Origin of the sequence: Nocardia sp. NPDC059229, from assembly GCF_042754165.1 — a bacterium.
In the GTDB taxonomy this organism is placed as follows: domain Bacteria; phylum Actinomycetota; class Actinomycetes; order Mycobacteriales; family Mycobacteriaceae; genus Nocardia.
The window spans coordinates 1-56,833 of sequence record NZ_JBHZAK010000010.1; the positions used below are offsets into that span (position 1 = coordinate 1).

Annotated in this window: 50 protein-coding genes and 2 pseudogenes (1 of these 52 cut by a window edge); 21 read left to right on the plus strand and 31 right to left on the minus strand. The window is 68.3% G+C overall.

Annotation, left to right across the window (positions count from 1 at the left end):
• Positions 1 to 194: 194 nt before the first annotated feature.
• The gene (gene glnA / locus ACFXHE_RS22640) at positions 195 to 1,631 is read right to left on the minus strand and encodes a type I glutamate--ammonia ligase (RefSeq protein ID WP_379385935.1); all 1,437 of its coding nucleotides are present in this window, start codon (positions 1,629 to 1,631) and stop codon (positions 195 to 197) included.
• Between the two features lie 455 nt (positions 1,632 to 2,086).
• Here glnA and ACFXHE_RS22645 point away from each other — a divergent pair.
• The 3 genes and pseudogenes from ACFXHE_RS22645 (at position 2,087) to ACFXHE_RS22655 (ending at position 7,027) form a co-directional block, all read left to right on the plus strand.
• Positions 2,087 to 3,464, plus strand: a pseudogene (locus ACFXHE_RS22645) (AMP-dependent synthetase/ligase).
• A 10-nt stretch (positions 3,465 to 3,474) separates the two neighbouring features.
• Positions 3,475 to 4,686, plus strand: coding sequence for a PucR family transcriptional regulator (locus tag ACFXHE_RS22650; protein WP_379385936.1), 1,212 nt, complete (start codon positions 3,475 to 3,477; stop codon positions 4,684 to 4,686).
• Positions 4,687 to 4,915: 229 nt separating this feature from the next.
• Positions 4,916 to 7,027 carry a CocE/NonD family hydrolase gene (locus ACFXHE_RS22655; protein WP_379385938.1) on the plus strand — a complete coding sequence of 704 codons (2,112 nt, stop codon included), beginning with the start codon at positions 4,916 to 4,918 and terminating at the stop codon, positions 7,025 to 7,027.
• On the opposite strand, the gene ACFXHE_RS22660 is transcribed toward ACFXHE_RS22655, so the two are convergent.
• Entirely contained in the window at positions 6,957 to 8,501 is a 1,545-nt protein-coding gene (locus ACFXHE_RS22660; RefSeq protein WP_379386406.1) for a glycosyltransferase family 39 protein, read from the minus strand. The genes ACFXHE_RS22655 and ACFXHE_RS22660 overlap by 71 nt on opposite strands.
• A 154-nt stretch (positions 8,502 to 8,655) precedes the next feature.
• On the opposite strand from ACFXHE_RS22660, the gene ACFXHE_RS22665 reads away from it, so the two are divergent.
• A complete protein-coding gene (locus ACFXHE_RS22665) occupies positions 8,656 to 9,159 on the plus strand; it encodes a nitroreductase family deazaflavin-dependent oxidoreductase (RefSeq protein ID WP_379385940.1) in 504 nt (167 codons plus the stop codon).
• Between the two features lie 61 nt (positions 9,160 to 9,220).
• Here the strand turns inward: ACFXHE_RS22665 and ACFXHE_RS22670 are convergent, their stop codons facing one another.
• Positions 9,221 to 9,601, minus strand: a complete 381-nt coding sequence (locus ACFXHE_RS22670) for a nitroreductase family deazaflavin-dependent oxidoreductase (RefSeq protein WP_379385942.1) — start codon at positions 9,599 to 9,601, stop codon at positions 9,221 to 9,223.
• Between the two features lie 131 nt (positions 9,602 to 9,732).
• On the opposite strand from ACFXHE_RS22670, the gene ACFXHE_RS22675 reads away from it, so the two are divergent.
• Positions 9,733 to 10,251, plus strand: coding sequence for an NUDIX domain-containing protein (locus ACFXHE_RS22675; RefSeq protein WP_354832126.1), 519 nt, complete (start codon positions 9,733 to 9,735; stop codon positions 10,249 to 10,251).
• 352 nt (positions 10,252 to 10,603) lie between these two features.
• Here the strand turns inward: ACFXHE_RS22675 and ACFXHE_RS22680 are convergent, their stop codons facing one another.
• The 7 genes from ACFXHE_RS22680 to ACFXHE_RS22710 are packed head-to-tail and all read right to left on the minus strand — an operon-like array spanning position 10,604 to position 17,683.
• On the minus strand, positions 10,604 to 11,749 hold the full coding sequence (locus ACFXHE_RS22680; protein ID WP_379385944.1) for an ABC transporter substrate-binding protein: 1,146 nt from the start codon (positions 11,747 to 11,749) through the stop codon (positions 10,604 to 10,606).
• The gene (locus ACFXHE_RS22685) at positions 11,746 to 12,519 is read right to left on the minus strand and encodes an ABC transporter permease (RefSeq protein ID WP_379385946.1); all 774 of its coding nucleotides are present in this window, start codon (positions 12,517 to 12,519) and stop codon (positions 11,746 to 11,748) included. Before ACFXHE_RS22685 ends, ACFXHE_RS22680 begins: the two co-directional genes overlap by 4 nt.
• Positions 12,516 to 13,373, minus strand: a complete 858-nt coding sequence (locus ACFXHE_RS22690) for an ABC transporter ATP-binding protein (protein WP_379385947.1) — start codon at positions 13,371 to 13,373, stop codon at positions 12,516 to 12,518. The genes ACFXHE_RS22685 and ACFXHE_RS22690 overlap by 4 nt, the downstream gene beginning before the upstream one ends.
• Positions 13,374 to 13,410: 37 nt before the next feature.
• Complete coding sequence (locus tag ACFXHE_RS22695; RefSeq protein ID WP_379385949.1) at positions 13,411 to 14,364, minus strand: ABC transporter permease; 954 nt, start codon at positions 14,362 to 14,364, stop codon at positions 13,411 to 13,413.
• Positions 14,361 to 15,398, minus strand: a complete 1,038-nt coding sequence (locus ACFXHE_RS22700) for a TIGR03842 family LLM class F420-dependent oxidoreductase (protein WP_379385951.1) — start codon at positions 15,396 to 15,398, stop codon at positions 14,361 to 14,363. Before ACFXHE_RS22700 ends, ACFXHE_RS22695 begins: the two co-directional genes overlap by 4 nt.
• Positions 15,399 to 15,428: 30 nt before the next feature.
• Entirely contained in the window at positions 15,429 to 16,850 is a 1,422-nt protein-coding gene (hydA, locus tag ACFXHE_RS22705; RefSeq protein WP_379385953.1) for a dihydropyrimidinase, read from the minus strand.
• Entirely contained in the window at positions 16,847 to 17,683 is an 837-nt protein-coding gene (locus ACFXHE_RS22710; RefSeq protein WP_379385955.1) for a nitrilase-related carbon-nitrogen hydrolase, read from the minus strand. Before ACFXHE_RS22710 ends, hydA begins: the two co-directional genes overlap by 4 nt.
• Before the next feature lie 124 nt (positions 17,684 to 17,807).
• Between ACFXHE_RS22710 and ACFXHE_RS22715 the strand changes: the two genes are divergently transcribed.
• The 3 genes from ACFXHE_RS22715 to ACFXHE_RS22725 all read left to right on the plus strand — a co-directional run bounded on the left by ACFXHE_RS22715 (position 17,808) and on the right by ACFXHE_RS22725 (position 20,278).
• The gene (locus ACFXHE_RS22715) at positions 17,808 to 19,220 is read left to right on the plus strand and encodes a PLP-dependent aminotransferase family protein (RefSeq protein WP_379385957.1); all 1,413 of its coding nucleotides are present in this window, start codon (positions 17,808 to 17,810) and stop codon (positions 19,218 to 19,220) included.
• Between the two features lie 89 nt (positions 19,221 to 19,309).
• Positions 19,310 to 19,750 (plus strand): nuclear transport factor 2 family protein, encoded by a 441-nt coding sequence (locus tag ACFXHE_RS22720; protein ID WP_379385959.1) that lies wholly within the window; start codon positions 19,310 to 19,312, stop codon positions 19,748 to 19,750.
• 117 nt (positions 19,751 to 19,867) lie between these two features.
• Entirely contained in the window at positions 19,868 to 20,278 is a 411-nt protein-coding gene (locus ACFXHE_RS22725; RefSeq protein ID WP_379385961.1) for a hypothetical protein, read from the plus strand.
• A 69-nt stretch (positions 20,279 to 20,347) separates the two neighbouring features.
• On the opposite strand, the gene arc is transcribed toward ACFXHE_RS22725, so the two are convergent.
• On the minus strand, positions 20,348 to 22,108 hold the full coding sequence (gene arc / locus ACFXHE_RS22730; RefSeq protein WP_379385963.1) for a proteasome ATPase: 1,761 nt from the start codon (positions 22,106 to 22,108) through the stop codon (positions 20,348 to 20,350).
• A gap of 243 nt (positions 22,109 to 22,351) precedes the next feature.
• Here arc and ACFXHE_RS22735 point away from each other — a divergent pair, with 243 nt between their 5' ends.
• Together ACFXHE_RS22735 and ACFXHE_RS22740 are read left to right on the plus strand one after the other, a co-directional pair.
• A complete protein-coding gene (locus tag ACFXHE_RS22735; protein ID WP_354832102.1) occupies positions 22,352 to 22,798 on the plus strand; it encodes a hypothetical protein in 447 nt (148 codons plus the stop codon).
• A gap of 34 nt (positions 22,799 to 22,832) precedes the next feature.
• Positions 22,833 to 23,258 carry a hypothetical protein gene (locus ACFXHE_RS22740; protein ID WP_379385965.1) on the plus strand — a complete coding sequence of 142 codons (426 nt, stop codon included), beginning with the start codon at positions 22,833 to 22,835 and terminating at the stop codon, positions 23,256 to 23,258.
• Between the two features lie 116 nt (positions 23,259 to 23,374).
• On the opposite strand, the gene ACFXHE_RS22745 is transcribed toward ACFXHE_RS22740, so the two are convergent.
• Positions 23,375 to 24,208: a tRNA (adenine-N1)-methyltransferase gene (locus ACFXHE_RS22745; RefSeq protein WP_379385967.1), complete on the minus strand. Its 834-nt coding sequence runs from the start codon at positions 24,206 to 24,208 to the stop codon at positions 23,375 to 23,377.
• Between the two features lie 103 nt (positions 24,209 to 24,311).
• On the opposite strand from ACFXHE_RS22745, the gene ACFXHE_RS22750 reads away from it, so the two are divergent.
• Positions 24,312 to 25,169, plus strand: coding sequence for a RecB family exonuclease (locus ACFXHE_RS22750; RefSeq protein WP_379385968.1), 858 nt, complete (start codon positions 24,312 to 24,314; stop codon positions 25,167 to 25,169).
• An 11-nt stretch (positions 25,170 to 25,180) separates the two neighbouring features.
• Here ACFXHE_RS22750 and hisG read toward each other — a convergent pair whose 3' ends face one another.
• The 6 genes from hisG to ACFXHE_RS22780 form a co-directional block, all read right to left on the minus strand.
• On the minus strand, positions 25,181 to 26,032 hold the full coding sequence (hisG, locus tag ACFXHE_RS22755; RefSeq protein ID WP_379385970.1) for an ATP phosphoribosyltransferase: 852 nt from the start codon (positions 26,030 to 26,032) through the stop codon (positions 25,181 to 25,183).
• Positions 26,033 to 26,125: 93 nt separating this feature from the next.
• Complete coding sequence (locus tag ACFXHE_RS22760) at positions 26,126 to 26,389, minus strand: phosphoribosyl-ATP diphosphatase (protein ID WP_033085388.1); 264 nt, start codon at positions 26,387 to 26,389, stop codon at positions 26,126 to 26,128.
• 43 nt (positions 26,390 to 26,432) lie between these two features.
• Positions 26,433 to 28,235 (minus strand): choline/carnitine O-acyltransferase, encoded by a 1,803-nt coding sequence (locus ACFXHE_RS22765; protein ID WP_379385972.1) that lies wholly within the window; start codon positions 28,233 to 28,235, stop codon positions 26,433 to 26,435.
• Between the two features lie 189 nt (positions 28,236 to 28,424).
• Positions 28,425 to 29,786: an NAD(P)/FAD-dependent oxidoreductase gene (locus ACFXHE_RS22770; RefSeq protein ID WP_379385974.1), complete on the minus strand. Its 1,362-nt coding sequence runs from the start codon at positions 29,784 to 29,786 to the stop codon at positions 28,425 to 28,427.
• A gap of 68 nt (positions 29,787 to 29,854) precedes the next feature.
• Positions 29,855 to 30,685 (minus strand): class I SAM-dependent methyltransferase, encoded by an 831-nt coding sequence (locus tag ACFXHE_RS22775; protein ID WP_379385976.1) that lies wholly within the window; start codon positions 30,683 to 30,685, stop codon positions 29,855 to 29,857.
• A 13-nt stretch (positions 30,686 to 30,698) separates the two neighbouring features.
• Positions 30,699 to 31,601 (minus strand): arpA protein, encoded by a 903-nt coding sequence (locus tag ACFXHE_RS22780; RefSeq protein ID WP_379385978.1) that lies wholly within the window; start codon positions 31,599 to 31,601, stop codon positions 30,699 to 30,701.
• Positions 31,602 to 32,047: 446 nt separating this feature from the next.
• On the opposite strand from ACFXHE_RS22780, the gene ACFXHE_RS22785 reads away from it, so the two are divergent.
• The gene (locus ACFXHE_RS22785) at positions 32,048 to 32,818 is read left to right on the plus strand and encodes a toprim domain-containing protein (RefSeq protein ID WP_379385980.1); all 771 of its coding nucleotides are present in this window, start codon (positions 32,048 to 32,050) and stop codon (positions 32,816 to 32,818) included.
• Here the strand turns inward: ACFXHE_RS22785 and ACFXHE_RS22790 are convergent.
• Entirely contained in the window at positions 32,803 to 33,798 is a 996-nt protein-coding gene (locus tag ACFXHE_RS22790; protein ID WP_379385982.1) for a helix-turn-helix transcriptional regulator, read from the minus strand. The genes ACFXHE_RS22785 and ACFXHE_RS22790 overlap by 16 nt on opposite strands.
• Positions 33,799 to 33,915: 117 nt before the next feature.
• Here ACFXHE_RS22790 and ACFXHE_RS22795 point away from each other — a divergent pair, with 117 nt between their 5' ends.
• Complete coding sequence (locus tag ACFXHE_RS22795; protein ID WP_379385984.1) at positions 33,916 to 35,040, plus strand: epoxide hydrolase family protein; 1,125 nt, start codon at positions 33,916 to 33,918, stop codon at positions 35,038 to 35,040.
• A gap of 47 nt (positions 35,041 to 35,087) precedes the next feature.
• Here the strand turns inward: ACFXHE_RS22795 and ACFXHE_RS22800 are convergent, their stop codons facing one another.
• From ACFXHE_RS22800 to metH, 4 genes are all read right to left on the minus strand, one after another.
• Positions 35,088 to 35,459: an MmcQ/YjbR family DNA-binding protein gene (locus ACFXHE_RS22800; RefSeq protein WP_379385986.1), complete on the minus strand. Its 372-nt coding sequence runs from the start codon at positions 35,457 to 35,459 to the stop codon at positions 35,088 to 35,090.
• Between the two features lie 74 nt (positions 35,460 to 35,533).
• Positions 35,534 to 36,205 (minus strand): HAD family hydrolase, encoded by a 672-nt coding sequence (locus tag ACFXHE_RS22805; protein WP_379385988.1) that lies wholly within the window; start codon positions 36,203 to 36,205, stop codon positions 35,534 to 35,536.
• A gap of 82 nt (positions 36,206 to 36,287) precedes the next feature.
• The gene (locus tag ACFXHE_RS22810; RefSeq protein WP_379385989.1) at positions 36,288 to 37,997 is read right to left on the minus strand and encodes a serine/threonine-protein kinase; all 1,710 of its coding nucleotides are present in this window, start codon (positions 37,995 to 37,997) and stop codon (positions 36,288 to 36,290) included.
• A gap of 79 nt (positions 37,998 to 38,076) precedes the next feature.
• Positions 38,077 to 41,655: a methionine synthase gene (gene metH, locus ACFXHE_RS22815; protein WP_379385991.1), complete on the minus strand. Its 3,579-nt coding sequence runs from the start codon at positions 41,653 to 41,655 to the stop codon at positions 38,077 to 38,079.
• A gap of 116 nt (positions 41,656 to 41,771) precedes the next feature.
• On the opposite strand from metH, the gene ACFXHE_RS22820 reads away from it, so the two are divergent.
• A complete protein-coding gene (locus ACFXHE_RS22820; protein WP_040857388.1) occupies positions 41,772 to 42,665 on the plus strand; it encodes a PAC2 family protein in 894 nt (297 codons plus the stop codon).
• A 71-nt stretch (positions 42,666 to 42,736) separates the two neighbouring features.
• Here ACFXHE_RS22820 and ACFXHE_RS22825 read toward each other — a convergent pair whose 3' ends face one another.
• A complete protein-coding gene (locus tag ACFXHE_RS22825) occupies positions 42,737 to 43,042 on the minus strand; it encodes a hypothetical protein (RefSeq protein WP_379385993.1) in 306 nt (101 codons plus the stop codon).
• Positions 43,043 to 43,287: 245 nt separating this feature from the next.
• Between ACFXHE_RS22825 and ACFXHE_RS22830 the strand changes: the two genes are divergently transcribed.
• Both ACFXHE_RS22830 and ACFXHE_RS22835 read left to right on the plus strand, forming a co-directional pair.
• Positions 43,288 to 44,427, plus strand: a complete 1,140-nt coding sequence (locus ACFXHE_RS22830) for an XRE family transcriptional regulator (RefSeq protein ID WP_379385995.1) — start codon at positions 43,288 to 43,290, stop codon at positions 44,425 to 44,427.
• Between the two features lie 84 nt (positions 44,428 to 44,511).
• Positions 44,512 to 45,312: a DUF2127 domain-containing protein gene (locus ACFXHE_RS22835; protein ID WP_379385997.1), complete on the plus strand. Its 801-nt coding sequence runs from the start codon at positions 44,512 to 44,514 to the stop codon at positions 45,310 to 45,312.
• Positions 45,313 to 45,327: 15 nt separating this feature from the next.
• Here the strand turns inward: ACFXHE_RS22835 and ACFXHE_RS22840 are convergent, their stop codons facing one another.
• Positions 45,328 to 45,597, minus strand: coding sequence for a hypothetical protein (locus tag ACFXHE_RS22840; protein WP_379385999.1), 270 nt, complete (start codon positions 45,595 to 45,597; stop codon positions 45,328 to 45,330).
• Between the two features lie 72 nt (positions 45,598 to 45,669).
• Entirely contained in the window at positions 45,670 to 47,745 is a 2,076-nt protein-coding gene (locus tag ACFXHE_RS22845) for an alkyl/aryl-sulfatase (RefSeq protein WP_379386001.1), read from the minus strand.
• 205 nt (positions 47,746 to 47,950) lie between these two features.
• Here ACFXHE_RS22845 and ACFXHE_RS22850 point away from each other — a divergent pair, with 205 nt between their 5' ends.
• On the plus strand, positions 47,951 to 48,544 hold the full coding sequence (locus ACFXHE_RS22850) for a TetR/AcrR family transcriptional regulator (RefSeq protein WP_379386002.1): 594 nt from the start codon (positions 47,951 to 47,953) through the stop codon (positions 48,542 to 48,544).
• A gap of 308 nt (positions 48,545 to 48,852) precedes the next feature.
• On the opposite strand, the gene ACFXHE_RS22855 is transcribed toward ACFXHE_RS22850, so the two are convergent.
• From ACFXHE_RS22855 to ACFXHE_RS22865, 3 genes are read right to left on the minus strand one after another with little or no spacing between them, the layout of a single operon-like run.
• A complete protein-coding gene (locus ACFXHE_RS22855) occupies positions 48,853 to 50,754 on the minus strand; it encodes an alkyl/aryl-sulfatase (RefSeq protein ID WP_379386004.1) in 1,902 nt (633 codons plus the stop codon).
• Positions 50,751 to 51,122, minus strand: coding sequence for a DUF202 domain-containing protein (locus tag ACFXHE_RS22860; protein WP_379386006.1), 372 nt, complete (start codon positions 51,120 to 51,122; stop codon positions 50,751 to 50,753). The genes ACFXHE_RS22855 and ACFXHE_RS22860 overlap by 4 nt, the downstream gene beginning before the upstream one ends.
• A complete protein-coding gene (locus tag ACFXHE_RS22865) occupies positions 51,119 to 51,487 on the minus strand; it encodes a YidH family protein (protein WP_379386008.1) in 369 nt (122 codons plus the stop codon). Before ACFXHE_RS22865 ends, ACFXHE_RS22860 begins: the two co-directional genes overlap by 4 nt.
• A 237-nt stretch (positions 51,488 to 51,724) precedes the next feature.
• Between ACFXHE_RS22865 and ACFXHE_RS22870 the strand changes: the two genes are divergently transcribed.
• The 3 genes and pseudogenes from ACFXHE_RS22870 (at position 51,725) to ACFXHE_RS22880 (ending at position 54,269) form a co-directional block, all read left to right on the plus strand.
• On the plus strand, positions 51,725 to 52,000 hold the full coding sequence (locus ACFXHE_RS22870) for a hypothetical protein (RefSeq protein ID WP_379386009.1): 276 nt from the start codon (positions 51,725 to 51,727) through the stop codon (positions 51,998 to 52,000).
• Positions 51,997 to 53,001 (plus strand): annotated as a pseudogene (locus ACFXHE_RS22875) (phosphotransferase family protein). Before ACFXHE_RS22870 ends, ACFXHE_RS22875 begins: the two are co-directional and overlap by 4 nt.
• A 5-nt stretch (positions 53,002 to 53,006) precedes the next feature.
• Positions 53,007 to 54,269 carry an acyl-CoA dehydrogenase family protein gene (locus tag ACFXHE_RS22880; protein WP_379386011.1) on the plus strand — a complete coding sequence of 421 codons (1,263 nt, stop codon included), beginning with the start codon at positions 53,007 to 53,009 and terminating at the stop codon, positions 54,267 to 54,269.
• A gap of 24 nt (positions 54,270 to 54,293) precedes the next feature.
• Here ACFXHE_RS22880 and ACFXHE_RS22885 read toward each other — a convergent pair whose 3' ends face one another.
• Entirely contained in the window at positions 54,294 to 54,935 is a 642-nt protein-coding gene (locus ACFXHE_RS22885) for a response regulator (RefSeq protein ID WP_379386013.1), read from the minus strand.
• Positions 54,932 to 56,107, minus strand: a complete 1,176-nt coding sequence (locus ACFXHE_RS22890; RefSeq protein ID WP_379386015.1) for a sensor histidine kinase — start codon at positions 56,105 to 56,107, stop codon at positions 54,932 to 54,934. The genes ACFXHE_RS22885 and ACFXHE_RS22890 overlap by 4 nt, the downstream gene beginning before the upstream one ends.
• Positions 56,108 to 56,339: 232 nt before the next feature.
• On the opposite strand from ACFXHE_RS22890, the gene ACFXHE_RS22895 reads away from it, so the two are divergent.
• Positions 56,340 to 56,833: the 5' portion of a heme-binding protein gene (locus tag ACFXHE_RS22895; RefSeq protein ID WP_354832044.1), read on the plus strand. It continues 79 nt past the right edge of the window; the window shows 494 of its 573 coding nt (coding positions 1-494); its start codon is at positions 56,340 to 56,342; the stop codon falls past the right edge of the window.

A 56,833-nucleotide genomic window follows, 5' to 3' on the forward strand; every position in this document is an offset into this window, starting at 1 on the left:
GGCGACCCCCCCCCATCTGGGGGGGTCCCGGCTGTCTCCTTCCGGCCGGGAACGGACACACGCGCTGTAGCCGATGTACAATGGCATACCCCCCAGCGGGGCGGTGCCCATCTTACACTGTTGCCCACCGCCGCTTCGTTTTTCGACTACCGCGTACCGAACCCGGGAATCGGTTGTGTTCGTGCAGGTCAGGTTTACACGTCGAAGTAGAGCTCGAACTCGTACGGGTGGGGGCGGACGTTGATCTCGGCGATCTCGGAGTCGCGCTTGAGGCGGATCCAGGTGTCGATCAGGTCGTCGGTGAAAACCCCGCCCTGCGTGAGGTAGTCGTGGTCGGCCTCGAGCCGGTCGATGACCTGCTCGAGGCTGCCGGGGGTCTGGGTGACCTCGGCGCTCTCCTCCGGGGTGAGTTCGTAGAGGTCCTTGTCGACCGGCAGGGCGGGCTCGATCTTGTTGGTGATGCCGTCGAGCCCGGCCATCATCATGGCGGCGAAGGACAGGTACGGGTTGCCGGAGGAGTCGGGGCAGCGGAATTCGAGGCGCTTGGCGCTGGCACTGGTGCCGGTCACCGGAATGCGGACGGCGGCGGAGCGATTGCGCTGGCTGTAGACCAGATTCACCGGCGCCTCGAATCCGGGCACCAGGCGCTTGTAGGAGTTCACCGTCGGGTTGGTGAAGGCCAGCAGGGACGGCGCGTGGTGCAGCAGGCCGCCGATGTAGTGGCGGGCCAGATCGGACAGGCCCGCGTAGCCGGCCTCGTCGTAGAACAGCGGTGAGCCGTCCTTCCACAGGGATTGGTGCACGTGCATGCCGGATCCGTTGTCGCCGAACAGCGGTTTGGGCATGAAGGTCACGGTCTTGCCGGACTCCCAGGCGGTGTTCTTGACGATGTACTTGTAGAGCATCAGGTCGTCGGCGGCGGCGAGCAGGGTGTTGAATCGGTAGTTGATCTCCGCCTGCCCGGCGGTGCCGACCTCGTGATGCCCCTTCTCCAATTCGAATCCGGCGCGCTGCAGATGGGTGCACATCTGGTCGCGCAGGTCCACGTCCGCGTCATACGGAGCGACCGGGAAATAGCCGCCCTTGGGCCGGACCTTGTAGCCACGGTTGGGGGTGCCGTCGGGATTCGTGCGCCGACCGGTGTTCCAGTCGGCCGACGACGAATCCACCTCGTAGAAGGCCCCGTTCATGGCGGTGTCGTAGCGCACCGAATCGAAGATGTAGAACTCGGCCTCGGGCCCGAAGTAGGCGGTGTCGGCAATACCGGTGGAGCGCAGGTATTCCTCGGCCTTGCGGGCCACATTGCGGGGATCGCGGCTGTAGGCGGCACGGGTGTGCGGGTCGTGGACGAAGCAGCTGATATTGAGGGTCTTGGCGGCGCGGAACGAATCCAGTTGCGCGGTGCGCAGATCCGGTAGGAGCAGCATGTCGGACTCGTGGATGGCCTGGAAGCCGCGCACCGACGAACCGTCGAAGGCGATGCCGTTCTCGACCAGATCCGCGCCGAACATGCTCGCCGGGATCGAGAAATGCTGCTGGATGCCGGGGACGTCGCAGAATCGGATGTCGACGTATTCGACTTCCTCGGCGTCGATGTAGTCCTGTACTCCGTTGATGGTAGGGGTGATCACCGCTCGCTCCTCGTGGCCGCGCACGCCTACCCGATCGGACGGCCCGGTCGGGGTCCGGCGGTCCTGCTCGTGCTAACACGATACGTCGCAGACATCCGGGGATGGACGCGAATGAGACTGTGTTACAAGAGCACTACCGCCTCCCCGAGACGTCAGCGCACCGCAGCGAGCCGTCGAACGTCCTGCACGCGTGCCGGCGGTCGGGCTGTGGCCGAATTCTGGACGTACCCCCGGAGTTACCCACATTTTGCGAAATCAGTTGTTGCGTCCCGATCTACAACCATCTTTGTCACTGTGCACAAATCCGCCCCCGCAGATCTTCGCCATTGCCACTGGTCCGCCCGGACCGCTGTGCGGTCTGCTGGAACAGCCCGGGGCCGTCGCCGCCCCGACGATGTTCGATCCAGAGGTAGGTCGTGAGTTCAGTACCGCGTGCGGGGACGGCCCCGCGCACCATGGTCGAGGCGTTCCAGGCCAATGTGGCCCGGTACCCGGACGAGATCGCACTGCGCGCGCTCGGCGGCGCGGTCGTCCTCACCTGGCGCGAATACGGTGATCGGGTCCGCGCCATCGCCGCCGGGCTGGCGGCGCGCGGGATCGGCCGCGGCGACACGGTGGCACTGATGCTGACCAATCGGCCCGAATTCCACCTGTGCGACACCGCGATCCTGCACACCGGCGCGACACCGTTCTCGGTGTACAACACCAATCCGGTGGATCTGCTGGTCTACCAGTTCGGGAACGCGGGCAACCGCGCGGTCGTCTGCGAGGCGCAGTTCGCGCCGCAGGTCCTCGAGGCGGTGGCGAAGGCGGCCGCGCAGGGCATCGCGGTCGAGCACGTGATCTGTGTCGACGAGGCGCGCGAGAGGTGCGTGTCGCTGGCGGAGATCGAGGCCACCGGGGACGGCGGGTTCGACTTCGAATCCGCCTGGCGGGCGGTGGATCCGGAGGATCTGCTGACCATCGTCTACACCTCCGGGACCACCGGCCCGCCCAAGGGGGTGGAGCTCACCCACATCAATTTCCTCGAGAACGCCCGTGTGGTGGACGAATTCGGCGGCGGCTCCCCCGCCGACAAGGTGGTCTCCTATCTGCCCGACGCGCACGCCGCCAATCGCTGGTTCGCGCACTACCTCTCCATGCTGACCGGCAGCGAGATCACCAACCGAGTGCACCGCGGGCGCGACCGTGGACCGCCCCGAACGCATCAAGATCGGCACGGTGGGCCGGCCGCTGCCGGGCGCGGAGGTCCGGATCGCCGCGGACAGCGAGGTCCTGGTGCGCGGCCGGATGGTCATGCGCGGCCACCGCAATGCCGCGGACAAAACCGCCGAGACCATCGACGCCGACGGCTGGCTGCACACCGGCGACATCGGCGAGATCGACGCCGAGGGCTTCCTCCGGATCGTCGACCGTAAGAAGGAACTCATCATCAACGCGGCCGGCAAGAACATGTCGCCGACCAATATCGAGAACACGGTCACCGAGAACACCCCGCTCGCGGGCACGGTGGTGGCCATCGGCGAGGGTCGCGCCTACAACACCGCGCTCATCTGCCTGGACCCCGAGCTCGCCGCCGGCTTCGCCGAACGCCATCAGCTGACCGATCGGAGCCTGCCGGCCCTGGCCGCGCACCCGCAGGTGCTGAAATCCCTGCAAGAGGGCATCGACGCGGCGAACAGCAAGCTCTCGCGAGTCGAGCAGATCAAGAAGTTCGCAGTGCTGCCCGAGGTGTGGGCCCCTGGCAGCGATCACCTCACGGCCACCGGGAAACTCAGACGCAAACCGATAGCTACCACGTACGCCGCTACTATCGACTCGCTGTACGGGTAGTAGGAGAGTGATGCAGGCGCGATTGCGGGACCGAACGCTCGAGGAGCTGTACCGGCGCGCGGTCGTCGCGCGCGCGGAGGTACCGGCCTCGATGCCGCGCTACCGCACCCTGCCCGAACCCCTGGTGGCCGGCGGTTTCGAACGTGGCATCACCCTGAATGTGGACCTGTTCTTCGAGTTCGTGCGCTCCGGCCGCGTGCCCTCGCCGGAGGACACCCAGGAGGTCGTGCAGATCGCGCTGAGCCGGGTCCGCGACGGCGAATCCCTCGAGGACGTGCTGGGCCGCTACAGCATGGGCGCGGAATACCTGTGGTCTCGCCTGAAGGACACCGCCTCCGAGCCGGAGCGGGAACTGCTCGAGGACGTCGCGGTATCGCTGCTGCGGTACATCACCCTGCTCACCACCCGCATCGCCACCGCGTGCGTGCAGCGCGCGCACGATCCGCGCTGGGAGTTGCTGGAACGCCGGCGCGCCATCGCCGACGCACTGCTCGCCGGCCGCGACCCGATCGAGTGGGCGGACGAACCGGCCATCACGGTGCCGGACGCGTTCCTGGTCGCGGCGTTCCGGCTGGGCACGACCCGCAGCGCCGACACCAGCGAGCTGCGGCATCGCATCGAGTCCATTCCGGGTGTGTTCCTGCGGCTGGACAGCGGTGGCTGGACCGCGCTGCTGCCGCTGCAACCCGGCGACGACGGCACCGCGACACTGACCGCACTGACCAGTCGCCTGCCCGGTCCCGCGCGGCCCACGCCCCAGCCCGAGGCGCCGCTGTCCCGGATGGGCCCGCCCGCACCGTTCTGGGTGGGTGTCGCCACCGCCGCGTCGCACGCGGAGGTCCCCGCGATCTTCGCCGAGGCCCGCCTGCTCGCCGAGCTCGGCCGCTGCCTGGACCGCACCCAGCCGGTCTGCCGCCGCCCGGACCTCATGTTCGAATACACCGTCGCCGCAGGTGGTTCCGCCCGCGCGGGGCTGGCGGCCGTGCTCGCGCCGCTGGATTCCCAGCCGCTACTGGCGGAGACCCTGGAGGTCTTCGTGGACACCGGCTTCAATCAGCTGGCCACCGCCCGGCTGCTCACCATCCACCGCAATACCGTCACCTACCGGCTGGCCCGGGTGCACGAACTGACGGGCCTGGATCCGCACCGCCCGACCGACGCCATGACGCTGTCGGCCGCCCGCATCGCCCGGCGGCTCGAAATCGCCTGCTTCGCACCGTAATCCGTCCCCCCGAACCGCCCCGCACGCATTCCTTGTTGCGGGCCTTCATGATTCACCGGCCCCGCCGCTTGGACATTTGCACAATGGCCTGCGCCACAGTCTTGGCGATTGCCGGTAGCGGCGCGCGGGCGCTGTGCGGTCTGCTGAACTCCGACGATGAGGTCGTGCGGGGCGCCGGAGATCCGGCGCACCCGACCGCGGCCTCCCGACCATCCGCAGAGGTAGATCGTTGAGTAGCTCCTTCCGGCCGCGCCGCTGCCGTCTGGCCCCGTGGGCCGTGGCCGGTTTCTCCGTGCTGGCCATGACCGTCACGTCCGCCACCCCCGCCGGGGCCGCGCCGGTGTTCGGGCCGGTGCCCGACGCGCCCGTGAACTTCGGACTCCCGACCGGCTATCAGCCGACTCCCGAGCGGTACGGGGTGGGTTATCAACTGGGACAGGTCGTTCCGCTCTCCGATGGCACCCAGTTGCAGGCCGAGGTGCGCTACCCGACCGATCCGGCGACCGGGCAGCGGGCGGCGGGCGAGTTCCCGGTCGTCGTCAACTTCACCACCTACGGTGCGGTCACCAGCGCGCTCACCGCCGCCATCACCGGCGTCATCGACGACCTGCACATCCAGCTCCCCGACCAGCTGAAGGACGCCCGCCGCATCATCAATCAGGCCACCTCCATGCAGGACATGCTGGTGCGGCACGGCTATATCGAGGTGACCGCGGACGTGCGCGGCACCGGCGGTTCGACGGGCGCGTGGAGTCCGGCTTCCGAGCAGGACGGCAAGGACGGCGCGGAATTGGTGGACTGGGCCGCGCGGCTGCCCGGCTCCAACGGCAAGGTCGGCATGTACGGCTATTCGTTCCCGGGCCTGTCGGCCATGCGGACCGCCGAAACCGTCGGCCCCGATTCGCCATTGAAGGCGATCGTGCCGTTCGCGGTGCCCAACAACATCTTCGACGAGGTGCTCAACCACGACGGCATGATGAGCCCGCTACTGCTCACGGTCATCTCGCTGATGGTCCCCTACCTCAGCCTGATCGGGCCGTTCCTGACCGCCGCGGTCTCACCCCAGATGTTCCTGAAGTCCCTCGGCGATCACCTGCTGGCGCTGGTCGGCCCGGACACCAGCACCGTGAAGCTGCTGTTCGACGCCTACACCGGCGGCTCCACCGCCTACGACAACTCCTGGTGGCAGGACCGGCGTTTCGAGACCGGCCTGCACAACCTGGTCGACAACGGCATCGCCATGTACCAGGTGGACGGCTGGTGGGATCTGTATCAGGAAGGCGCGGTGCGCAATTACGCGCAGCTGCAGAACCTGGCGGCCGGCCGCGACCAGTTCGCGCCCATGGCTCCCGGCCAGCAGGCCGACGGGCGCTACCAATTGCTCATGGGCCCTTGGTATCACGTCGGCCTGGGGCTGGGGCCGGGCTCGCGCATGGACACCGATCGGATCACCCTGGCCTGGTTCGACCGGTGGCTCGAGGACATTCACAATGGCGTCGACGAGACCGGTACCCCGCTGCACGTCATCGACGCCGGCAACAATGCCGCCGACACCGCGCGCTATCCGTTCGAGCAGGCGGCCGTCCAGCAGCGCTATTTCGACGGTGACCGGCTCGTCGCGGACCAGCCGACGTCCGCCGACGCCTCCGATCGCCTGAACTACACCGGCATCGACAACATCTGCAATCGCGAGTCGCTGGGTCAGTACACGGCGGGCCTGCTCGATTTCGTGTTCCGGATCTTCACCGTCTCCAACCCGTGCACCGAATGGGTGCAGAATCCGACGGTGGGCCTGCGCTACACCATGGACCCGGTGACCGAGCCGACCGTGCTGGCCGGGCCGTCGAGCGTCACCCTGTACGCCTCCTCCACCGGCACCGACGCGGCGTTCCAGGTATGGCTCGACGATGTCGCGCCGGACGGGACGGCCGTGAACATTACGGGCGGTTCGCAATTGGCCAGCCAGCGCACCCTCGACGACGGCAAGACCTGGACGACCGCCGACGGCACCGTCTACGCGCCCGAGCACACCGTGCTGAAGGAGAACGAGCAGCTGCTCACGCCGGGCGACGTGGTGAAGATGGAGGTCAAGATCCGGCCCGCCTTCCACCGGCTCGAGCCCGGCCACGCGCTGCGGCTGCGCATCAGCAGCGGCACGTTCCCCTCGACGATCCCCGATCCAGCGGATCTGGGCCGGCTGCTGGGCACCTCGCAGCAGATCCAGCAGAACGCGGCATATCCGTCGGCGCTGGTGGTTCCACTGCGCGCCGCTACAGGTGCATCCAGTTCGGCCACACCTGTGACCACGGCTGCTTCGGGCCCGAGCACTTCCAGATGGTGACGTCCTGGGTATTGCCCTTGAAGCCCAGCCTGGTGTCCACCTTGCCGACGGGTTCGACGTGCTCGAACTGGCTGCGCAGCACCGCCTCGGAGCTGCCGACGGCCAGCACCACGGTGGCATCGCCGGGCGGGGCGCCGAAGTAGCCGAAGCCGCGACTGGGGCTGTACAGCGGCGGTAGCCGGTCGCGGCCGAGCTCGTCGAGCGCGCTCGCCTGCCAGTAGGTGTCGGTGATGATGATCGCGTGCGCGCGCTCGGCCGGGGTGAGCGCCCGGTAGGCGCGGGTCACCTCGTCGGTGAGCTCGTGCCACCCGAAGGAGCCGTACACGCCGATATTGATGGCGGCCTGGGCGTCGTCACGGGGCGGATGCACCTGATCAGCGGGCCGCCACGGGGTCGAGTACAGGGTGAAAACCGTTGCGCCCAGCGCCAATACGGCCACACACACGGTGAGCGCCCGGCGCCACACCGGGCCGACCCGCTCGGCCGTGCCGACCACGCCGACCGCGCCCGCCGCGATCAGCACCGCGTACATGCCCGCCGCGTAGTAGATCCGCCCGCCGGTGATCAGGAACGCCGCGTACAACAGCAGCGGGGTGACACCCAGAAACCGGAAGGGCCTCAGCACATCCCAGCGCAGCAGCACCCACAGTCCCCACACCAGCAGCAGAGCGCCCAGATATCCCGCCAGGCTCACCGACATCGGCACGAACAGCAGCCGCCCGCCCAGGATCCCCTGCTCGGATCCGATCACCCCGCCCATCTTCAGCTGCGGCCAGGAGTGCCGGGCCTGCCAGATCAGTTCGGGCACCGTGGCCGCCACCACGATCGCTCCGCCCACCCACAGCAGCGGCCGCCGCACCAGCTCGCGCGGCCCGCACAGCAGGCTGCTCGCCGCGACCGCGATCCAGAAGAACGGGATCAGCCACTTCACCTGCATATCCAGCGCGGTGACCAGGGCGGCGGCCAGCAGCAGCCGGTCGTCGCGGGTCCGCACCCAGCGCACCACCAGCCAGGTGATGATCACCCACAGCGCGGTGTCGACGGCATTGGTGGTGAGCATGGTCCCCTGCAACAGCAGGAACGGCGAGCTGGCGTACCCGATCGCGGCGAGCAGCTGCGCCCACCGGCCGCCGTCGAATTCCCGCGCAAGTACGGCGCACAGCACGATCGCGGTCACCGTCAGCGCGACCGACGGCAGCCGCAGCACGAAGAACGATCCGGGCGCGAGGCTGTCCATCAGCCACGCCAGCAGCGGCAGCACCGGCCCCTGATCGGCGTACCCGAACGCCGGCCGCCGGCCCGCGGCCAGGAAGTACAGCTCGTCCCCGAAATACCCGTACCGGCTCGCCGACAACAGCAGCACCACCGCCGCCGGCACCGCGACCGTCGCGACGGTCCACCACGCCATGGGCGGGCGTTCCTCGGCCTTGGCGTGCCGTCCGGCACCGAGCGGCCGAGCTGGGCGATTCATCACATCGGTCAACGCGCACTCCTCGCCGGCGGGTCAATGCTGCGAACACTCCGGAATCTACAGCTTATTTCCAGCAAATTCCGGACACGGCGACACGAGATCTATACTCGATGCCGGTGTGACTGCCGCACAACGCGTTTCAGCGAAGGAGGACGGCATGACCGACCGAACCCCCGAGACCAATCCCTACGGGACCCCGACCACCACCGGGCCGGAGACGATCCGGTCCTATCAGAACCTGCTCAATACCTTCATTCGCGGCCTGCTGCGGGTGCCGGTGCTGTCTGGCCGGGTCGGCAAGCGGCTGTGCGTGCTGCACGTGGTGGGGCGCAAATCGGGCAGGCACTACGACGTGCCCGTCGCCTACACCCGCCATGACGGCGACATCCTGGTCGGCACCGCCAAGCATCCGTGGGTGAGCAATATCCGCAAGGGCGTGCCCATCGAGGTGTCCTTCGGCGGGCCCAGGCACACCGCCGACGCCGAGGTGGTCACCGATGCCGAATCGGTGGTGCGGTTGTCGGAGGTCATCGCCCGCGACAACGAGCAGTGGGCCAAGTTCAACGGCATGGGCGTCGACGCGGCGGGCAATCCGAACCTCGCCGATGCCTACCAGAGCTGGCAGCAGGGTTGTGTGATCATCCGGCTCACGGTGCGCTGATCCCCTGGCCCACGGTGCGCTGATCCTCCGACTCACTGTGCGCCGAGCCGCCCACCGGGCGTCAGTCGGCGCGCCGGGCCTGGACGTAGTCCTCGGCGTTCAGGCCGACCAGCACCTGACGCACCAGCGGCGGGGCCCACGAGGCGGAGGCGTCGTGGCCGACCACCGGATCGGTGAGGGTCACCGTGTGCCCGCGGGTCTCGAACTCGAAGGTCCCCGCCGCCCGAATGTTCTTCAGCCAGTCCACGTCCCGCCCGTAGGTCAGTGCGATGCGGTAGCCGCCGTCGCGCTCGAAGACCATGACGGGGGACCGGTAGACACGCCCGGACCGACGACCGCGGTGGATCACGATCCCGAAGAACGGCGCCACCCGGGCCCCGACCCCCAGTACCGGGTTGCTGACCCGCCGATTGATCCTCGCGAGTACCTGCGGCAGCGGCATGATCTCGTCCTCCCTGACGAAAACGGTTGCGCCCCTGAGGCTACGCCGGGAGCCGGGAGCCCGCGCGGCATCGCTACTGTGCACAGCAGGGCGCCGGGTCCCGCGGCGCGGCAGGAAGGAGAGCCCGGTCCATGCCGGAGATGATCGCGGTGTACGACGCCGCCGGTCGTGAGATCGGCGCGCAGGAGCGCGCGGTGGTGTACGCGGAGGGCCTGTGGCACGCCAGTGCGGGCGTGCTGGTCCGCTCGGGCGACGGGTCGAAGGTATACGTGCACAAGCGGACCGATACCAAGGCCGTTTTCGCCGGCATGCACGACTGCCTGGCGGGCGGGGTGCTGGATCCGGGCGAGGAACCGGCCGCGGCGGCGGTCCGGGAGCTGGGCGAGGAACTGGGCATCGAACTGGGCCCGCACGATGATCGGCCGCTGCCACTGGCAAGCGCGTCCTGGGACGGCGAGTGGGCGGGGCGGCCGATGCGCTGCCACCTGTTCGCCTATGAGCTGCGCTACGACGGGCCGATCCGGCACCAGCCGGAGGAGATCGCGGACGGCTGGTGGTGGTCCGACGAGGAGCTGCGGTCGCATCTGGAGAACCCGGCGTGGCCGTTCGTGCCCGATACCCGGGTGCTCATTCCGGACCTGCTGCGCTGAGCCCACGAACGCCGACGGCCCACCGAATCCCGCGCGATTCGATGGGCCGACGTGCTACTGCGGTTTCAGGCGGTCGGCGTGGTGCCGCCGGCACTGCCGCTGAACAGACCCTGGATGGTCTTGATCAGAACCGAAGCCAGGAAATCCGAAGCGGATCCGGACACGGGGTACTCCTCATCTTTCAAATGACATGTCGAGCATGTGAATCATGCACGGTTCACATTCGAGGGAAGCCATTTCTCGAGGAAACATTTTCCGAACCCGACGAGAGCTACACGGTAGAACGCGTTCCACCAGGGTTTATATCGGTTTGATAAAATTGTGACTTACATCACATAATGGCCGGAACGCGCTACTTCCCGCCCTCTGCGAGGGTGACCGGCTGTGCGACGTAGGAACTCCCGGTGACATCGACTCCCTGGGACTTCAACTGGTCCAGGGCCTTCGTGACGTACTCGACGCTGTACGCGGCGGCGTCGGGATCCTTGGTGAGGACGGTCTTGCCCTCCTGATTGCGGGCGGTCTTCGCGATCGAGACGGTGCGGTCCCACGCCGCCTGGTCGATCATCCCGATTCCGCTCGGAGACGGCCAGATCAGCTTGTTCACCTCGGTGATCTGCCACTGCTGATGACTCGCGCCCAGGGTCGACCCGGCGGCCACGGTCAGATCGCGGCACTTGTCCACATTGTCGCGGCAGAACGCCCAGCCCTTCAGCGAGGCGGCGATGAATTTCACCGTCTGATCGGCGTACTTGGCGTCCTTCAGCTTGTCGGTGTTGGCCCAGATGGCGTCCTGGAGCATGGCCACACCCTGGCCGTTCCAGTCGAGGGTGGCGAAATCGTCTGCCGTGTACAGCTTTCCGGTGGCGGGGTTCTTCACCTCGAGCAGTTGCGCGTACTCGTTGTAGGACATGGCCTGGGCGGCGTCGATGTCGTGGGCGAGGAAGGCGTTCATGTCGAACTGCTGCTGGACCAGGGTGACGTCCTTGGCGGGGTCCAGGCCGGCCTTGGTCATGCCGGCGAAGAGTTCGAATTCGTTGCCGTAGCCCCAGTTTCCGACCTTCTTGCCCTTCAGGTCGGCGGGGCCGTTGATGCCCGCGCTCTTGAACGACACCTGTTTGGTGCCGGAGCGCTGGAAGATCTGGGCGACATCGGTGATGCCCGCACCGGCCTCCCGGGAGGCGAGCGCCTTGGGCACCCACGCGATGGCGTAGTCGGCCTGTCCCTGCGCCAGGACCGTCTGGGGCACGATATCGGTGCCGCCGTCGAGGATCTGGACGTCGAGGCCCTGCTCCTTGTAGTAGCCCTGGGCCTGCGCGGCCAGGTAGCCCGCGAACTGGCCCTGCTTGAACCATTGCAGTTGCAGCTTGACCTTGGTGAGCCCGTCGGCGGTGGTCGAGGAATTGTCGGTGGTGCTGCATCCGGACAGTGCCGCCACCGCCAGGGTGGCGGCGGCCAGCACGGCCCGGATGCGGAATCTGCGGGTGGCACTTCTCATTTCGATCTCCCAGGGATGGTGCGGGGTCTGCGGGTGAGCTGTTCGAGCAGCAGCACGGCGGCCAGGAACACCAGGCCGAGGATCATGGCGGCGACCACGTAGGCCCAGGCGCGCGGATAGGCGGTATTGGCCGCCGCGGAGGTGATGCGGCTGCCCAGTCCGTGCTGGAGACCGCCGAAGTATTCGGCGATGATCGCCGCGATCACCGCACCGGGCGCCGCGATGCGCAGACCGGTGAACAGGTACGGCAGCGCGGCGGGCAGGCGCACGGTGCGGGTGATCTGCCAGCCGGTGGCGGCATAGGCGGTCATGAGGTCTTCGTGCACCCGCGGGACCTGACGCAATCCCCGTGTGGTGCTGACGAAGACGGGAAAGAACACGACGATGGTGGCCACCAGCCGGCGCGGCAGGTCGGTGGTGGTGGAGTACATGGAGTTCAGCAGCGGCGCCAGCGCTACGATGGGCACCGCCGCCGCGCCGGCCGCCAGCGCGCCGAGCACCCCGTCGACCACCCGGAAGCGCACGGCCACCGTGGCGGCCGCCATGCCGAGCACCGCACCGGCGAGCAGGCCGGCCAGCGCGTTCTTCCCGGTGGCCAGAGCGGCCTCCAGGATGGCGTGGTGATTGTCGGCGAACGCCTGTCCGATGGCGCTGGGCGCGGGCAGCAGGAACGACGGGACGCCCGCCGCGACGGTCAGCACCTGCCACAGCACCAGCAGGGCGACGCCGAAAAGCACTGGCGGCAACCAGGATCGGAGCACGCGGGTCATCGCATGTCCCGTCCGGCGGCGCTTTTCGGCGTGCCTGCGCCGCCGTGCCCCTCATGCAGGGCGGCGCGGACCGCGGCCACAGCGGTGAAGAATTCCTCGCTGGACCGGACCTCGTCGTCGCTGTGGCGGTCCCGGCCGCCGGTGGACAACACCTCGGTGATGCGCCCGGGACGCGGGGTCATGACCACCACGCGGTCGGAGAGGAAGACCGCCTCCGGGATCGAATGCGTGACGAAAACCACTGCGGCGCCGGTCTCTTCGGCGATGCGCAGCAGTTCGCCCTGCATGCGCTCACGGGTCATCTCGTCGAGCGCGCCGAACGGCTCGTCCATGAGCAGCAGCGGTGGTTTGCGGGCCAGCGCGCGGGCGATGGCGACGCGCTGCTGCATGCCGCCGGACAGTTCGGCCGGGAAGCGCCGCGCGAATTCGGTCAGGCCGGTGATCTCGAGCAGTTCGGCACTGCGGGAGCGCCTTTCGGCCTTGCACACCCCGTGCAGCTGCAACGGCAGTTCGATGTTCTCCTGCACGGTCCGCCAATCCAGCAGTCCGGCCTGCTGGAAGGCGATGCCGTACTCCTGATCGAGCCGGGCCTGCCCGGCCGTCTTCCCGTGCACCACAACGGTTCCCAAGCTCGGCTGCTCCAGGTCGGCCACGATGCGCAGCAGCGTCGACTTGCCGCACCCGGACGGGCCGATCAGGGAGACGAATTCACCCGCCGCGACGCCCAGGCTCACGTCCTCGAGCGCGGTCACCGCGCCGGCGGCGAATATCTTGCCGACGCCACGCAACTCGACGGCGGGTATGGCCGCGGCCACCGCCGGTTCCGGTGCGGCCGCGGATGTCTCGACGGTCACGGGGTACCTCCGAACGAACGAACGGGTAGAGCGATGGTCACCGGGCCGCTCCCGCGGTGTGGCCGGGCCGGGCATAGCGGCGCAGCAGCACCTCGGCGAGCGAGACCAATCCGGTGAGCACCACACCCAGCAGGGCCGCCGCGATCACCGCGGCGTACAACCGCGCCGCATTGCCGGTCGACTGCTGGGAGAAGACGATGATCTGGCGGCCGATCCCGCCCGCGGTGCCGGTCGAGATCTCGGCCACCACACAGCCGATCACCGCGGCGGCGGCGCCCAGCCGCAGGGCGGGCAGGATGTGCGGCACCGCCGCGGGCAACCGCAGATGTATCAGGGTGGCCCACCATCCCGCCGCGCAGCTGTGCAGCAGCTCCACCGAAGCCCGTGCCGGAGACTGCAATCCGCGCAGCGTGCCGATGGCGACCGGGAAGAACACCAGGTAGGACGCGATCACCACGATGCTCATCCACGGCTGCCAGGGCCGGCCCGCGATGACGATCTTGCCGCCCCACCCCGCCACCAGCGGGGCAAGCGCGATCAGCGGAACGGTCTGCGAGACGATCACGTACGGCAGCAGCCCGCGCTCGACCCACGAGAACCGTTGCATGAGCACCGCCAGCGCGACACCGACCACCGTGCCCAGCACCAGCGCCAGCAGCGCGAGTTCGAGCGTGAAGCCCGCCGTGCGCAGCAGGGTCGCGCCGACGGTGGTCTTCCCGTCCCGTTCCCCCAGGACGGTCAGCACCGCCCAGGAATGCGGCAGCGCGCCGTCGGAGGTGCGGGGCAGGACGCGCTGGTTCCCGATGCTCACGCCATTGGCCGGAACCAGCGCCTTCACCAGCTCCCAGATCGCGATGAGCAGGGCGAAGGCCACTATCGGATACAGCAGCCGCCACCCGCTGACGCGGCCTGCGAGGGCGGTGCGGATGAACGAGAATTCCTGCGGCTCGGTACTGGTCGGGGACGGTAGGTCGGTCGTCGTCACGCTCACGATCCGGTCACCGTGGCCTCGATCGGATGTGCCAGGCGCGGCAGCACGGATTCGCCGTAGGCCTCGAGAGTGGAGGTCTTGGCGTCGTGTTGCAGGTAGACCGCGAACTGATCGACGCCCATGGCCTCGAGCTCGCGCAGCCGGGCCAGGTGCTCGTCCGGGGTGCCGAGAATGCAGAAGCGGTCCACTATGTCGTCGGGAACGAACTCGGCGTGCACGTTTCCCGCCCGGCCGTGCTCGTTGTAGTCGTAGCCGCGCCGCCCGGCGATGTAGTCGGTCAGCGCCTTGGGCACCTCGGAGTCGGAGCCGTAGCGGGCGACGATGTCCGCGACATGGTTGCCGACCATGCCGCCGAACCAACGGCATTGCTCGCGTGCGTGTTTCAGCGATCCGACGGTGCCGTCGGTGATGTAGGCGGGTGCCGCCACGCAGATGGTGACCTCGCCCGGGTCGCGGCCCGCGCGTTCGGCGGCGGCCCGGACCCGGGCGATGGTCCAGGCGGTGATGTCCGGGTCGGCGAGCTGGAGAATGAACCCGTCGGCCACCTCGCCGGTGAGATCCAGGGCGCGCGGACCGTATCCGGCGACCCACACCGGCAGCCGGGAGTCCCGCGCCCACGGGAAGCGGACGGTGGTGTCGCCGATGTGCGCGCTGCGGCCGTTGCCCAATTCCCTGATGACGTCGATGGATTCGCGCAGGGTCGCCAGGGTGGCGGGCCGCCCGCCCAGGGTGCGGACGGCCGAATCGCCGCGGCCGATACCGCAGATGGTGCGGTTGCCGAACATGTCGTTGAGGGTGGCGAAGGTGGAGGCGGTGACGGTCCAGTCACGAGTGGACGGGTTGGTCACCATCGGGCCCACCATGACCTTGCGGGTCGCGGCGAGAATCTGGCCGTAGATGACGTAGGGCTCCTGCCACAGCAGGTGCGAATCGAAGGTCCACACGTGCGAGAACCCGTGTGTCTCCGCGATTCTCGCCAGTTCCACCACCCGTGACGCGGGCGGCGTGCACTGCAGCACCACACCGATGTCCATGCGGCACTCTCCCCTCGTAGCTCGGGTTCGTCAGATGAGGTTCTGGGACAGGCCGCGTTTGACGTACCGGCCGTGACCGGCGCTGCCCAGGTACTGCCCCGCGTCGACGATCACCCGGCCGCGCGAGAGCACAGTGTCCACGTGCCCGTCGATCTCGAAGCCCTCGTAGGCCGAATGGTCCATGTTCATGTGGTGGGTCTTGCCCAGTCCGATGCTGGTGTGCCCGTGGGGGTCGTAGATCACCACGTCCGCGTCCGCGCCGGGGCTGATGACGCCCTTGCGCGGGTAGAGCCCGAACATGCGGGCCGGGGCGGTGCAGCACACCTCCACCCATTTCTCGAGGGAGATGCGGCCGTCCTCGACGCCCTGGAACATCAGGTCCATGCGGTGCTCGATGCCGCCGATCCCGTTGGGAATCTTGCTGAAATCGCCGAGGCCGAGCTCCTTCTGGTCCTTCATGCAGAAGGGGCAGTGGTCGGTGGCCACGGTGCTGACGTCGCCGGTGCGGATGTAGCGCCACAGCTCGTCCTGATGACCTTCGGCGCGGGCGCGCAGTGGCGTCGAGCACACCCATTTCGCGCCCTCGAAACCCGGTGCGCCCAGGTTCTCCTCGAGCGAGAGGTACAGGTACTGCGGACACGTCTCGCCGAAGACGTTCTGGCCCTTGCCCCGTGCCTGCGCGATCTGTTCCAGGGCCTGCTTGGCGGAGACGTGGACGACATAGAGCGGGGCGCCCGTCAACTGCGCCAGCATGATCGCGCGGTGGGTGGCCTCCTCCTCCATCTGCCACGGGCGTGTGACGCCGTGGTAGTACGGCGCGGTCTCGCCCCGCGAAAGCGCCTGTTCCACCAGCACATCGATGGCGATCCCGTTCTCGGCGTGCATCATGAGCAGGGCGCCGAGATCACCCGCGGTCTGCATGGCGCGCAGGATCTGGCCGTCGTCGGAGTAGAAGACGCCCGGGTAGGCCATGAACAGCTTGAAGCTGGTGACGCCCTCGGACACCAATTCGCTCATGCCCTTCAGGGATTCGGCATCCACCGAGCCGACGATCTGATGGAACCCGTAGTCGACGGCGCAGTTTCCGGCCGCCTTCTCGTGCCACAGCGCCAGGCTGTCCTGGACCCGCTCGCCCGGCTTCTGCACCGCGAAGTCGACGATGGTGGTGGTACCGCCCCACGCGGCGGCGCGGGTGCCGGTCTCGAAGGTGTCCGACGCCTCGGTACCGCCGAAGGGCAGCTGCATGTGGGTGTGGCCGTCGACGCCGCCGGGGATCACGTACTTGCCGGTGGCGTCGATGACGGTGTCGGCGGTGGCGGCCAGGTCGGCGCCGAGCGCGGTGGATCCCGGCTGCACCACCGCGGCGATGGTCTCGCCGTCGATGAGGACGTCGAGGGGCTGGGATCCGGTGGCGGACACCACGATTCCGCCGTGGATGAAGGTCGTGCTCACGGCTCCACCAGCTTTCCGTAGGCATCCGGACGCCGGTCCCGATAGAAGGCCCAGCGGTCGCGCACCACATTGATCAGGTCCATGTCCAGGTCGCGGACCACCAGCTCGGGGTCGGTGTCGGAGGCGACCTCACCCACGAACTGGCCCTCGGGGTCGACGAAGTAGCTGGTGCCGTAGAAGTCGTCGTCGCCGTACTCCTCGACGCCCACCCGGTTGATGGCCCCGATGAAGTACTCGTTGGCCACCGCCGAGGCGGGCTGCTCCAGCTTCCACAGGTAGCTCGACAGTCCGCGCGAGGTAGCCGAGGGATTGAACACGATCTCCGCTCCGGCCAGGCCCAGCGCCCGCCAGCCCTCGGGGAAGTGCCGGTCGTAGCAGATGTAGACCCCGACTCTGCCGACAGCGGTGTCGAAGACCGGCCAACCCAGATTGCCGGGGCGGAAGTAGAACTTCTCCCAGAACCCGTTGACCTGCGGAATGTGGTGTTTTCGGTACTTGCCGAGGTAGGTCCCGTCGGCGTCCACGACCGCCGCCGTGTTGTACAGCAGTCCCGGCTGCTCCTGCTCGTAGACGGGCAGCACCATCACCAGGCCGAGCTCGCGGGCCAGCGCCGCGAACCGCTCCACGGTGGGGCCCGGCACCGATTCGGCGTAGTCGTAGAACTTGGTGTCCTGGACCTGGCAGAAGTACGGCCCGTAGAACAGCTCCTGGAAGCAGATCACCTTCGCCCCCGCCGCAGCAGCCTGCCGCGCGTAGTCCTCGTGCGCTTTGATCATTGACTCTTTGTCGCCGGTCCAGCTCGTCTGCACCAGCGCCGCTCGAACAATCGCCATAGTTTGTGATACTGCACCTGAAACGAATTCGCTTGTGTTACAAGATGAAGGAAACGATTTCGTGACCGTAAAACCTCCGGCGCACCCGTCGGAGCCACCCCAGTCCCCCTCGCACACTGAGTCTGTGACCGCCGAATCCGCCGCCGACCTGGCCGCCGCCGCACACGACCGCACCGCGGCCGGGATCGCGGCCGGAATCGGCCAGCGGATCCGGTCCGGCGCGCTGGCACCCGGCACCCGGCTGCCCACCGTGCGCGAGGTGGCCCGGGAGCTGAAGGTCTCCCCCGTGACGGTCAATCAGGCGTGGCGGGCGCTGGCGGCCGCCGGGGCAATCGTGGCGCGCGGCCGGGCGGGTACCTTCGTCCAGGACGCGCCGCACGCCCCGCGCGCGCCCGCCGCCGGACGCTATCAACGCCTCCACCCCCACTCCGACAGCGTCTTCCGCATCGACCTCTCACGCGGCACCCCCGATCCGGCGCTGCTCCCCGACCTCACCGCCGCATTGCGCGGTCTCGGCGACGACGGTCGCATCGACGACCTGTCGGCCACCTACCTCGGCGAGGCCGTGCTCCCCGAGCTCGAGGCCGCCGTTCGCGCGGACTGGCCGGCCCGCGCCGAACGATTCACCATCCTCGACGGCGCACTCGACGCCGTCGACCGCCTGCTGGCCGCCCACGTCCGGCTGGGTGACGCGGTGGCGGTCGAGAACCCGTGCTTCCCGCCGTTTCTGGACCTGCTGGCCCGGCTCGGGGCGCGTCCGGTTCCCATCGATCTCGACGAATCCGGCATGCGTCCGGATCGGCTGGCCGCCGCCCTGGCGGCCCGCTCCCCGGTCCTCGTGCTGCTCCAGCCGCGCGCCCAGAACCCCACCGGCGCCTCGCTGTCGGCCCGGCGGGTGCGCGAACTGGCCGACGTGCTGGCCGATGCCGCGGTCGTCGCGGGCGGCACGCCGGTCATCGTCGAGGACGACCACAGTTCGGGCATCACCCACGCGCCCCTGCGCTCCCTCGCGGCCCGCCTGCCGACCCGCACCGTGCACATTCGCTCCTACTCCAAATCCCACGGCGCGGACCTGCGCCTGGCCGCTGTCGGCGGCCCCGCCGACCTGCTCGACCCGCTCCTCGAACGGCGCATGCTGGGACCCGGCTGGACCAGCCGGCTGCTCCAGCGGGTACTGCTGCACATGCTCACCGACGACGCCGCCCGCACCACCGTCACCACGGCCCGCGGCATCTATCGCGCACGCGCCGACGCCCTGCGAAAATCCCTGTCGCACCACGACATCCGTCTCCCCCGCGGCGACGGGATCAACCTGTGGTTCCCCGTCACGGACGAGAACGCCGCCATGATCTCCTTGGCCGCCGCCGGCATCAAAGCGGCCCCGGGCGGCCCGTTCGAGGTGACCGACCACCCCCACACCGACCACCTGCGCCTCACCGTCGCCGCCCTCGCCGACTCCGTAATCCCCGAGGTGGCACGGCATCTCGCCACCGCCGCGGTGGCCGTGCCGACCTACCGCCGGGTCCGGCGGGCCTGACACCGCATCCCACCCAGCGAGCAATCGCGGGTCACGCCTGCCCCGGACCAGTAGGAACGATTTCGACCCCGTCCTATCGAGGAGACCCCATGGACCAGTTGGAAACCCGACTCGCCCTGCGCGAACTGACCGAGCGCTACGCCTCCCACGCCGACCGCCGCCGCGATGCGGCGATCGCCGAACTCTTCACCGCGGACGGCACATTGGTCATCGAGTGGGGTGGCGAGCAGCCCACGACGACGGTGCGCGGCCGCGCCCGGATCGAGGCGGCCATGCGGCCCCTCGACCGCTACCGCATCACCCGGCACGTGATCGCCAACCAGCTGCTGGATTTCTCCGGTGACGAGGTGCGGGGCGAAACCTATTGCACCGCTTCCCATGTCTACGACGATGCCGAAGGCTCCCGGGTCTTCGTCATGCACATCCGCTACGACGACACCTTCGCCCGCGACGGCGGCGCGTGGCGGTTCCGGCAGCGCCGGCTCATCGTCGACTGGACCGAGGATCGGCGGCTGCGCAGCACCCGGTGATCACGGTCCCCGCGTGTGATTGCCCCCACCGGGACCATGCCGTCCGTTACAGTCGCCCGGCACGAACCGATGCTCTCATCGATGCGCACTGTCAATCGACGTTCCATGGAGGGGTACATGAACACGATCACCCGTAGCGTCACCGGCCTGGCCACCGCGGCCGCCCTCACCGGTGCCGCCCTCGTCCTCGGCACCGGCCCCGCGGCCGCCGACGACTGGCCGGTCCAGCAGGACCGCAGCCCCATCTACGTTTTCGAGACCCACGACTTCCTCACCCCCGGCGACCCCGACTTCTGGAACCCGCTGGTCAACCGTGCCCGCCTCACCTCGCCGTACGGCACCTCGACCCGCATCGTCTGCTCCGGCTTCCACGGCGTCACCACCAACTGCGTCCAGGCCGACGCCGACGGCAACCCGCACGCGCTCAAGCGGCTGCCGTTCAACTTCCCGAACGTGAGCGGCTCCGGCGCCCCGGGTGGCGGTGTCTCGCACTGGATCTACCCCGGCTTCATCCCCGGGATCAGCTGACCCGTACCGCCTCCGCGCGTGCGAAGGGGCTCGCATCCGAAAGGATGTGAGCCCCTTGGCTTTTCCGGCTTACAGGTATTGGCCGGTGTTCGACTCGGTGTCGATGGCGCGGCTGGCGCTGGCGTTCTTCCCCGTCACCAAGGTGCGGATGTAGACGATGCGCTCGCCCTTCTTACCCGAGATGCGGGCCCAGTCATCGGGATTCGTGGTGTTGGGCAGGTCCTCGTTCTCGGAGAACTCGTCCACGATCGAATCGTAGAGATGCTGGATGCGCAGACCCGGATTGCCGGTTTCCAGGACGGACTTGATGGCGTACTTCTTGGCCCGGTCCACGATGTTCTGGATCATGGCGCCGGAGTTGAAGTCCTTGAAGTACAGGACCTCCTTGTCACCGTTGGCGTAGGTGACCTCCAGGAAGCGGTTGTCCTCGGACTCGGCGTACATGCGGTCCACCACGCGTTCGATGGTGGCCTGCACGCACTTGCCGCGATCGCCGTCGAACTCCTGCAGATCCTCGCTGTGCAGCGGCAGCGTCTCCGTCAGGTACTTGGAGAAGATGTCCTGCGCAGCTTCGGCGTCCGGGCGCTCGATCTTGATCTTCACGTCCAGGCGGCCGGGCCGCAGGATCGCGGGATCGATCATGTCCTCGCGGTTGGAGGCACCGATCACGATCACGTTCTCCAGGCCCTCGACGCCGTCGATCTCCGAGAGCAGCTGCGGCACAACGGTGGTCTCCACATCGGAGGAGACACCCGAACCGCGGGTGCGGAAGATCGAATCCATCTCGTCGAAGAACACGATCACCGGGGTACCCTCGGACGCCTTCTCGCGGGCCCGCTGGAAGATGATCCGGATGTGGCGCTCGGTCTCACCCACGAACTTGTTGAGCAGCTCGGGGCCCTTGATGTTCAGGAAGAACGACTTGGCTTCCTTGGCATCCTCACCGCGCGCCTCGGCGATCTTCTTGGCGAGCGAGTTGGCAACGGCCTTGGCGATCAACGTCTTACCGCAACCGGGCGGACCGTAGAGCAGCACGCCCTTGGGCGGGCGCAGCGCGTACTCGCGGAACAGATCCTTGTGCAGGAACGGCAATTCGACCGCGTCGCGGATCTGCTCGATCTGGCGCGAGAGACCGCCGATGTCCTCGTAGCCGACATCCGGCACCTCTTCGAGCACCAGGTCCTCGACCTCGGCCTTGGGGATCCGCTCGAAGGCGAATCCGGCCTTGGTGTCGACCAGCAGCGAATCACCCGGCCGCAGCTTGCGAATCGGACGATCCGGATCCTCGAGGTCGTCCACGTCGACCAGCGCGGACAGCGGCCCGGACAACCAGACCACCCGCTCCTCGTCGGCATGCCCGACGACCAGCGCGCGGCGCCCGTCGTCGAGAACCTCACGCAGCGTGCCGATCTCACCGATGGAATCGAAACCGCCCGCCTCGACCACGGTCAGCGCCTCGTTGAGACGCACGGTCTGCCCGTAGTGGAGGGTGGTGGTGTCGATGTTCGGCGAACACGTCAGCCGCATCTTGCGCCCGGAAGTGAACACATCGACCGTCTGATCGTCGTACACGCCGATGAGGACGCCGTAGCCCGAGGGTGGCTGGCCGAGGCGGTCCACTTCCTCACGGAGAGCGACCAGTTGCTGGCGCGCTTCCTTCAAGGTGTCCATCAGTTTGGTATTGCGAATCGTCAGCGAATCGACGCGCGCTTCCAATTCCCGTGTGCGATCCGGCGTGTCGGCGAGTTGCCTCCGGAGTGCAGCGGCCTCGGCGCGTACTGCCTCGAGTTCCCTCCAGGCGGCCGAATCCGAATGTTCGATGGGGCTCATGATGCTGCTCCTCCCAGTCCCGGTCTATCAACGCTACCGGGCTCTAACCGTTCCCGCTTTCCGACATGGTTTCGTCGTGATCACATCTAGGCTGCGGCCTGCAGGCCGGACGAGCATGTTAGCCTGCCCTAACCTGTTTCCGGCGAGTTAATCGCCGGACCGAGCCGAAAGGCGCCGTTGATGCTCCTTCCCACCAGTCGTACTCCTGGTATGCGCAACGTCACGTGGACGCTTCGTGTTTCCGTGGCTACCGTCGCGGCCTTCGCGGCCGTTACGGCAACTGTGACCGGCTGCGGCTCCGACGACAAGGGTTCTTCGTCCTCGACCACCACCGTGTCGGCCACCGCCGCCGCGCCCGCGCCGACCGCGGACGCCCTGCAGGGCGTGCTCACGGCCTTCGCCGACCCGGCGAAGCCGGCTGCCGACAAGGCCAAACTAGTCGTCGACGGCGACAAACGTCTCGGAAATATCGACACCATGAACCAGGGACTGGCGCATTACCAGGTCGGGTTCACCGTCGGTGAGATCAAGCAGGACGGGACCAAGGCCGACGCGAAGGTGTCGGTGACCTCCCCGCACGGCACCATGCCCGATGTCCCGATGACCTTCCAGTACAGCGACGGCGCGTGGAAACTCTCCGACGCCGGCGCCTGCACCATCCTCGGCATGGCCCGCGCGGCCTGCCAGTAACCATCCGCTCGAGTCCCGAAAGGCCCGTTCGTTCATGCTCGCTCGTTCCGTTCGCCTGTCCCTGGCCGTCGCCGCGGCCGCCGTCGCCCTCACCTCGGGTGCGGCCCTCGCCGGCGCCGACACCCCCGCGCCTTCCGCCGACGAGTTGCAGTCGACGCTGACCCGCTTCACCGACCCGGCCGTGCCCGCCGCCGACAAGGCGAACCTGATGGTCAACGGCGGTGCGCGCACCTCGAACATCGAGACGATGAACCGGGGCCTGGCCAACTACGGCAGCATCGGCTGGACGGTCTCGGGCGTGCAGGCCAACGGCGACACCGCCAATGCCGCGGTCGCCATCGTCTCCCCGCACGGCACCATGCTTGGCGTGCCCATGAGCTGGCAGCACACCGACGCGGGCTGGCAGCTCTCGGAGAACACCGGCTGCACCATCCTGGCCATGGGCAAGGCGCCCTGCTGACGCGGCGAAACAGCTTCGCGATCGGCTGCATACGACGACGCGCCCCCGCCGTTCCGTGGCGGGGGCGCGTTCGTTTCGAGGCCGCATCCGGCGTCGGGACGTATCCTCCCGGCGCGCTAGCCCTTGGAGGGGCGGCGCTGGGGCTTGGGAGCGGTGACGCCGTCGGCGAGGCGGCGGGCCTTGACCAGGAAGGCGGTGTGGCCCTGCATGCGGTGTTCGGGGCGCACCGCGAGGCCGACCACGTGCCAGGGGCGGACCATGGATTCCCAGGCGGTGGGCTCGGTCCAGCAGCCCTGGCGGCGCAGCGCCTCGACCACCTCGGAGAGCTGGGTCGTGGTGGCCACGTAGGCGAGGAAGACGCCACCGGGGATGAGGGCCTTGGAGACGGCCTCGAGCGCGTCCCACGGCTTGAGCATGTCGAGGACGACACGGTCGACCTGTTCGCCGGCGTAGTCCGCCACGTCACCGAGGGTGAGTTCCCAGTTGGCGGGGCGTTCGCCGAAGAAGCGCTCGACATTCTTGACCGCGTGCTCGGCGTGGTCGTCGCGGATCTCCCAGGAGATGACCTTGCCCTCGGGGCCGACCGCGCGCAGCAGCGAGCAGGTCAGCGCGCCCGAGCCGGCGCCGGCCTCCAGGACCTTCGCGCCGGGGAACATGTCGCCCTCGTGGACGATCTGGGCGGAGTCCTTGGGGTAGATGACCGCCGCGCCGCGCGGCATGGACAGCACGTAGTCGGTCAGCAGCGGGCGCAGGGCCAGGTAGGGGGTGCCCTTGGCGGAGTTCACCACGCAGCCCTCGTCGGCGCCGATGAGGTCGTCGTGGTTGATGTGGCCGGCGTGGGTGTGGAATTCCTTGCCCACCTCCAGGATCACCGTGAACTTGCGCCCCTTGGCGTCGGTCAGCTGTACCCGGTCACCGATCTGGAATGGGCCGGTCCGTCTGGCCGTCATGAATCTCCGTTCTGCGTGGTTGTGGTGAAGTCGTGCGTCGCCGCGAATGTGCTGCGCCGGATTCGTCCGCACCTTGTCGGTGCCTGCGTTTAGCCTGCCAGGTATGTCGGTTGACGTGATCAGTACCCCGGAGACAGAGCGGTTCGCTCCGCGTGGCCCCGCCCTTTCCCCCTCGCGCGCAATCGATTTCAAACAGTGCCCGTTGAAATACCGGCTGCGGGTCATCGACCAGATTCCGGAACCGCCCTCGCGGGCGGCGGTGCGCGGCACGGTGGTGCACGCCGTGCTGGAGGCACTGTTCGGGCTGCCCGCCACCGAGCGGGATGCCGAGGCCGCGGCCGCTCTCGTCGAACCCGCGTGGACGGGGGTGCGCGAGTCGCGGCCCGAGGTGGAGTCGCTGATTCCGGCCGACGAGCTGCCCGGGTTCCTGGCCGAGGTGCGCAAGCTGGTGGGCGTGTACTTCCGGCTGGAGGATCCGTCCGGCTTCGATCCGGAGTCGTGCGAGACCTTCATCGAGGCCGACCTCCCCGACGGCACGCCGTTGCGCGGCATCGTGGACCGCATCGACCGCTCGGCCGACGGGGAACTGCACGTCATCGACTACAAGACCGGCCGCGCCCCGGGCCTCACCTACGAGACCCGGGCCCTGTTCCAGCTGAAGTTCTATGCCCTGGTCCTGCTGCGCACCCAGGGCCGGGCCCCGGCGGAACTGCGGCTGATGTACCTCGCCGACGGTGTCACCCTCACCTACGCGCCGGACCCGGAGGAACTGCTGCGCTTCGAGCGGATCCTCTCGGCGCTGTGGGCCGCCATCGTGACCGCCGCCGAGACCGGGGAGTTCCCGCCCAGCCCGAGCTGGCTGTGCGAGTACTGCGATTTCAAGCGACTATGCCCCGAATTCGGCGGCACCCCACCGCCTTTCCCGTCCGGCGAGGACGAGCCGGAATCCGGCCCGTCCTGACCCGACCGGAATCAGAAGGCGCGGCAGGACCGGATATCGGTGGCCAGGATCGCCTTGGCGCCCAGGTCCGCGAGCTGGTCCATGAGCTCGTTGCCGTTCTTGCGCGGCACCAGCGCGCGCACCGCGACCCAGTCGGGATCGGTGAGCGGCGACACGGTCGGCGACTCCAGCCCGGGAGTGATCTTGACCGCCTCCTCGAGCAGCGCCTTGGGGCAGTCGTAGTCCAGCATCAGGTACTGCTGGGCGAAGACCACGCCCTGGATGCGGGCGACGAGCTGATTGCGGGCCTTGTCCTGCTGGTCGGCGCCCTTGGCCTCGATGAGCACGCCCTCCGAGGAGCACAGCGACTCGCCGAAGGCGACCAGGTTGTGCTGGCGCAGGGTGCGGCCGGAGCCGACCACGTCGGCGATGGCGTCGGCGACGCCGAGCTGGATGGAGATCTCGACCGCGCCGTCGAGGCGGATGACCTCGGCCTCGATGCCGTGCCTGGCCAGGTCCGTCAGCACCAGGTTCGGGTAGGAGGTGGCGATGCGCTTGTCGTAGAGGTCCTCGACCTTCCATTCGCGCCCGGCCGGGGCGGCGTAGCGGAAGGTGGAGCGGCCGAAGCCGAGGGCCAGCCGTTCCTGCACGGGCGCACCGGAATCCAGGGCCAGGTCGCGGCCGGTGATGCCGAGGTCGAGTTCGCCGGAACCGACGTAGATGGCGATGTCCTTGGGCCGCAGGAAGTAGAACTCGACCTGGTTGGCTGGATCCAGCACGCTCAGCTCACGGGAGTCGGTGCGCTTGCGGTAGCCCGCCTCGGACAGGATGGCGAGGGCGGATTCGGAGAGTGCGCCCTTGTTGGGAACTGCGACGCGAAGCATGGGAGGTCCTTTCGGAACGGGGAGGGAAGACGTGTCGACAGGGGAGGCTGAGCGGAACGGTGCGCCGCACGGTTCGTGCGGCGCACCGTCGCATCACAGATGTCGGTACACGTCCTCGAGCCGCAGCCCGCGGCCCACCATCAGCACCTGCACCCAGTAGAGCAGCTGCGAGATCTCCTCGGAGAGTTCCTCATCGCTCTGGTACTCGGCCGCGATCCAGACCTCGCCGGCTTCCTCGAGCACCTTCTTGCCCTGCGCATGCACGCCGGCGTCCAGGGCGGCGACGGTGCCCGACCCCTCGGGGCGGTTGGCGGCACGATCCTGCAGCTCGGCGAACAGGGCTTCGAAAGATTTCACGGGGAGTGATTCTTTCAGACGGGCGCACACTCCCCGCAATCGGTTATACGGTGAGCAGTTCGGCGAGTTCGGTGACCGCCCCGCGCAGCTGCTCGGCGAAGTCGTGCATCTGCTGGGCGACGTGCTTGGGCGTGGCCAGGTAGAGGTTCCAGCGGTCGGGCAGCAGCACGTAGGCGATGCCGATGCACTTGGGGCTGGTGGAGCCGAACCCGAAGTACTGGATGTTCACCGACGGCGCGGAGCTGGTGCTCAGGTAGTCGTCGCGGGTGATGGTCCAGCCGGGACTGTCGTAGAAGGCCATCGGGGCCGTCGCGCCGAGCTGTTCGCCGCGGCGGCGCTGGATCCACTGCAGTTCCCACAGGTGCTGTTCGGGGGCCTCGCCGCGCTGGCATTCCTGGGCGCGGCGCACGTGTGCCTCGGCGGCGGTGCGCAGGGCCACCAGTTTGCGGTCCCGGTCCACGGCCGGATCCTCCATGGCGGCAACGAAATCCAGCATCTCCTGGGTGATCACGCGCATGGCCTCGGTGCGGCCGTTGCGGAACTGGCGGGTGGCGATGGATTCGTAGGTGGCGCCGTTGAGCCCCTTGCTGCGGCGGTGCGCGAGCTGATAGCTCAGCTGCGCGAAGGCGTCCGGGGAGATGCCCAGTCGCTTGGCGCGGTTTGTGCCGAAGTCGAACGACACCGTGGTGGTGGCGTTGTCGGCGGCGTACTGCGCGAAAGACGCAGCGGCGGAGGCGATCTCGGTCTTGGATTCCGGGCCGAGGACGAACTCGACGGGTTCGATGGCGGGCAGGCCCTGTGCCTGTGCGCCGGACTGTTCGGCGTGGTCGCCCACCGGCGCCTCGAGCAGGGTGTCGACGAAGGACAGGATGGTGGTGCCGTCCAGTCCGCAGTGCTCGACATTGATGCCGGCCTCTCCGTCGGCGAAGACGATGAACGACACCGACTTGTCGAACCAGCGGTTGCCGCTGTCGCCGTGCAGCAGCTGGTCGCAGGCGTGCAGGGTGTCGCGCGGCGCGAAGTCCTCGAGGCAGACGCAGAACAGCGCGGTCTCGATGGTGTCGAAGGCGGCGGCATTGGCGGGCCGCAGGGCCGCGTAGACCGGCGCCCAGTCGACGCGGGCGAGGGTGGTGAGGTGCCCGGGCGAGGTGTTGGTGGCGGCGCGGCGCGCACCGGCCTTCATGACGGCGCGCAGGCCGTCGGCGAGGTCCTCGGGGGTGTAGGGGACGCCGCCGGGGCCGATGACGTCCATGCGGAACATGGTGCCGCGGTAGAAGACCACGATGTGGCGGGCGTCCGAGGGCCCGGGCCAGGCATCGCTGTAGGGCACCCGCACGGTGTCCTGCGGCGCGTCCGGTATGCGCGTCTCGGAGAACAGGAACTTGTTCTGCGCCATATTGAGTCGCGTGCCGCGCTGGGTGGCGGGCGGGATCTCCTCCTTGTCCAGGCGCAGCTTGTAGCCGACGGTCGCGGCGATGAGGGCGGCGGCGCGCTCGCTCTGGTCGGCGCTGGTCGAGGAGGCGAGGGCGGTGTCGTCGCGGAACAGGAAGAAGAAGTTCGCATTCAACGCGATCCGGTCGCGGCGGCCCAGGTAGCGGGAGGGCCAGAACTCGTCGAGCCAGCTGCCCACGCCCGGGGTCTCGTCGAACCGCTGCAGATCGGCGTGCAGGGTGCGGGCGGGGCTGTCGGGGCGCAGCAGATCCTCGACGGCGGCCGCGGTGGCGGCGTACTCGTCGGAGGTCAGCAGAGGCGCGCACCAGTGCAGGAAGCGGGTGCAGCTCTCCTCCAGGGTGGGCAGCGGGACGCGGGGCAGCTGCTCGTCGAAGGCGAAGGTGCTGTCGCTCAAGGGGTGTCCTCGTGGGGTCGTCGGATAGGGGCAACCTGGCATTTGCACACGCGTGACCGTCCCCCTGGCGGTCACAGCACCATTCTTGTCATCGAAACCGTCCGAGCGCCAGGCTTTCGCCCGAAACCACACGGTCCGGACCGGATGTGGATTTACTGCGCCACAATAGTTTTCATGCGGGTTCCGGAGTCACCCGGGATCGCCGAGCCCCTTCAGCGCCCGCGACACCTCGTCGGTCTGCAGGTAGCACCCGGACTGCTCGAATCCGCCGATGGTGTGGGTCTGGTAGTCGCCGTAGCCGATGCGCAGGAAGTCGTCGCCGCTGAGGCCGTGCACGGTCCAGTCGAAGGCCACGCGGGCGCGGGCGACGACCGTGCGCAGCGCCATCAGGTGGTAGCTGCGTGCCACGAATTGGGCTGGGACACCACGCAATCCGATGCCGAGCGGGCGTGCCAGCGCATCGCGGCCACCGAGGTCGACCACCATGCCGAGATCGGGATGCCGGTAGGGTTCGGATCGTCCGCCACGCAGGGTCGCCAGCAGGTTCTTGCCCAGGTGCCGGCCCTGGCGCATGGCGTGCTGGGCGGTGGGCGCGCACACCTTGTCGACGCCGTCGGTCAAATCAGGCACCGCGGCGGCGTCACCCATGGCCCACACGCCCTCCAGCCCGGGAACGGAGAGGTCGGCGTGCGCGATGATGCGTCCCTTGTCGGTTTCCGCGCCGAGGTGCCCGGCCAGCGGGCTCGGGGTGACGCCGGCGGTCCACAGCACGGTGCGGGAGGGGATGAATCGCCCATTGGTGAGTTTCACCCCGTTGGCCGTCACCTCCGCCGCCGACGCTCCGGAGATGAGTTCGATTCCGCGTTCGGCCAGAATCCTTTTCGCCTCCGCCCCGAGCCGCTCGCCCAGCTCCGGCATGATGCGGTCGCCGTGGGTGACCAGGTGCCACCGCACCATGCCGCGTTCGGTCTCGGGGAAGAAGCGCTTGGCGGCGGCGTGGCAGACCTTGTTCAGGACCGCGGCGGTTTCGGTCCCGGCGTAGCCCGCGCCGATGGTGACGAAGTTGAGCCGCTCCTGGTCCCCGTCCAGCCCACCGCGCAGGGCGGCGACGTCCAGTTGCCGCAGCACATGGTCGCGCAGGTACATGGCCTCCGGCAGGGTCTTCATGCCGAAGCCGTGTTCCTTCAGCCCGGGCACGTCCAGCACCCGGGTGATGGAGCCCGGAGCCAGGACGAGATGGTCGTACTCGAGAGCAGTTTCGCGGCCGGTGGATCGGCGCACCACCACGCGCCGGGTGTCGTGGTCCACCCCGACCGCCATGCCCGGCACCACCTCGGTGCGGCGCAGGATCCGGCGCAGGGACACCGAGACCGACCGAGGGTTGAGGGTGCCGGAGGCGACCTGCGGCAACAGCGGAAGATACAGCAGTCCGGCGTCCGGCGAGACGAGCTGGACGAACGCCTCGTCGGGCCGCACTCGGCGTTCCAGATATCGGGCGCACTCGACGCCCGCGAAACCACCGCCGATAATTACGATCTTCGCTGGTGCCACCGATTCACCGTAACAATCGCGGGGAGTTTTCAGGTGAATCCGGGATGTGAATTCGATGTGCGACGCGATCAGTGTTCGGTCGCGACGCTGATTTTCGGCCGGGACAGATACAGCTGGGCGTAGAGCCACCCGTCGGATTCGGCGCCGGCGGGATCGATTCCGCTGTCCGCCAGGGTGTTCAGCACCCGCGCCTGCTCGTCCGGTGAGGCGAAGCGCCGCTGACGGAACACGCCGGGTGCGCGTTCGGTGCGATAGCCGAGGGTCTCCAGGTGGACGGCGATGGGGTCGAAGGAGAACATACGCAGCACGAAATGTGCCATCCAGGGCAGTTTTCCGCCGTGGGCGCGGGCCACCCGCAGCAGGGTGCGTTCGGAGATGTAGCCGACGCAGCCGGTGGAGATGACCAGGTCCGCGGCGGCGAGGGTGCGGCGCTGGGCCTCGGTGGGGTCGCCCGACTCCAGGTCGGCGTGCACGGCGTCCTGGAGGAAGCCGGCGGCGCCGGCGTAGTCGAGGGCGGGGCGGGAGGCGTCCATGCCGATGAAGCGGACGCCGGGGAGCTGATCGTGGGTGTGCAGCAGCTGCCGGTCGCGGTCGATGAGCGCGGCGGTGTCGTCGGTATCGCGGCCGCGGTACCGTCCTGCCAGGTCGGTCATGGTGGTGTCCAGGCGCAGCAGGGCCGCGTTCACGCCGTAGGAGCAGCCGATGTCGAGGACGGCGGGGGAGGCGATGCCGGTGGCCGACCGATACTCGGCGAGTAGCCGCTGGAAATGCGGTTTGGCCAATTCCGGTATCTGGTAATCCAATTCGGCCATGCGCGCGTAATACTCGCGTGGATCGGGGCGGTCGTAGATGTGGTCGAACGAGGCTTTTCCGGTGGAGCTGTGTAACGAAACCGGCACGCGCTGTTCCCTCTCAGTCGAGCAGTCGATCGCCGCGGACCTCACCGACGGCCAGATGATCCGGCAGTACCCGCCCGAACAGCTGCCGGGTCCGTTCGGCGGTGCCGATCAGTCCCGGGGTGTCGCTGTAGGCGAAGATCGCCGAATGCCGTTGCACCGTCCCGCCTACGGGTGCGACCCGGTGCAACGAGAATCTCCCCTGGAACAGCTGTAGATCCCCCGGCCGCAACTCCAGCCGCCGGATGAACCGCTCCCCCTGCCCCGTCAGCACGGCCCGCACATCCGCGAGGTGCTCCGCCTCCCGCGACCGGATGTTCGGGCAATACTCGAACACCCCACCGTTTTCCGGCTCCTGCGTGAGCATGCTGACGGTGAACTCGTTGGTATCGAAATGCCACGGATGCGACATTCCCGGCGCGACCACATTGAGGCACAACCCCGCCAGCGGATCGGTGTACTCGTGCAGCTCGGCCAGGCCGAAGCAGTCCGCCACGAACCGCTGGAACCGGCGATCGGTGTACAACCGGTGGATCAGCGCGTCCGCGGGAATGAGATCCCTTGCCACGAACGCGTTCCCGCGGTGCAGCACGATCCGCCCCGGATGGTCGGGCGGCAGATCGGCATCGAGGGGAATGTTGTACGCGTTGACGTCCTCCGCGGTGTAGTACGCGTGCGGAGCCAACGCCACCCCCTCGCCGCGCAAGGTATCCAGCAGCTCGGGCCTGATGAACCCGCGCAGCACGCAGCATCCATCCGCAGCCAGCTCGGCCCGCGCCTCGCCCACCGCCGCCAGCCACGCCGCAGTCCCGGGCGAGTCCAGCGGATACTTCCCGACATCCACTCCCGGCACCAGGACCCCGCCCGCCGCCGCCACGTCGGCTTCCCACGAGTCTGCCCGACCCCCGACCGCAACCATGCGGCCCATTCTTGCCGCCCGAACGCCCGACACGCCCGAGTTCCACGCCGATTGTGAATACTCACTATTCCTGCACCCCAGCAGGTTTCATGCGCTACCGGTCGTCCGCTTCATGGCGGCCGCCATCGACCGTCGCGACTCTACGCCACCCGGATCAGCCGATATCCACCGCCCGGGCGAGTCCATCCCGCGCCAGGGCGACGCGGACATCGGGCGGTTGATTCCGGTTGCGCTACAACCGGATTCATGACGGTTGACAACGCTCCTGAACGGGGTACACCGGTAGTGAGAGGACCGGTGTGATGGGCAGTCAGGGATCGTGGGAAACCATCAACCGGGCGCTGAATCGGGTGTCCGGGCCGGGGAGGCGCGGCACCGAGTGGACTACCTATCTGTGTCCGGTTCACGAGGCGGATGGGCGGCGGCATCGGCCTTCGCTGGGGGTCGTGTACAACCTGCAGCGGCAGCGGACGGTCGTCCGGTGTTTCGCCGGATGTTCGGATGAGGAGGTGCTGGAGCAGCTCGGGCTGCGGGTGCGGGACCTGTTCGACGCCCCGGCGGAGCGGCGGGGGTCACTGACGCGGGGAACGGTGGAGACGGGGCTGGCGGATCGGGCCATTTTGGCTGCGGGACTGGCGCTTTCGGTGCACAAGCGTGACTTCGGTCCGCCGATCGGACGGTCGCGGCGGGTGGCGGCGTATATCTACCGGTGGCCGGATGGCAGTCCGGCGGGGTGTGTGTTCCGGGTTCGGACGCTGCATCGGCAGGGGTATGTGAAGAGCTTCTATCAGCAGCGGCGGACCGAAACCGGTTGGGAGTACGGCGGATTCGAGCGGCTTCCGTTCCATTTGCCGGAGGTGATCGACGCCGTGGAGGACGGCCGTGACATCGTCGTCTGCGAGGGTGAGGCGGATGTTCTCACTGCCACGCGTGCCGGGTTGACGGCCACCTGCAATGCGGGCGGGGCGAACGGGTGGCATCGGGAGCATGCCGAATGGCTGCGCGGTGCGCATCGGGTGTGGGTGGTCGCCGATCGGGATGCGCCGGGGTATCGGCATGCGGCGAAAGTTGCCGAGTCACTGGTCGATTGCGTGGATGAGCTGCGGGTGGTGCAGGCTCGGGACGGGAAGGATCTCACCGATCACTGCAATGCGGGGCATCAGGTGTCGGAACTGGATCCGGTGCCCGTGCTGGACGAGCACTATCGCGGGCGGTGAGCACTATCGCGGGCGGTCGCTCGGCCGGCGGTGGTGACGGCACGCTGGTAGCGGTCGATCAGGGTGCGCAGGGCGGCGACCAGATCGGGGGAATCGACGATGTCGAAGTCGGCGTCCAGCAGACCCAGGTAGAGGGCGAGCATTTCGGGGTGGTCGGAGCCGGGCTCGAAGGCGCAGCGGTTGTCGCCGAGTTCCTCGATGTCGATGGGGATCGGGATGCGGGCCCGGACGTGAGCGGCGGGGGCGTGCACGATCACGCGGGCACGGAAATGCCACGTCGCCGAACCGATTCCACGTTCGACGTAGGACGCGATCTCGGGGTCGGGCGGCAGGGGGCGCGGGGTGAAGCGCGGTCCGGCCGGTGGGCGCGGGTCCACGCGGTCGACGCGGAAGGTCCGCCAGTCGCCGCGGTCGAGGTCCCACGCCAGCAGGTACCAGCGCTGGCGGTGGTTGACGAGACGGTACGGCTCGACCACACGCCGAGAGGATGCGCCCGAATGGGTCCGATAGTCGAAGCGCAGGCGTTCGTGGTCGCGGCACGCGGCGGCGATGACGGTCAGCGTGTCGGCGCCGACCCGGGGCCCGCGCATCGGAACCGGCAATGCGTTCTGGAAGGCGCTGACCCGGTGCCGCAGCCGTGACGGCAGGATCTGCTGCAGTTTCGTCAGCGCGCGCAGCGACGTCTCCTCGATGCCGAGGACCGAACCGCTTGCGGCGGTGCGTAATCCGACGGCCACCGCGACGGCCTCGTCATCGTCGAGCAGCAGCGGCGGCAGCGCGCCACCGGTCCCGAGCCGGTATCCCCCGTCCACGCCGGGCCGCGCCTCCACCGGATAGCCGAGTTCGCGCAGCCGATCCATGTCCTTGCGGATCGTGCGCGGGGTGACCTCGAGCCGTGTGGCGAGTTCGGCCCCGGTCCAGTCGCGCCGGGATTGCAGCAGCGACAGCAGCCGCAGCAGGCGGGCGGAGGTTTCCAACATTTCTCGATGGTATCCGCGAATTGCGGAACGAATCGTTCCTCGATAGTTCATACCGTGGTGTCCAGCGGAAGATGAAGAGCCTCCGGCGAGGTTCTCCCTAGTGAACGGAACAGCCTGATGAGCACCGAGATTCGCCCATTCACCCTCGACGTTCCCCAGTCCGACCTGGACTATCTGCACGACCGCCTGGACCGCGCCCGCTGGGCCGCCCAGCTGCCCGGCACCGGCTGGGAGCGCGGCATCCCCGAAACCGCCCTGCATGAGCTGGCCGACTATTGGCGCACCGAATTCGATTGGCGCGCACAGGAAGCCAAGCTCAATGCCTTCCCCCAGTTCACGACCGAGATCGACGGCCAGCACATCCACTTCCTGCACGTCCGTTCCGAGCGCCCCGATGCCCGGCCGCTGCTGATCACCCACGGATTCCCGAGCTCGATCGCCGAGTTCATGGGCCTCATCGCCCTGCTCACCGACCCGGCCGAGGGCCCGGCCTTCGATGTGATCGCCCCGTCCCTGCCCGGCTACACCCTGTCCACGCCGCTGAGCGCCGTCGGCTGGACCATGGCCCGCGCCGCCCGCGCGTGGATCGAGCTCATGGCCCGCCTGGGATACGACCGCTACGGCGTGCACGGCGGCGATGTCGGCAGCGGCGTCTCGGGCTTGGTCGCGGCCCTGGACCCCGAGCACGTCACCGGCATCCATGTGGTCACCGACCCGCTCACCGCCGCCAATGTCGCCACCTTCCTGCCCGGCATGGCCGACGGCCTGGACTCCAACGACCCGATCGACAAGGTCATCCTGGACCGGATGGACTCCTTCCGCCGCGAGGGTTCCGGCTACCTGGCCATCCAGAATTCCCGCCCCCAGACCATCGGCTACGGCCTGGTCGACTCCCCCCTGCTCCAATTGGCCTGGATCGCCGAGAAATTCGAGGCGTGGACCGACCTTCCCATCGACCGCGACCAGCTCCTCACCACCGTCAGCCTCTACTGGTTCACCGGCTCCGGCGCGTCGGCCGCTCACACCCTCTACGAGCAGTCCCACTCCACCGAATGGGGCGCTCCCCCGTCGGTCCCGCAGGGCTTCGCCATCTTCGGCGCGGACGAGACCGTCCGCCGCGTCGTCCCCGCCCCCGCCGACGCCCACTGGACCGAATTCGAACGCGGCCTGCACTTCCCGGCCATGGAGGCCCCCGCCAACCTGGCCCGCGACCTCCAGACCTTCTTCGGTTCCCTGCGCTGACCCCGGAAAACGTGATCCGGCCCGGCAATACCGCCGGGCCGGTTCAGTCACTCGGACGCCATCCGCCGATCCAGCTCCGCCACAAGGCGTTTCGCCGCCACCACCCGATACGCGTCCTCGACGATCTCCCCGATCTCGTCCCACTCCACGGCCGTATCCAGATACACGCCGAGCCACCCCCGATGCCCCACATACGGCGGCCGGAAGAACCGCTCCGGCTCGGCGGCCACCAACTCCTCCTGCACCCCCGCCGGTGCCGCACACCAGAATCCGACCCGCTCGTCATGATGATGATCCGCGAACATCACGAACATCTTCTTCCCGTCGGCGAACCAGCACGGCTCCCCGTGACTGACCCGCTCGGTCACCTCGGGCAGCCCGGTGCACACACCCCGCAGCAACGCCAGCACACTCTCCATACCCGCAGGCTAGGCGACGAACGACCCGGGGCCTTGGACGAATGGGAACCCCGGCGGGGTCATGGTGTTCGGAGTCAGCCGATTCCGGCGGGGACGAGATCGCCGAGGTCGGTCATGGTCAGCCCGACCAGGCTCTCCCGGAAGGTCCGGCCCGGGGCGTCCGGGACCGCGACCTCGCACGGCACCACCAGGAGCGCGCAGCCGGCTGCCTGGGCGGCGATCGAGCCGGTGGGCGAATCCTCGATGGCGACCGCGTTTTCCGGTGCGACGCCGAGGAGTTCGGCGGCTCGGAGGTAGACGTCCGGGGCTGGCTTGCCGTGGGGCACCTCGTCGGCGCAGACGGTGGCGCCGAAGAACTCGCGGCCGATGGTGTTCAGGCCGTATTCCGTCAGCGACCGCTTGGTGTTGGTGACCAGGGCCATCGGGATGCCTGCGGCCTGCACCATTTCCAGCGCCTCACGCGCGCCGGGACGCCAGGGCACCGGGCCGTGGAACAGTTCGGTGACCCGTCGCTCCATCCAGTCCGAGGCCGTGGCGACGGCCTCGGGGGTGTGCTCGATACCCAAGCCCTCGAACAGAATCTGGAAGGCGTTCGGGCCGGACGCGCCGATCAGCGCGTGCCGGACGGTATCGGTCAGCTTCCGCCCGTACTCGCCGGCCAGTTCGCGCAATGCCATGTCCCAGAGCTTCTCCGAGTCCAGCAGCGTTCCGTCCATGTCCCACAACACCGCGTCCAACCGCGCCACCGACTCGAACTCCTTCCACACCACCTGAACCAAAAACCGGCTCCGCCGCGGGGCGGAGCCGGTTCAGCCTATCGGGGACCGATCACAGGCCCGAGGCCGCGATCATCAGGTGCCCGGTCGAGGAGTCGACCTGGATCCACCGGTTCTCGGTGGACACCTGCCCGTTCTTGGACACGTAGGTCAGCGCCACCACCGCCCGGTTGTCGCCGTTGGGCGTGACCGCGCCCACGCTCACCGACGAGATGCCGCCCCAGAACTGCGCGTAGGCGTTGTAGCCGCCCGTGGAGGACTGGTAGCCGGGCGACAGCATCGACCACGCACCGCTGACATTGCCGGGGAGCATGCCGTAGTAGCCCTGGATGAACGAGGCCACCGAGGTCGCCGGCGGCGGGCCGAACGGTGTCGTCGAGGACGGCGGCACGGTGGTCGCGCTCGGCCGGGCCGAGGAGGTGGGCGCCACCGACGAAGTCGGCGTGGGCGTGGTGGTCGGGGCGTGGGTGGCCGCACCCGCCTCGCCACTGCGCGCAGGCTGCTGGCTGCCGCCGTCGGCCTGGCCCATATTGTCCGGGGAGGTCGCCGGAATCGGCGAGGCCGCCGAGGTGACCGAGCCGCCGTTGTTCGCCAGCGGCTGGTTGCCGCCACCGCTGTTGTGGCTGACCGACATGGCGATCACGACGGCCACGACGAGTGCGCCCACCACACCGGCGGCCACCATCACCAGCCGCCGCGGATTCCGGTCCGCGCCACCGGTTTTCGCTCCCCCGGTCGTGCCCGGCGGCGGCGTGCCCGGCACCGTCCCGCGCGGCGGCGACACATCCCGGGCCATGTCGACGTGCACGGTGGCGTCGGTGGCATTGCTGGGCGCGCCGCTGCGCGAGGTCGACATCACCGTTGTGGCGGCCGAACCGTCCACGGCGGCAGCGGCACTCATCGCGGGCAGCACCTTGGTCTGCTGGATCGGCACGGCCGGGGCCCGCCCCTCCGCCACCGCCTGCAGCCGTTCCGCCGCCTGCACCATGGTCGGCCGGTCCGCGCCCTCGGCCGCGAGCAGGTCCATCAGCACCGGCGCGAGCGCCGCGGCATGGGTCGGCGGCGGCACCTGGGCGCGCGCCACCGAGTGCAGCACCGCCAGGGGGTTGTCGCCCTCACCGAAGGGCGGCTTCCCCTCGACCGCCGCGTAAAGCGTTGAGCCCAGGGCGAACACGTCGGAGGTCGGCTCCGGGTTCTCGCCCCGCGCCACCTCCGGCGACAGGTAGGCGGGCGTGCCCGCCAGGAACCCCGTGGAGGTGACGGTCACGTCCCCGGTGGCCCGCGAGATGCCGAAGTCGGTGATCTTCACCGTCCCGTCGTCGGCCACCAGGATATTGGCGGGCTTGACATCCCGGTGCACGATCCCGGCCTTGTGGGCCGCGGCCAGCGCCTCGGCCACCTTGGCCCCGATCCGCGCCACCTCGACCGGCTCGAGCTTGCCCTTCTCCCGCATGAGCGCCGCCAGGCTGACGGCGTCCACGTATTCCATGACGAGCCAGGGCTGGCCGTCCTCCTCCGCCACGTCGAACACGGTGACGGCGTTGGGATGATGCAGTCGCGCCGCGATGCGCCCCTCACGCATCGCCCGCATCCTGGCCTCGACGGCCTGCGACCGGGTCAGCCCCGGTGTCAGCAGCAATTGCTTGACCGCGACCGTGCGCCGCAACCGAACATCGGTCGCGCGCCACACGACCCCCATAGCACCGGTGCCGATCGGATCCGTTAGCCGGTACCGCCCCGCAATCAGCCGGTCTGCGCTCATGTGGTTGTGCCCCTCCTGCTGGCTTTCGCGCCGAGCACCCCTGCAACTCTGCGCGAAGCCCGGAAATCTGGTGAAAATCTTAAGCGTTGAAGTACTTGGCTTCCGGATGCAGCAGCACGAACGCATCCGTGGACTGCTCCGGATGCAGTTGCAACTCCTCCGACAGCATCACTCCGATCCGGCCGGCGTCCAGCAGCTCAACGAGTTTGGCCCGATCCTCGAGATCCGGGCAGGCACCATAGCCGAACGAGTACCGTGCGCCACGGTATCCGAGTTTGAAGTAGTCCAACACATCGGCGGGATCCTCGTCGGCGACCGAATGTCCTTCCAGTGTCAGCTCTTCCCGAATCCGGCGGTGCCAAAACTCGGCGAGCGCCTCGGTGAGTTGCACGCCGATGCCGTGCACCTCGAGATAGTCGCGGTAATTGTCGCCCGCGAACAGCACATTGGCGAAGTCGGCGATGGGCTTACCCATGGTGACCAGCTGGAACGGCAGCACATCCACCTGCCCGGTCTGCTTCGCGTACTCGCGTGAGCGAATGAAATCGGCGATGCAGAGGAACCGGTCGCGTTGCTGACGCGGGAATGTGAACCGGAAGCGTTCCGGCGCATCGGGATTCGGCTCGGTGAGAACAATCACATCGTCGCCCTCGGACACGGCCGGGAAATAGCCGTACACCACCGCGGCGTGCTGCAGTACACCCTCGGCGGTCAGCCGGTCCAGCCAGTACCGCAGGCGCGGACGGCCTTCGGTCTCCACCAGCTCCTCGTACGAAGGTCCCTCGCCGCCGCGCTGGCCGCGCAGGCCCCACTGACCCAGGAACAGCGCCCGCTCGTCGAGCAGGCTCGAGTACTCGTTGACCGACAGGCCCTTCACGATGCGCGAACCCCAGAACGGCGGCGTCGGCACCGGCAGCTCCGCGGCCACATCCGAGCGTTCCGGCACCTCGACCGGCACCTCGGCGGCCTTGCGCTGCTCGGCGATCCGCTTGGACCGCTCGTGCCGGGCCTTGCGCTCGGCGGTCTTCGCGCGGGCGGCCATGGCCTCGGGAGAATCCGGGTCGGCCGCGCCGCCGCGCTTGACGGTCATGATCTCGTCCATGAGCCGCAGACCCTCGAAGGCGTCGCGCGCGTAGTGCACCTCGCCGTCGTAGACCGCGGTGAGGTCGTTCTCCACGTACGCACGGGTCAGTGCCGCGCCGCCCAGGAGCACCGGGAACTGTTCCGCGACACCGCGGCCGTTGAGCTCCTCGAGGTTCTCCTTCATGACCACGGTGGACTTCACCAGCAGCCCGGACATGCCGATGACATCGGCCTTCTTGTCCACGGCGGCATCCAGGATCGTCGAAATCGGTTGCTTGATACCGAGATTCACGACCTCGTAGCCATTGTTGGACAGGATGATGTCCACCAGGTTCTTGCCGATGTCGTGCACGTCGCCCTTGACGGTGGCCAGCACGATGCGGCCCTTGCCGGAATCGTCGGTGGCCTCCATGTGCGGTTCCAGGTAGGCGACCGCGGTCTTCATGGTCTCGGCCGACTGCAGCACGAACGGCAGCTGCATCTGCCCCGAACCGAACAGCTCGCCAACGGTCTTCATGCCCGCCAGCAGTGTCTCGTTGATGATCTGCAGTGGCGGCACCTCGGCCATCGCGGCATCCAGATCGGCGTCCATGCCGGCCTTCTCGCCGTCCACGATGCGCCGCTCGAGCCGCTCGAAAAGCGGCAGCGCCGCCAGTTCCTCGGCGCGGGACGCCTTCGACGAGGCTGCCGACACGCCCTCGAACAGCGCCATCAGCTTCTGCAGCGGGTCGTAGTCCTCGGTGCGCCGGTCGTAGACCAGATCCAGCGCTGTCTGCCGCTGCTCCTCCGGAATCCGCGACATGGGCAGGATCTTCGAGGCGTGCACGATGGCCGAATCCAGGCCCGCCTCGACGCATTCGTTCATGAACACCGAGTTGAGCACCTGCCGCGCGGCCGCGTTCAGGCCGAAGGAGATGTTCGAAAGGCCCAGTGTGGTCTGCACATTCGGGTGCCGCTTCTTGAGTTGGCGGATGGCCTCGATGGTTTCGATGCCGTCGCGCCGGGACTCCTCCTGGCCGGTGCCCAGGGTGAAGGTCAGCGTGTCGATGATGATGTCGGACTCGTCGAGCCCCCAGTTGCCGGTGATGTCGGCGATGAGGCGCTCGGCGATCTCCACCTTCTTCTCGGCGGTGCGCGCCTGGCCCTCCTCGTCGATGGTCAGCGCCACCACGGCCGCACCGTGTTCGGCGACCAGCGCCATGGTCTGCTGGAACCGCGAATCCGGCCCCGCGCCGTCCTCGTAGTTCACCGAGTTGATGGCACAGCGCCCGCCCAGGTGCTCCAAACCGGCCTTCAGCACCGGGGTTTCGGTGGAGTCCAGCATGATCGGCAGGGTGGACGCGGTCGCCAGCCGGGAGGCCAGCTCGGTCATGTCGGCGGTGCCGTCGCGGCCCACGTAGTCCACGCACAGGTCCAGCATGTGGGCGCCGTCGCGGGTCTGGTCCTTGGCGATGTCCAGGCACTTCTGCCAGTCGCCGGCCAGCATGGCGTCCCGGAAAGCCTTGGAGCCGTTGGCATTCGTGCGCTCACCGATCATCAGGACCGAGGCGTCCTGCTCGAACGGCACCGAGCTGTAGATCGACGACACGCTCGGCTCGTGCACCGGATCCCGCTTGGCCTGCTGGACCTCGCGCACCGCCTCGGCCACCTGCCGGATGTGCTCGGGCGTGGTGCCACAGCAGCCGCCGACCAGCGACAAACCGAACTCGGAGACGAACTGGCTCAGCGCGACCGCGAGCTCCTCCGGCGTGAGCGGATATTCCGCGCCGTTCGCGCCGAGGATCGGCAGACCGGCGTTCGGCATGACCGACACCGGCAGCTGCGCGTGCTTGGACAGATGCCGCAGATGCTCGCTCATCTCGTCCGGACCGGTGGCGCAGTTCAGCCCGATCATGTCGATGCCGAGCTTCTCGAGCGCGGTCAGCGCCGCGCCGATCTCGGAGCCGACCAGCATGGTGCCGGTGGTCTCCATGGTCACGTGCGTGATGATCGGGATCCGGCGCCCGGCCCGGTCCATGGCCCGGTGGCTGCCGGTGACCGCGGCCTTGACCTGCAGCAGGTCCTGGCAGGTCTCGATGAGGATGGCGTCGGCGCCGCCGTCGAGCATGCCGAGCGCGGCCTCGCTGTAGGCGTCGCGCAGGGCGGCGTAGGGCGCGTGGCCCAGGGTCGGCAGCTTGGTGCCCGGGCCCATGGAACCCAGCACGTACCGGGGAGTCCCGTCGGCGGACGGTCCCATCTCGTCGGCCACCTCGCGGGCGAGGCGGGTGCCGCGCTCGGACAGGTCGCGAATGCGGTCGGCGATGTCGTAATCGGCCAGGTTGGGCAGGTTGCACCCGAAGGTATTGGTCTCGACGGCGTCGGCGCCGGCCTCGAAGTAGGCCCGGTGGATGTGGCGCAGCACGTCGGGGCGGGTGTCGTTGAGGATTTCGTTGCATCCCTCGAGGCCGCGGAAATCGTCGAGAGTGAGATCCGCGGCCTGCAGCATCGTGCCCATCGCACCGTCCCCGATCACGACACGCCGTCTGAGCGTGTCCAAGAGGGTGGTGTCGAATTCGGCGCGGCTGCGTACAGACATGTACTCAAGAGTAGTGGGGGACGCCGACAATCCCTGCGTCGGTGTGGGGTGCTACCCCAACTCCTACATTGCGCGTCGCATGCACACTGCGTCTACGCACACCGTAGGCTGACCGGGTGAACGCCAGTGAATCCCCGGTGCCACCCGAATCGGACCTGCCTACGCTGCGGGATCCGGTGCTCGTGGCCGCCTTCGAAGGCTGGAACGATGCGGCCGATGCCGCCAGTGGCGCGGTCGAGCATCTGGAACTGATCTGGGACGCGCAGCCGCTGGCCGAGCTCGACTCCGAGGACTATTACGACTATCAGGTGAACCGGCCGACGGTCCGGCAGGTGGACGGGGTGACCCGCGAGATCCAGTGGCCCTCGGCCATGCTGTCGGTCTGCTCGCCCCCGGGCAGCGATCGGGACGTCGTGCTCCTGCGGGGCGTCGAACCCAATATGCGCTGGCGCAGCTTCTGCAACGACATTCTCGAATTCGTCGAGCAGCTCGGGGTGTCCACGGTGGTGATCCTGGGCGCGCTGCTGGCCGACACCCCGCACACCCGGCCGGTTCCGGTCACCGGGACCGCTTACAACAAGGAAGCCGCGGAGCGCTTCAACCTGGAGCAGACCCGCTACGAGGGACCGACCGGTATCACCGGAGTGCTGCAGGACGCGTGCGTGCGCGCGGGCGTCCCGGCCATCTCCTTCTGGGCGGCGGTGCCGCACTACGTCTCCCAGCCGCCCAACCCCAAGGCCATCATCGCCCTGCTACACCGGGTCGAGGATGTCCTCGATGTCGAGGTGCCGCTCGGCGGTCTGCCCGAGCAGGCCGAGGAGTGGGAGGGCGCGGTCAACGAGATGACCGCCGGCGACGAGGAGATCGCCGAGTACGTGCGCTCGCTCGAGGAGCGCGGCGATGCCGAGGTCGACATCAACGACGCCATGGCAAAGATCGACGGCGACGCCATCGCGGCCGAGTTCGAGAAGTACCTGCGCCGCCGCGGACGGGGCGGCTTCGGTCTCTGAGACCGGGCTTCCGGCACCGAAACCATTTGCCGCACCTGCGTTCACGCGCAGGTGCGGCGTTCGTTTCACGGCTAGTGCTCTACGGCCCAGATCTTGACGGAGGCCTCGTGGGCCAGCTTCGCGATCAGCAGGTCGCGCGGAATGGTCTGCCCCGCAAGGTGATCGAGCGACGGCACCACCACGTGGTGGGCATCGGCACGCTTGAGTTCGGCCGTCAGCTCCGCGAACGCGGTGCCGTCGCCGGGGGTCGATTCATGGAACGTGGCGGCGAAGCAGAGGCCGGCGGACTGAGCGAGCCCGCACATGGCGTTCTCCAGCTCTTCGCTGCGGCCGTCGGCCAGATCGTCACGCACGTACCCATAGATCAACGCTTCCACCCGAACCTCCGTTGGATTGGGGATCGCTGTCATGAATGTGCCCTGTTGAACAGTTTGGCGAAATCACGAATGCAATTGCAGATGTCAACCCACTGACATCGAGATGCCCTATCCGGGTCCATCCTTCGTTAACTGGTGAGATACTACAGAGCGTGTCCGCCGGTGACGATCGACCTGTCTGGGCCGTCCGAATGCGTTCCGAACGTGATACTCGGGGATGGTCTCAAGCCGATGCGATCCGTGCCATGCGGGGCAAATCGAGCCACAATCTGCCAACGGACAGCACACTTCTGCGCAACTGGCGGCGCTGGGAGTCCGGGGAATCGCGGCCGGACGATTTCTACGCTCCGATCATCGCGGCGGCTTTCGATACGGTGACGGCCGCCTTCTTTCCCAAGGCGCGGCCCAATCGGGACGACGAGATGCTCTCGGCCACGGGGATGGACACGCTGGAATTCATTGGGCGGCTACGTATGTCCGATGTGTCCGCCTCTACGCTCGACGCCATTCGCATCACCGCTGATCGGCTGTGTTCGGAGTATCCGTGCGCCGATCCGCACGAGTTGCATGCCGAGGGCACGGCGTGGCTACGGCGCATCACTTCGCTACTGGACGGTCGCTTGACTCTCGCGCAGCATCGGGAGGTCCTGGTGCTGGCCGGATGGGTTGCCCTGCTGGTCGGTTGCGTCGATTACGATCTCGGCTGGCGCACCGCCGCCGAGGCGACCCGGCGGGCCGCGCTCTCCCTCGGCCAGGAGGCCGAGCACGCCGAAATCATCGGCTGGGGAGCCGAAATGGCCGCCTGGTTCGCACTCACGCAGGCCAACTACCGGGGCGCCATCGAGACCGCCGAGGCCGCGCACACCACCACCGACCACCTGGGTGTCGGCGTCCAGCTGGCCGCACAGCGTGCCAAGGCGTGGGCACGGCTCGGTGACCGCCGCGAGGTGGAAAAGGCGCTCGCCCAGGGCCGTTCGATCCTGGACACCATCGAGCATCCGTCCGATCCGGACAATCACTTCGTGGTCGATCCGCAGAAGTTCGACTTCTACGCCATGGACTGCTGCCGGGTAGCCGGGGACGACCGGCTCGCGGAAAACTATGCCCGGCAGGTGATCTTGACCTCCACCCGCCCCGACGGCAGCATCCGTAGACCCATGCGACTCGCCGAGGCGCACCTGACGCTGGCGGTGGTCGCCATCCGCGATCGCAATCTGGAGCTCGCCCTCGACGAGGGCGTGCGGGCCTTCGCCGGCAAGCGCCGCTCGCTACCCTCGCTCATGTGGATCGCGGGTGAGACGGCGCGGGAGATGATCGAGCGCTTCCCCGGCGATCCGCGCACCCGGACCTATCTGGATCAGCTGCGCGCACTGGCCGCGGGCTGACACCGCCCGCGCAGCGCGCCGAGACATCCCTCGCAGCATGCTGAGACACCCCTCGGCGCGCGCCCACCGGTTACGCTCACGCGCATGGACTTCAGTCTGTGGACCTGCGCTGCCCGAGGGCACGAGACCTACGCCCCCACCGAGCCCGAGCTCGCGGCACGCCTCCACGTCGCCACCCCGGCGGGTGAATCCTGGCGCTGCCTGCGCTGCGGGGATTTCGTGCCGGGCGAACCACGTCGCAGCGGTCCGGCCGACGACGCGCCCGAGGTGCCGCGCGGCCGGCTGCTGCGCGACCGCCTGATCATGCGGCTGCTGGCCGCCGAGCGCGTCATCCGCGGCATCGTGTTCATTCTGCTGGGCGCGGGCGTGCTGAAGCTGCGCGGTTCCCGCGAGCACTGGAAGTCCAACTGGGACAAGGATCTTCCGCTGATCCGGCAGCTGGCCGACCAGATCGGTTTCAACCCGGACCATTCCAAGATCATCCGGGGCATCGACAAGGCCTTCACGCTCTCGCCGAACGTGCTGATCTGGATCGCGGTGGGCCTGTTCGCCTATGCCGCCATCGAACTCATCGAGGCGGTGGGCCTGTGGCTGGTCAAGCGGTGGGGTGAATACTTCGCGGTCATCGCCACCTCCATCTTCCTGCCGCTGGAGATCTATGAGCTCACCGAGAAGGTCACCGTGCTGCGGGCCGGGGCGCTCCTGGTGAATGTCGCCGCGGTGATCTGGCTGCTGTGGAGCAAGCGGCTGTTCGGCCTCAACGGCGGGGCCGCAAAGTATCACGCCGAGCATCACTCCGAGAGCCTGATGACCGTCGAACGCGCCGCGGTCGCAGCGCAAGCCGAGCAGCGTACCGAGCGCATCGTCACCCAGCGCGCACCGTAACCGCGCGCGGCCCGGTCACTCGGGCACGCCGAGACCGTGGCCCAGGGTGGGCCAGGACTTGATCAGCTCGTCGCGGAAGACGGCCCGGGCATGGGTGCCGTTCGGCGGCAGGTTGTCGGTGACCGGGATGCCGAGGTCGTGCAGGCGGGCGACCAGGTTGCGGGTGCAGTAGCCGGTGACCGCTTCGACGGTGCCGTCGACCACGACGTGGCCGGCGTAGCCGTCGAGCCCCGGGTCGATGGTGGGGTCGACTCTGCCACAACCGGAACGCTGTAACCCCCACATCTATTCATATGTGTCGCGGCGTGACGCCCCCGGTAACTCCCGTCACGCCGCGGCATTCCACTGCGCGGAGTACTACGGGGTGACGATGTTGAAGTTCGGGTCGGGCTTGTCCATGACGTCCTTCAACTGCTTCAGCTTGGCCGGGTCGCCGCTGACCTTGATCGCGCCGGCCTGGATCTCCTTCACGATGTCCTTGGTTCCGGTCATGGTGGCGATCAGCTCCAGCCGGGACAGGGTGAAGGTGGCGTCCGGGGCCGGACCCTTGAAGTCGGCGGGGATCACGTAGTGGATGAGCACGCCGTTGCGTAGCTCGGTGCGGTAGGTCCGGTTCTGGTCGGTAATGATCCAGTCATTGACCAGGTGCAGATCCCACGCCTTGGGGCCGTTGATCAGGAACGCCGCGGAGTCGAAGACCTGGTCCACGCTCAGGGCGCTGATCATGCCGGCGGAATTGGCCTTGGTCGGGGTGCCGAAGGTGCCGTTGCGCAGCTCGTAGGCGCCGGAGAGGAAGAAGTTGCGCCAGGTGGCGTTCTCCGAGCCATAGCCGAGCTGCTCGAAAGCGCTGGCCTGCAGCATCTTCGCCTTCTCATTGTCCGGGTCGGCGAAGATCAGGTAATTGAGAACCTGGACGCACCAGCGGTAATCGCCGTCGGAGTAGGCCTTGCGGGCCACCTTCAACGCCCCGCTCGCACCGCCCATGGCGTCCACGTGCCGCTTGCCGGAATCGACCGGCGGGTGTTCCCACAGGTGCGCCGGGTTACCGTCGAACCAGCCCATGTAGCGCTGGTAGATGGCCTTCACATCGTGGCTGACCGAACCGTAGTAGCCGTGGTTGTACCACTTGCTCTCGATGGCCGGCGGCATCTGGATCATCTCGGCGATCTCGATGCCGGTGTAGCCCTGGTTCAGCATGCGCAGGGTCTGGTCGTGCAGGTAGGCGTAGGTGTCCCGTTGCAGCGACAGCCATTCGGTGACCTTGTCCGCTTCCCACATGGGCCAGTGGTGCGAGGCGAAGGCGACGTCGTACTTGTCGGAGAACATGGTGATGGTCTCGGTCAGGTACTGCGACCACACGTGCGCGTCGCGAACCAGCGCGCCGCGCAGGGTGACCAGGTTGTGCAGGGTGTGGGTGGCGTTCTCCGCCATGCACATCGCACGGAAGTCGGGGAAGTAGAAGTTCATCTCCGACGGCGCCTCGGTGCCCGGGGTGATCTGGAAGACGACCTTGATCCCGTCGATGGTCTCTTCCTGGCCGGTGTGGGTGACGTCCCTGTTCGGCGGGATGAGGCCCACTGTGCCGACCGAGGTGGTCATGCCCAGGCCCGCGCCGACCTGACCCTTCGGACCACGCGGCAGCGCCGCGCCGTACATGTAGGCCGAGCGGCGGGCCATGGCGGTGCCGGCGAAGACGTTCTCCTCGACCGCGTGCTCCACGAAGCCCTGCGGCGCGATCACCGGAATCCTGCCCGAGGCAGCGTCTTCCAGGCTGATGACACCCAGGGCGCCGCCGAAGTGGTCGACGTGGGAGTGGGTGTAGATCATGCCGGTGACCGGCTTCCGACCGCGGTGCGCGAAGTACAGGTCCATGCCCGCCTTGGCGGTCTCGGTCGAGATCAGCGGGTCGATGACGATGACGCCGGTTCTGCCCTCGATGATCGTCATGTTCGACAGGTCGAGGCCGCGGATCTGGTAGATGCCCGGAACCACTTCGTAGAGGCCCTGTTTCACCACCAGCTGGGACTGCCGCCACAGCGAGGGGTGCACCGAGTTGGGGCAGGTGCCCTGGATGAATCCATAGGACTCGTTGTCCCACACGACCTTTCCATTGGCATCCTTCACCACGTCCGGCTCGAGCTTGGCGATGAAGCCTTTGTCGGTGTCGGTGAAGTCCTGCTTGTCGGAGAATGGCAATGCGGATTGCGCCTGATGCTGCTGGTCGACGATGTGGCCGCTCGGATCGACCGGATCCTTGGTGGTCCGCTCGGCGGCGGAACCGTTGTCGCCGTTGCTGTCACACCCGGCGACGGCGGCTCCGACACCGGCGGCCACCAGTGCGGCCGCGCCCACCCCGAACACCCCCCGCCGCGACACCGTGAAGCCGCCCGGCTTGCGGTCGTCGCCGTTGTTGGTGAGGTCCGCGTCGGTCATCAGCGCTCTCCTGTCTCCATGCGGTCGATATGCCGGACAGAACGAGTAGCCGATCATTCGCCGCCATTCTGCCGTCTCCGCCACAGTACATCACTATTGCAGTACTACTGCAATATAGTGAGTGTGTGACACCACCCATGAGCCCGCGAACCCTCTGCCGGACCTGCGTGCACGCGCTCCCACCAGATGTGATCGGATTCTCCTCATGAGCGAGGGCAAAGGCGACGGCCCACGGCGGCGGCGCAACCCGGAACAGACCCGCAGGGCGATCATCGAGGGCCTGCTTTCGGCGGTCCACGACGGCGAGTTCGACCCCACCACCCGCAGCATCGCCGAGCGCGCCGGGGTGTCGGAACGCAGTATCTTCGTGCACTTCCCGACCCGGACAGCGCTGATCACCGCGGCGGTGGATCAGCAGTCCGAACAGGTCGAGGCGCTGCTGGGCGAGATCGACCCGGAACTGCTACTGGCCCAGCGCATCGAGGCGGTGGTGCGCCAGAGCGAGGCCATCTTCACGCTGCAGCGCGAGCCCCGGGTGCTCGGGCTCATCGAATCCCTGCGCACCCCGGCGGTGGACGCCCGGATGCGGTTGACCGACAAGCGGATTCGGGACGCGCTCACCCGCGCCTTCGCACCGGAACTGGACCACGCCGAGGGCGAGCAGCTGCTCGATCTCGTCGACGCCACCGTGGGCTGGCCGTACCGCCACCACCTGATGGACCGGCGCGGCCTGTCCAAACGCGCCGCCTCCGAGGCGGTCGGCCGCGCGCTCACCGCCATGCTCACCCTCGAACGCTGAACCGGCCGAGCACCGTTGGCGACCGCCGCGCCGGGCACGGACCCCCGCCGCACCCGTCGCGGGTGACTCGGGGGTCCGGAATTCAGTAAACCCTCATGCATTGCCGCCACGTTGCTGATGGCGGCTGATCGCGGGCCTGGACGTGCCAACGGCACTCGATCTGCTCGACACCTTCGATGGCCGCTTCGGTCACGATGACGCCTTCGCCGCCCGGATCCGCGACCATCGCGCCGGACGCAAAGAAATGGGCCGGTGCGGCGAGATGAGGGGTGTGGTCGCCGCACCGGCCCGCCCACTCGTGTCCGCTGCTACGGAGTCACGATGTCGAAGTCCGGGTCGGGCTGGTCGAACAGGCCCACCAGTTTGGCGAAGGCCTGGACATCACCGTCGATCCTGAGCCGTCCGGCCTGCACGGCCGCCTGCAGGTCCTCGCCCGCGAGCAGCACGCCGATCAGGGTGGGCCGGGTCAGGGTGAAGGTGACGTCGGGGGCCGGCAGCTCGTCACCGTCGCGGCGATCCCAGTGCAACAGCACGCCGTTGCGCAGCTGCAGCCGGACGGTGCGGTTCTCGTCGGTGAAAACCCAGTCGCTGGTGGCCTTTTCGGGCCAGGCCCTGGGACCGTCGAGCCGCAGCGCCATGCCGTCGAAGACCTGGTCCACGGTGAGCGCCGCCATCATGGACGGCGAGCTGGCCTTGGTCGGCGTACCGAACTTGCCGTTGCGGAGCTCGTAGGCGCCCGAGAGGAAGAAATTGCGCCACGGGCCGTTCTCCGCGCCGAACGCGAGCTGTTCGAAGGCGTCGGCCTGCAGCGCCTTGGCGGCCTGGTTGGACGGGTCGGCGAAGATCACGTAGTTGACCGCCTGCACGACCCACCGGTAGTCGCCCTCGTCGAAGGACTTGCGCGCCTTGCGCAGTACCTCGTCCGCGCCGCCCATGAACTCCACGTGCCGCTTGGCCCCCTCGACCGGCGGGTGCTCCCACAGATGGGCCGGATTGCCGTCGAACCAGCCCATGTACCGCTGATAGATGGCCTTCACATTGTGGCTGACCGACCCGTAGTAGCCGTGCGCGGCCCACGAATCGACCAGCGCCGGAGGCATTTCCATCATCTCGGCGATCTCGCTGCCCACGTAGCCCTGGTTGAGCCGGCGCAGGGTCTGATCGTGCAGGTAGGCGTACAGGTCGCGCTGCGACTCCAGGTACTCGACCAGCCGCTCGGTGCCCCAGGTGGGCCAGTGGTGCGAGGCGAAGACGACGTCGCTCTCGCGGCCGTACAGGTTGATCGACTCGGTGAGGTAGGTGGACCAGACGTGCGGGTCACGCACCAGCGCACCGCGCAGCGTCAGCAGGTTGTGCAGCGTGTGGGTCGCGTTCTCCGCCATGCAGAGTGCGCGGAAGCCCGGGAAGTGGAAGTTCATCTCCGACGGCGCCTCGGTGCCGGGGGTGATCTGGAAGACGATGCGCACGCCGTCGATCGTCTGCTCCTGCCCGGTGCAGGTGATGTCGAGGGTCGGAGCGATAAGCGTGACACCGCCCGTCGAGGTGGTCTGCCCCAGCCCCGCACCGACCTGGCCCTTCGGACCGCGCGGCAGCGCCGCGCCGTACATGTAGGCCGCACGCCGGGCCATGGCGGTGCCCGCGTAGACGTTCTCGGCGACAGCGTGTTCGAGGAATCCGGCCGGCGCCACCACCGGTACCCGCCCGGACTCGGCATCTTCCATGGTCATCACACCCATCGCACCGCCGAAATGATCGACGTGCGAATGGGTGTAGATCATGCCCGTCACCGGCTTCCGGCCGCGATGCGCGAAATACAGGTCCATGCCCGCCTTCGCGGTCTCGGCCGAGATCAACGGGTCGATGACGATGACACCGGTGTCGCCCTCGATGATCGTCATATTCGACAGATCCAGGCCGCGGATCTGGTAGATGCCCGGAACCACCTCGTACAGGCCCTGTTTCACCACCAGGCCCGACTGCCGCCACAGCGACGGGTGCACCGAGTGGGGGCAGGAGCCCTGCAGGAAGCTGTAGGAGTCGTCGTCCCAGACCACGGTCCCCTTGTCGTCCTTGACGATTCCGGGTTCCAGCTTGGCGATGAAGCCGCGGTCGGCGTCCTGCTGGTCGGCGGTGTTGTCGAACGGAAGCTCTTTCAGGGCACGCTGGTTCTGCTCGATGATGAACGTGCTCGGTTCGGTGACCGCACTCACTGTCCGCCTCCTGTACCTGCCGGGATCTCCGACGTCGATGGGATCGAAAAGGCTTGCCGCTTACCGGGATCAGTGAAACCGATAACGAGCGCCACCCCGCACACCACCAGCACCGCGACCGTCGCGATGGCGATGATCCGCGACCCGTGCGCCCAGTGCCCGTGGTGCAGCGAGTTGTTGCGCAGGAAGCTGAGCCCCGCGACGAACATGAGTCCGACCGCCGCGAGGGCGGGCGCGATGGCCGCCGGATGCCAGCCGCTGGTCGCCGCATGATTGACGAACAGCACCCCGGTCCCCATCGCGGCGATCGCGGTGCGCCGCCAGGCCAGCGCGGTGCGCTCCGCGGGATAGGTGGGCGGTGCGGTCACGGCCACACCGTCGCGATCGCCGCGAAGATGGAGACGATCGCGATCCCGCCCGCGAGAATCGGGACGAGGATCGTGTTCCCCAGCGGCTCGCCGCGCACCATCCGGTCCTGGACATCGCGCCAGTGCGTGTACGCGCCGGCGGCCAGCACGACCGCGAGCACGATGCAGCTGAGCGAGAGCAGCCGCCGCACCCCGCCGTGATGGAACGGCTGCACCAGCGTGTGCACCGCGACACCGGCGGCCAGCAGACCGAGCGCGGTGCGGATCCACGCGAGAAAGGTCCGTTCGTTCGCCAGGGTGAACCGGTAGTCGAGCTCCGGGTGTTCCGTGTCGCCGCTGTCCTGGGGTTGGTTCTCCACTGTCACCACCTGTCCGGTGTCGCGATCGCGGTCCGACTACAGCAAATGATCAGTAAGGGCGATCATTCCATGAATCGGCGACGGTGTTCGATACCCGACACAGGCAGGTCTGCCCCGGCCGCCACCCCCGACATCGACCCGCAACTGCGGGCATTCGCCCGCAATTCACGGCCATCGCGCCGCGTGGTCCCGTACCATCCCGGTTTACCTGCCGAACAATGGATTTCATGCCGGAGGCACGCCATGCAGTATCGGCCCACGGCACCGGAGTTGCTGACGGCGCTCGCGGATCTGCTGGAGACGACGCTCCTGCCCGCACTCCCACCGGAGTTGCGGCATCAGGCTCGCGTCGGCGCGCATCTGGCCCGGATGCTGGAGCGGGAAGTCACCTTGACAACGCAGCCTCCGGAGGTGCCCGAGACAGCCGACGACGAGGAGCTGTGGGCGGTGCTGGTGCCCATCGTCCGCGCCGATCTGGCCATCGCCAAACCCGGCTATGACGCCTGGGAGGGCGAATGACCGGCGACATGACGGCCGGCCTGGCCCGATTCCTGTCCGAGGACATCGGCCGCGCGGTGACGATCTCGGACCTGCGGCCGCTCTCGGCGGGCGCGCGGCGACGCAATATCGCCTTCGACGCCGATCTCGGCGGGTGCGTACTGAGGCTGGTCGCCACACTCGTGCCGGGCAGTGTGCAGTTGCTCCCGGTCGATGTCGAGGCGGGCGTGCGTGAACTGGCTCGCGAGCACGGGGTACCCGTCCCCCACGTGCTGGCCGTGTGCACCGACACCGGGTATGCCGGGGAGCCGTTCATGCTGTCCGAGCGCCTCGACGGCGAGACCGTGCCGCGCCGAGTCCTGCGGCTGGTGCAGCAGGCCGGTATCGGCGGTCTGGTGGGCTAGCAACTCGGCCGGGCCACGGCCCTGTTGCATGGAATCGACCCCGGGCAGGGCTCCCCTGAACTGCCCGGCAGCCCCGGGGACGATCCCGCCGAATCGTTTCTGCGAGACGCCGAATCGTCGGTTGCCCGGTTGCTCGCCGACCGTCCCGTCTTCGCCCTCGCACTGCGCTGGCTGACCCGCCACCTCCCCGGGCCCCCGGAGCGACCCACCCTGATCCACACCGATATTCGCAACGGCAACCTCATCGTCGGTCCCGAGGGCATCGAGGCGGTGCTGGATTGGGAGGGCGCCCAGCGCTTCGGCGACCCCATGCGCGACACCGCCTGGTCCGCCCTGCGCATGTGGCGCTTCGGCGTCGACGACCGCGAGTTCGGCGGCTTCACCGACTGCGCCACCTTCGTACGCGGATACGCCTCCGCCGGAGGCGATTTCAACGCCGACCGCTTCCGCTGGTGGAAGGTGGCCTGCACCCTCGGGTGGGGCGCCATGCTGGCCGCCCAGGCCGCCGCGTTCCTGGACGGCACCGTCCCCAGCATTGTCATGGCCGCCAGCGGGCGGCGCATTCCCGAGATCGAATGGGATCTGCTCATGCAGATCCGCCCGACCGGATCGAGGTGACCGTCATGGATTTCGAGCTGCCCGACCAGCTGCGGAAATATCTGGCCGAACTGGACGAGTTCATCGACCGCGACATCGTCCCGCTGGAACAGACCGGCGACAATATCCGCTTCTTCGACCACCGCCGCGAGGACGCCCGCACCGACTGGGACCGCGGCGGCCTCCCCAGCGGCGACTGGGAGGACCTGCTGGCCGAGGCCCGCCGCCGCGCCGACGCCGCCGGCCACCTCCGCTACGCCTGTCCCGCCGAATACGGTGGCCGCGACGGCTCCAACCTCGACATGGCCGTCATCCGCGAGCATCTGGCCCGCCGCGGCCTGGGCCTGCACTGCGACCTGCAGACCGAGCACGCCGTCGTCGCCAACAATGTCGGGCTGCTGCTGATGCACGAATACGGTTCGCCCGCACAGAAATCGGCGTGGATCACCGGCCTGGCGACCGGCGAGAAGTTCTTCGGCTTCGGCATCACCGAGCTCGATCACGGCTCCGACGCCACCTTCATGGAAACCACGGCGGTCCGCGACGGCGATTCCTGGATCATCAACGGCGAGAAGACCTTCAACACCGGCATGCACCGCGCCGACGCCGACCTGATCTTCGCCCGCACGTCCGGGAGCCCGGGAGACGGCGTCGGCATCACCGCCTTCCTCGTCCCGGTCGGCACGCCCGGTTTCCGGATCGCCGAGTTCCTGTGGACGTTCAATATGCCCACCGACCACGCCCACATCGTGCTGAAGGACGTGCGGGTGCCGGCCGACGCGATATTCGGCAAGGAGGGACGCGGGCTGGCGGTCGTCCAGCATTTCTTCAACGAGAATCGGCTCCGCCAGGCCGCGTCCAGCCTAGGTGCGGCGCAATACTGCATCGACCGGTCGATCGCCTACGCCAAGCAGCGCAAGACCTTCGGGACGCCGCTGGCCGCCAACCAGGCGATCCAGTTTCCGCTGGTGGAGCTGAGCACCCAGTGCGAAATGCTGCGGACCTTGATCCACAGGACCGCGTGGGCCATGGACCGCTACGGCCCGTTCACGCAGTCGGCCCAGGTGTCCATGTGCAACTACTGGTCCAACCGGCTGTGCTGTGAAGCGGCCGACCGCGCTATGCAGATTCATGGTGGGCTCGGCTACTCCCGCCACACGCCGTTCGAGCACATCTACCGGCATCATCGCCGGTATCGAATCACCGAGGGCAGCGAGGAGATTCAGATGCGGCGCGTGGCCGGTTACCTCTTCGGTTTCATGCAGCAGGCTGCGCCCAAGGGGCTGTGACTCACTTCAAGAGCCGGCTGTGACTCACTTCAGGAGCCGTTGCTCGTTCGCGACAGCGACTGCCGCGGCACGATTGTCGACGCCCAGCTTGTCGTAGATTCGCCCCAGGTGCGTCTTCACGGTCGCCTCACTGACATGCAGCGCCCGGGCGATTTCCCGATTCCCCAGCCCCTGCGACAGCTGGCCGAGAATATCCAACTCCCGGGCCGTCAACGTGGGCTGCGGGTTTCGCATGCGGTTGAGCACCCGGTCCGCGATGGGCGGGGACAGTGCCGTACGTCCTTGCGCGGCCGCGTGAATCGCCGCGAACAGCTCCTCGGGGCGTTCGGCCTTGAGCAGGTAGCCCGTCGCGCCGGCGGCGATGGCGCGGGTGATGTCGGCGTCGGTGTCGTAGGTGGTGAGCACCAGCACGTGCGGGGTCACACCAGCGCCCGCGGTGATGCGGCGGGTGGCCTCGATGCCGTCCATGTCGCCGCCGAGCTGGAGGTCCATGAGCACGACGTCCGGCTGGAGACGCTCGGCGAGGGCCACCACCTCCGGGCCGCTGCCCGCTTCGCCGACGACGTCGATGTCGGGTGTGCTGCCCAGCAGGGCGCGCAGGCCGGCGCGGACGACCACGTGGTCGTCGCAGATCACCAGGCGGACAGGGGTTTCGGCTTCGGTCACGACCGCTCCAGGGGGACTTCGGCGGAGACGACGGTGCCGTCCCCGGGCGCCGATTCGACGGTGAGGGTGCCGCCCAGCTGGCGCAGGCGGGCACGCATGGCGGGCAGGCCGTGGCCGCGGTCGGCGGTGGTGGCGGTCTCGGCGGGGTCGAAACCCCGGCCGTCGTCGGCGATGTCGAGGACGAGCCGGTCATCGAGGTCGGTCAGGGTGATGGTGACCGCGGTCGCGGCCGCATGCTCGCGCGCATTCGCCAACGCCCCCTGCGCGATTCGCAGGACCGCCGCCTTCACGCCCGCGGGCAGTCCCACCGGCGCGCCCTCCACGTGGATGCGCACGCTGAGCGAGTCGCCGCTCTCCCGTTCGGCCATCGCCTCCAGCGCCGCGATCAGCGACCCGCCCGCGGCCAGATCCGTGGGCGCGAGGTCGTGCACGAAGCGCCGCGCCTCGGCGAGGTTGTATTCCGCGACGGCTGCCGCGCTGCGCACGTGCTCGCGGGCCTGGTCCGGTTCGCTGTCCCAGATCCGGTCGGCCGCCTGCAGCAGCATGCGCTGGCTCGAAAGTCCTTGGGCCAGGGTGTCGTGGATCTCCATGGCGAGACGCTGCCGTTCGGCGAGGGTGCCTTCGCGGCGTTCGGTGGCCGCGAGTTCCCGGCGGGTGGCGCGCAGGTCGTCGATGAGTGCGGCCTGCCGTTCGGTCTGGCGGATCAGGCCGACGAACAGCGCGGTGCTGAGGGCGGCGACGGCGGGCGGGGCCAGCAGCAGGTTGGGGTCGGCCCAGCCCGCGAGCTTCAGCTGAGCGAAGACGACCAGCGCGGTCAGCCCGGCGACCAGCGCGAGGGCGACACGCAGCGGGAGGATGCGCAGGCCGGTGTAGAGCAGCGGCACGGCGCACCAGGCGAAACTCGGTGCGAGGACGACCAATACCGCCCACGCGGTCACCAGCAGCGCGAACAGCGGCACGCGACGGGAGGCGCGCCGTTCGCTCAGCACATAGAGCACGGCGAGTCCGAGCGAGAGTCCGATCACCCACGGCATGCGCGCACTGTCGGGGTGGCGGAGCACGAAGCGCAGCATCGACGCGGCCAGCAGGACGTAGAAAGCGCTGTGCACGATGGTGCCCAGCAACCGGGTGTCGTCACGGGGCTGCGCGCCCACCTGGTCCGGAGACGGCATGCGGGCACCTCCTCGGCGGCAGCGACGTGGGTGAACACTCGGTGGCATGGACAAACACCCTCATTCTGCCGTGACCCACCGCTCCCGGGGTCATCCGATCGGTTGATACGGGGATCAGCCGGACCGCGCGCGAATTCCTGGCCGCTGCGTCGATGTGCCCGTCCGGCCTGGGCAGCAAGCTGGAATGCGAACAGAGCGAACAGCTTTCACCCGAGAATCCGTGGAGGACATCATGACCACCCCGCAGCAGTCCAGCTCCAACCGCAAGCGCCTCGTCATCGGCGGCGCGGCCGCGGCGGTCGTGGCCGCCGGGGTGATCGGCGTGGTGTCGGTGAACGCACAGGATCCGGATCCGGGCAGCAAGGCCCCGGTGGCGGCCGATGTCGCCAATGGCAACCTGCAGCAGAGCACCCATCTGACCATTGCCGCCGCCACCAAGGCCGCGCAGGCCGCGCTGGATGCCGCGGTGAAGGAGAACCAGCACGTGACGGTCGCCGTGGTGGATCGCGACGGCAATACCGTCGTCACGTTGCGCGGCGACGGCGCCGGGCCGCAGTCCTACTCGTCCGCGCAGCAGAAGGCGTTCACCGCGGTCTCCTGGAACGCGCCGACCTCCCAGCTGGCCAAGCGCCTCGACAGTGCGCCGCATCTGGCCGACATCCAGGGCACCCTGTTCCTCGCGGGCGGCGCCCCGGTGGCCGCCAAGGGTGGCGCGCCGATCGCGGG

What these genes read in the sequence shown, in the direction of transcription:
- ACFXHE_RS22840 (WP_379385999.1), bottom strand. Translation starts at nt 45,597, where the DNA reads ATGTGGGGGTTACAGCGTTCCGGTTGTGGCAGAGTCGACCCCACCATC.
- ACFXHE_RS22830 (WP_379385995.1), top strand. Translation starts at nt 43,288, where the DNA reads ATGCGGGGCAAATCGAGCCACAATCTGCCAACGGACAGCACACTTCTG.
- ACFXHE_RS22680 (WP_379385944.1), bottom strand. Translation starts at nt 11,749, where the DNA reads ATGAGAAGTGCCACCCGCAGATTCCGCATCCGGGCCGTGCTGGCCGCC.
- ACFXHE_RS22750 (WP_379385968.1), top strand. Translation starts at nt 24,312, where the DNA reads ATGTCGGTTGACGTGATCAGTACCCCGGAGACAGAGCGGTTCGCTCCG.
- arc (WP_379385963.1), bottom strand. Translation starts at nt 22,108, where the DNA reads ATGAGCCCCATCGAACATTCGGATTCGGCCGCCTGGAGGGAACTCGAG.
- ACFXHE_RS22740 (WP_379385965.1), top strand. Translation starts at nt 22,833, where the DNA reads ATGCTCGCTCGTTCCGTTCGCCTGTCCCTGGCCGTCGCCGCGGCCGCC.
- ACFXHE_RS22720 (WP_379385959.1), top strand. Translation starts at nt 19,310, where the DNA reads ATGGACCAGTTGGAAACCCGACTCGCCCTGCGCGAACTGACCGAGCGC.
- ACFXHE_RS22670 (WP_379385942.1), bottom strand. Translation starts at nt 9,601, where the DNA reads ATGCCGCTGCCGCAGGTACTCGCGAGGATCAATCGGCGGGTCAGCAAC.
- ACFXHE_RS22880 (WP_379386011.1), top strand. Translation starts at nt 53,007, where the DNA reads ATGGATTTCGAGCTGCCCGACCAGCTGCGGAAATATCTGGCCGAACTG.
- ACFXHE_RS22710 (WP_379385955.1), bottom strand. Translation starts at nt 17,683, where the DNA reads ATGGCGATTGTTCGAGCGGCGCTGGTGCAGACGAGCTGGACCGGCGAC.
- ACFXHE_RS22795 (WP_379385984.1), top strand. Translation starts at nt 33,916, where the DNA reads ATGAGCACCGAGATTCGCCCATTCACCCTCGACGTTCCCCAGTCCGAC.
- ACFXHE_RS22745 (WP_379385967.1), bottom strand. Translation starts at nt 24,208, where the DNA reads ATGACGGCCAGACGGACCGGCCCATTCCAGATCGGTGACCGGGTACAG.
- ACFXHE_RS22890 (WP_379386015.1), bottom strand. Translation starts at nt 56,107, where the DNA reads ATGCCGTCTCCGGACCAGGTGGGCGCGCAGCCCCGTGACGACACCCGG.
- ACFXHE_RS22810 (WP_379385989.1), bottom strand. Translation starts at nt 37,997, where the DNA reads ATGAGCGCAGACCGGCTGATTGCGGGGCGGTACCGGCTAACGGATCCG.
- ACFXHE_RS22685 (WP_379385946.1), bottom strand. Translation starts at nt 12,519, where the DNA reads ATGACCCGCGTGCTCCGATCCTGGTTGCCGCCAGTGCTTTTCGGCGTC.
- ACFXHE_RS22835 (WP_379385997.1), top strand. Translation starts at nt 44,512, where the DNA reads ATGGACTTCAGTCTGTGGACCTGCGCTGCCCGAGGGCACGAGACCTAC.
- ACFXHE_RS22790 (WP_379385982.1), bottom strand. Translation starts at nt 33,798, where the DNA reads ATGTTGGAAACCTCCGCCCGCCTGCTGCGGCTGCTGTCGCTGCTGCAA.
- ACFXHE_RS22780 (WP_379385978.1), bottom strand. Translation starts at nt 31,601, where the DNA reads ATGGTTGCGGTCGGGGGTCGGGCAGACTCGTGGGAAGCCGACGTGGCG.
- ACFXHE_RS22650 (WP_379385936.1), top strand. Translation starts at nt 3,475, where the DNA reads ATGCAGGCGCGATTGCGGGACCGAACGCTCGAGGAGCTGTACCGGCGC.
- ACFXHE_RS22850 (WP_379386002.1), top strand. Translation starts at nt 47,951, where the DNA reads ATGAGCGAGGGCAAAGGCGACGGCCCACGGCGGCGGCGCAACCCGGAA.
- metH (WP_379385991.1), bottom strand. Translation starts at nt 41,655, where the DNA reads ATGTCTGTACGCAGCCGCGCCGAATTCGACACCACCCTCTTGGACACG.
- ACFXHE_RS22845 (WP_379386001.1), bottom strand. Translation starts at nt 47,745, where the DNA reads ATGACCGACGCGGACCTCACCAACAACGGCGACGACCGCAAGCCGGGC.
- hisG (WP_379385970.1), bottom strand. Translation starts at nt 26,032, where the DNA reads ATGCTTCGCGTCGCAGTTCCCAACAAGGGCGCACTCTCCGAATCCGCC.
- ACFXHE_RS22675 (WP_354832126.1), top strand. Translation starts at nt 9,733, where the DNA reads ATGCCGGAGATGATCGCGGTGTACGACGCCGCCGGTCGTGAGATCGGC.
- ACFXHE_RS22665 (WP_379385940.1), top strand. Translation starts at nt 8,656, where the DNA reads ATGACCGACCGAACCCCCGAGACCAATCCCTACGGGACCCCGACCACC.
- ACFXHE_RS22870 (WP_379386009.1), top strand. Translation starts at nt 51,725, where the DNA reads ATGCAGTATCGGCCCACGGCACCGGAGTTGCTGACGGCGCTCGCGGAT.
- ACFXHE_RS22800 (WP_379385986.1), bottom strand. Translation starts at nt 35,459, where the DNA reads ATGGAGAGTGTGCTGGCGTTGCTGCGGGGTGTGTGCACCGGGCTGCCC.
- ACFXHE_RS22700 (WP_379385951.1), bottom strand. Translation starts at nt 15,398, where the DNA reads ATGGACATCGGTGTGGTGCTGCAGTGCACGCCGCCCGCGTCACGGGTG.
- ACFXHE_RS22725 (WP_379385961.1), top strand. Translation starts at nt 19,868, where the DNA reads ATGAACACGATCACCCGTAGCGTCACCGGCCTGGCCACCGCGGCCGCC.